The organism is Streptomyces sp. NPDC028298, assembly GCF_055565895.1.
The window spans coordinates 426,388-479,785 of the sequence record NZ_JBVHTL010000007.1; the positions used below are offsets into that span (position 1 = coordinate 426,388).

Annotated in this window: 60 protein-coding genes (2 of these 60 running past the window's edge); 24 read left to right on the forward strand and 36 right to left on the reverse strand. The window is 71.6% G+C overall.

Features of this window, described 5'->3' with window-relative positions; translation table 11 throughout:
* The 8 genes from ACZ4TO_RS30300 to ACZ4TO_RS30335 all read right to left on the reverse strand — a co-directional run.
* Nucleotides 1-957, reverse strand: the 5' portion of a protein-coding gene (locus ACZ4TO_RS30300) for a GHMP family kinase ATP-binding protein (RefSeq protein WP_468025832.1). It extends 72 nt beyond the left edge of the window; only the first 957 of its 1,029 coding nucleotides appear in the window; its start codon is at nt 955-957; its stop codon lies off the left edge, out of view.
* Nucleotides 954-1,928 carry an NAD-dependent epimerase/dehydratase family protein gene (locus tag ACZ4TO_RS30305; protein WP_468025833.1) on the reverse strand — a complete coding sequence of 325 codons (975 nt, stop codon included), beginning with the start codon at nt 1,926-1,928 and terminating at the stop codon, nt 954-956. The genes ACZ4TO_RS30300 and ACZ4TO_RS30305 overlap by 4 nt, the downstream gene beginning before the upstream one ends.
* Nucleotides 1,929-1,942: 14 nt before the next feature.
* The gene (locus ACZ4TO_RS30310; RefSeq protein ID WP_382785075.1) at nt 1,943-2,503 is read right to left on the reverse strand and encodes an NUDIX hydrolase; all 561 of its coding nucleotides are present in this window, start codon (nt 2,501-2,503) and stop codon (nt 1,943-1,945) included.
* Nucleotides 2,496-3,239, reverse strand: coding sequence for an NTP transferase domain-containing protein (locus ACZ4TO_RS30315; RefSeq protein ID WP_468025834.1), 744 nt, complete (start codon nt 3,237-3,239; stop codon nt 2,496-2,498). The genes ACZ4TO_RS30310 and ACZ4TO_RS30315 overlap by 8 nt, the downstream gene beginning before the upstream one ends.
* Nucleotides 3,236-4,426 (reverse strand): glycosyltransferase family 4 protein, encoded by a 1,191-nt coding sequence (locus tag ACZ4TO_RS30320; protein ID WP_468025835.1) that lies wholly within the window; start codon nt 4,424-4,426, stop codon nt 3,236-3,238. The genes ACZ4TO_RS30315 and ACZ4TO_RS30320 overlap by 4 nt, the downstream gene beginning before the upstream one ends.
* Nucleotides 4,427-4,521: 95 nt before the next feature.
* Complete coding sequence (gene purN, locus ACZ4TO_RS30325; RefSeq protein ID WP_382785067.1) at nt 4,522-5,154, reverse strand: phosphoribosylglycinamide formyltransferase; 633 nt, start codon at nt 5,152-5,154, stop codon at nt 4,522-4,524.
* Nucleotides 5,151-6,365 (reverse strand): galactosyltransferase-related protein, encoded by a 1,215-nt coding sequence (locus ACZ4TO_RS30330; RefSeq protein WP_468025836.1) that lies wholly within the window; start codon nt 6,363-6,365, stop codon nt 5,151-5,153. Before ACZ4TO_RS30330 ends, purN begins: the two co-directional genes overlap by 4 nt.
* Nucleotides 6,362-6,991: a uridine kinase family protein gene (locus ACZ4TO_RS30335; RefSeq protein WP_382785061.1), complete on the reverse strand. Its 630-nt coding sequence runs from the start codon at nt 6,989-6,991 to the stop codon at nt 6,362-6,364. The genes ACZ4TO_RS30330 and ACZ4TO_RS30335 overlap by 4 nt, the downstream gene beginning before the upstream one ends.
* A 371-nt stretch (nt 6,992-7,362) precedes the next feature.
* Between ACZ4TO_RS30335 and ACZ4TO_RS30340 the strand changes: the two genes are divergently transcribed.
* The 4 genes from ACZ4TO_RS30340 to ACZ4TO_RS30355 are packed head-to-tail and all read left to right on the forward strand — an operon-like array spanning nt 7,363 to nt 11,225.
* Nucleotides 7,363-7,899, forward strand: a complete 537-nt coding sequence (locus tag ACZ4TO_RS30340) for a response regulator transcription factor (protein WP_382785058.1) — start codon at nt 7,363-7,365, stop codon at nt 7,897-7,899.
* A 34-nt stretch (nt 7,900-7,933) separates the two neighbouring features.
* A complete protein-coding gene (locus ACZ4TO_RS30345; protein WP_451076181.1) occupies nt 7,934-8,995 on the forward strand; it encodes an amidohydrolase family protein in 1,062 nt (353 codons plus the stop codon).
* Complete coding sequence (locus tag ACZ4TO_RS30350) at nt 8,995-9,933, forward strand: sugar phosphate nucleotidyltransferase (RefSeq protein ID WP_382785052.1); 939 nt, start codon at nt 8,995-8,997, stop codon at nt 9,931-9,933. The genes ACZ4TO_RS30345 and ACZ4TO_RS30350 overlap by 1 nt, the downstream gene beginning before the upstream one ends.
* Complete coding sequence (locus tag ACZ4TO_RS30355; protein WP_385037822.1) at nt 9,930-11,225, forward strand: Nramp family divalent metal transporter; 1,296 nt, start codon at nt 9,930-9,932, stop codon at nt 11,223-11,225. The genes ACZ4TO_RS30350 and ACZ4TO_RS30355 overlap by 4 nt, the downstream gene beginning before the upstream one ends.
* Here ACZ4TO_RS30355 and ACZ4TO_RS30360 read toward each other — a convergent pair.
* The 3 genes from ACZ4TO_RS30360 to ACZ4TO_RS30370 all read right to left on the reverse strand — a co-directional run bounded on the left by ACZ4TO_RS30360 (nt 11,201) and on the right by ACZ4TO_RS30370 (nt 15,352).
* Nucleotides 11,201-12,562, reverse strand: a complete 1,362-nt coding sequence (locus ACZ4TO_RS30360; RefSeq protein WP_468025837.1) for an MFS transporter — start codon at nt 12,560-12,562, stop codon at nt 11,201-11,203. The two genes, ACZ4TO_RS30355 and ACZ4TO_RS30360, sit on opposite strands and share 25 nt — an antisense overlap.
* Nucleotides 12,546-13,232 (reverse strand): histidine phosphatase family protein, encoded by a 687-nt coding sequence (locus ACZ4TO_RS30365; RefSeq protein WP_468025838.1) that lies wholly within the window; start codon nt 13,230-13,232, stop codon nt 12,546-12,548. Before ACZ4TO_RS30365 ends, ACZ4TO_RS30360 begins: the two co-directional genes overlap by 17 nt.
* Before the next feature lie 227 nt (nt 13,233-13,459).
* Nucleotides 13,460-15,352: an AfsR/SARP family transcriptional regulator gene (locus ACZ4TO_RS30370; RefSeq protein WP_468025839.1), complete on the reverse strand. Its 1,893-nt coding sequence runs from the start codon at nt 15,350-15,352 to the stop codon at nt 13,460-13,462.
* Between the two features lie 289 nt (nt 15,353-15,641).
* Between ACZ4TO_RS30370 and ACZ4TO_RS30375 the strand changes: the two genes are divergently transcribed.
* Together ACZ4TO_RS30375 and ACZ4TO_RS30380 are read left to right on the forward strand one after the other, a co-directional pair.
* Entirely contained in the window at nt 15,642-16,814 is a 1,173-nt protein-coding gene (locus tag ACZ4TO_RS30375; RefSeq protein WP_468025840.1) for a YcaO-like family protein, read from the forward strand.
* Entirely contained in the window at nt 16,811-18,208 is a 1,398-nt protein-coding gene (locus tag ACZ4TO_RS30380; RefSeq protein WP_468025841.1) for a TfuA-like protein, read from the forward strand. Before ACZ4TO_RS30375 ends, ACZ4TO_RS30380 begins: the two co-directional genes overlap by 4 nt.
* A 137-nt stretch (nt 18,209-18,345) precedes the next feature.
* On the opposite strand, the gene ACZ4TO_RS30385 is transcribed toward ACZ4TO_RS30380, so the two are convergent.
* From ACZ4TO_RS30385 to ACZ4TO_RS30405, 5 genes are all read right to left on the reverse strand, one after another.
* Nucleotides 18,346-19,068, reverse strand: a complete 723-nt coding sequence (locus ACZ4TO_RS30385; protein ID WP_468025842.1) for a sensor histidine kinase — start codon at nt 19,066-19,068, stop codon at nt 18,346-18,348.
* Entirely contained in the window at nt 19,065-19,871 is an 807-nt protein-coding gene (locus ACZ4TO_RS30390; RefSeq protein ID WP_468025843.1) for a response regulator transcription factor, read from the reverse strand. Before ACZ4TO_RS30390 ends, ACZ4TO_RS30385 begins: the two co-directional genes overlap by 4 nt.
* A gap of 356 nt (nt 19,872-20,227) precedes the next feature.
* Entirely contained in the window at nt 20,228-21,004 is a 777-nt protein-coding gene (locus tag ACZ4TO_RS30395) for an ABC transporter permease (RefSeq protein ID WP_451076173.1), read from the reverse strand.
* Nucleotides 21,001-22,014: an ATP-binding cassette domain-containing protein gene (locus tag ACZ4TO_RS30400; protein ID WP_382785024.1), complete on the reverse strand. Its 1,014-nt coding sequence runs from the start codon at nt 22,012-22,014 to the stop codon at nt 21,001-21,003. The genes ACZ4TO_RS30395 and ACZ4TO_RS30400 overlap by 4 nt, the downstream gene beginning before the upstream one ends.
* A 91-nt stretch (nt 22,015-22,105) precedes the next feature.
* Nucleotides 22,106-22,774 carry a DUF4097 family beta strand repeat-containing protein gene (locus ACZ4TO_RS30405; RefSeq protein WP_385037800.1) on the reverse strand — a complete coding sequence of 223 codons (669 nt, stop codon included), beginning with the start codon at nt 22,772-22,774 and terminating at the stop codon, nt 22,106-22,108.
* A 460-nt stretch (nt 22,775-23,234) separates the two neighbouring features.
* Between ACZ4TO_RS30405 and ACZ4TO_RS30410 the strand changes: the two genes are divergently transcribed.
* The gene (locus ACZ4TO_RS30410; protein ID WP_468025844.1) at nt 23,235-24,017 is read left to right on the forward strand and encodes a VOC family protein; all 783 of its coding nucleotides are present in this window, start codon (nt 23,235-23,237) and stop codon (nt 24,015-24,017) included.
* A gap of 53 nt (nt 24,018-24,070) precedes the next feature.
* Here ACZ4TO_RS30410 and ACZ4TO_RS30415 read toward each other — a convergent pair whose 3' ends face one another.
* Nucleotides 24,071-24,706, reverse strand: a complete 636-nt coding sequence (locus ACZ4TO_RS30415) for a GtrA domain-containing protein (RefSeq protein WP_468025845.1) — start codon at nt 24,704-24,706, stop codon at nt 24,071-24,073.
* 305 nt (nt 24,707-25,011) lie between these two features.
* Here ACZ4TO_RS30415 and ACZ4TO_RS30420 point away from each other — a divergent pair, with 305 nt between their 5' ends.
* Complete coding sequence (locus ACZ4TO_RS30420) at nt 25,012-25,578, forward strand: GNAT family N-acetyltransferase (RefSeq protein ID WP_468025846.1); 567 nt, start codon at nt 25,012-25,014, stop codon at nt 25,576-25,578.
* 108 nt (nt 25,579-25,686) lie between these two features.
* On the opposite strand, the gene ACZ4TO_RS30425 is transcribed toward ACZ4TO_RS30420, so the two are convergent.
* Nucleotides 25,687-26,439: a dienelactone hydrolase family protein gene (locus ACZ4TO_RS30425; RefSeq protein WP_382785920.1), complete on the reverse strand. Its 753-nt coding sequence runs from the start codon at nt 26,437-26,439 to the stop codon at nt 25,687-25,689.
* Nucleotides 26,440-26,786: 347 nt separating this feature from the next.
* On the opposite strand from ACZ4TO_RS30425, the gene ACZ4TO_RS30430 reads away from it, so the two are divergent.
* Nucleotides 26,787-27,374 (forward strand): hypothetical protein, encoded by a 588-nt coding sequence (locus tag ACZ4TO_RS30430; protein ID WP_382785011.1) that lies wholly within the window; start codon nt 26,787-26,789, stop codon nt 27,372-27,374.
* Here ACZ4TO_RS30430 and ACZ4TO_RS30435 read toward each other — a convergent pair.
* Nucleotides 27,365-27,955, reverse strand: a complete 591-nt coding sequence (locus ACZ4TO_RS30435; protein WP_385037794.1) for a GNAT family N-acetyltransferase — start codon at nt 27,953-27,955, stop codon at nt 27,365-27,367. The genes ACZ4TO_RS30430 and ACZ4TO_RS30435 overlap by 10 nt on opposite strands.
* 201 nt (nt 27,956-28,156) lie before the next feature.
* Here ACZ4TO_RS30435 and ACZ4TO_RS30440 point away from each other — a divergent pair, with 201 nt between their 5' ends.
* Nucleotides 28,157-28,504: a VOC family protein gene (locus tag ACZ4TO_RS30440; protein WP_468025847.1), complete on the forward strand. Its 348-nt coding sequence runs from the start codon at nt 28,157-28,159 to the stop codon at nt 28,502-28,504.
* Between the two features lie 42 nt (nt 28,505-28,546).
* Here ACZ4TO_RS30440 and ACZ4TO_RS30445 read toward each other — a convergent pair whose 3' ends face one another.
* From ACZ4TO_RS30445 to ACZ4TO_RS30470, 6 genes are all read right to left on the reverse strand, one after another.
* Entirely contained in the window at nt 28,547-29,047 is a 501-nt protein-coding gene (locus ACZ4TO_RS30445; RefSeq protein WP_385037790.1) for a GNAT family N-acetyltransferase, read from the reverse strand.
* An 86-nt stretch (nt 29,048-29,133) separates the two neighbouring features.
* Entirely contained in the window at nt 29,134-29,802 is a 669-nt protein-coding gene (locus ACZ4TO_RS30450; protein WP_382784999.1) for a dihydrofolate reductase family protein, read from the reverse strand.
* Complete coding sequence (locus ACZ4TO_RS30455) at nt 29,802-30,308, reverse strand: SRPBCC family protein (protein ID WP_451076164.1); 507 nt, start codon at nt 30,306-30,308, stop codon at nt 29,802-29,804. Before ACZ4TO_RS30455 ends, ACZ4TO_RS30450 begins: the two co-directional genes overlap by 1 nt.
* Nucleotides 30,309-30,311: 3 nt before the next feature.
* On the reverse strand, nt 30,312-30,653 hold the full coding sequence (locus tag ACZ4TO_RS30460) for an ArsR/SmtB family transcription factor (protein ID WP_382784994.1): 342 nt from the start codon (nt 30,651-30,653) through the stop codon (nt 30,312-30,314).
* A gap of 94 nt (nt 30,654-30,747) precedes the next feature.
* Nucleotides 30,748-31,572, reverse strand: coding sequence for an SDR family oxidoreductase (locus ACZ4TO_RS30465; protein ID WP_468025848.1), 825 nt, complete (start codon nt 31,570-31,572; stop codon nt 30,748-30,750).
* Nucleotides 31,573-31,678: 106 nt separating this feature from the next.
* Nucleotides 31,679-32,506 carry a helix-turn-helix domain-containing protein gene (locus ACZ4TO_RS30470; RefSeq protein WP_382785917.1) on the reverse strand — a complete coding sequence of 276 codons (828 nt, stop codon included), beginning with the start codon at nt 32,504-32,506 and terminating at the stop codon, nt 31,679-31,681.
* A gap of 111 nt (nt 32,507-32,617) precedes the next feature.
* On the opposite strand from ACZ4TO_RS30470, the gene ACZ4TO_RS30475 reads away from it, so the two are divergent.
* A complete protein-coding gene (locus tag ACZ4TO_RS30475; protein ID WP_468025849.1) occupies nt 32,618-33,331 on the forward strand; it encodes an SDR family oxidoreductase in 714 nt (237 codons plus the stop codon).
* Nucleotides 33,332-33,516: 185 nt separating this feature from the next.
* Nucleotides 33,517-34,062, forward strand: coding sequence for a hypothetical protein (locus ACZ4TO_RS30480; RefSeq protein WP_468025850.1), 546 nt, complete (start codon nt 33,517-33,519; stop codon nt 34,060-34,062).
* Between the two features lie 76 nt (nt 34,063-34,138).
* Here ACZ4TO_RS30480 and ACZ4TO_RS30485 read toward each other — a convergent pair whose 3' ends face one another.
* The 5 genes from ACZ4TO_RS30485 to ACZ4TO_RS30505 all read right to left on the reverse strand — a co-directional run bounded on the left by ACZ4TO_RS30485 (nt 34,139) and on the right by ACZ4TO_RS30505 (nt 41,016).
* A complete protein-coding gene (locus ACZ4TO_RS30485) occupies nt 34,139-36,667 on the reverse strand; it encodes an ABC transporter permease (RefSeq protein WP_468025851.1) in 2,529 nt (842 codons plus the stop codon).
* Between the two features lie 533 nt (nt 36,668-37,200).
* Nucleotides 37,201-37,923 (reverse strand): dienelactone hydrolase family protein, encoded by a 723-nt coding sequence (locus ACZ4TO_RS30490; RefSeq protein WP_382784978.1) that lies wholly within the window; start codon nt 37,921-37,923, stop codon nt 37,201-37,203.
* Between the two features lie 195 nt (nt 37,924-38,118).
* Entirely contained in the window at nt 38,119-39,366 is a 1,248-nt protein-coding gene (locus tag ACZ4TO_RS30495; protein ID WP_468025852.1) for a MalY/PatB family protein, read from the reverse strand.
* Between the two features lie 58 nt (nt 39,367-39,424).
* Nucleotides 39,425-40,114, reverse strand: coding sequence for a M24 family metallopeptidase (locus ACZ4TO_RS30500; RefSeq protein WP_468025853.1), 690 nt, complete (start codon nt 40,112-40,114; stop codon nt 39,425-39,427).
* A 92-nt stretch (nt 40,115-40,206) separates the two neighbouring features.
* On the reverse strand, nt 40,207-41,016 hold the full coding sequence (locus ACZ4TO_RS30505; RefSeq protein ID WP_468025854.1) for a sulfite exporter TauE/SafE family protein: 810 nt from the start codon (nt 41,014-41,016) through the stop codon (nt 40,207-40,209).
* A 105-nt stretch (nt 41,017-41,121) separates the two neighbouring features.
* Between ACZ4TO_RS30505 and ACZ4TO_RS30510 the strand changes: the two genes are divergently transcribed.
* From ACZ4TO_RS30510 to ACZ4TO_RS30520, 3 genes are all read left to right on the forward strand, one after another.
* Nucleotides 41,122-41,895: an AraC family transcriptional regulator gene (locus ACZ4TO_RS30510; protein ID WP_468025855.1), complete on the forward strand. Its 774-nt coding sequence runs from the start codon at nt 41,122-41,124 to the stop codon at nt 41,893-41,895.
* Nucleotides 41,896-42,065: 170 nt separating this feature from the next.
* A complete protein-coding gene (locus tag ACZ4TO_RS30515; RefSeq protein ID WP_468025856.1) occupies nt 42,066-42,605 on the forward strand; it encodes an ArsR/SmtB family transcription factor in 540 nt (179 codons plus the stop codon).
* Nucleotides 42,602-43,888 carry an MFS transporter gene (locus tag ACZ4TO_RS30520; RefSeq protein WP_468025857.1) on the forward strand — a complete coding sequence of 429 codons (1,287 nt, stop codon included), beginning with the start codon at nt 42,602-42,604 and terminating at the stop codon, nt 43,886-43,888. Before ACZ4TO_RS30515 ends, ACZ4TO_RS30520 begins: the two co-directional genes overlap by 4 nt.
* Before the next feature lie 228 nt (nt 43,889-44,116).
* Here the strand turns inward: ACZ4TO_RS30520 and ACZ4TO_RS30525 are convergent, their stop codons facing one another.
* Together ACZ4TO_RS30525 and ACZ4TO_RS30530 are read right to left on the reverse strand one after the other, a co-directional pair.
* Nucleotides 44,117-44,284, reverse strand: coding sequence for a DUF5959 family protein (locus ACZ4TO_RS30525; protein WP_468025858.1), 168 nt, complete (start codon nt 44,282-44,284; stop codon nt 44,117-44,119).
* 43 nt (nt 44,285-44,327) lie between these two features.
* Entirely contained in the window at nt 44,328-44,867 is a 540-nt protein-coding gene (locus ACZ4TO_RS30530; RefSeq protein WP_468025859.1) for a hypothetical protein, read from the reverse strand.
* A 273-nt stretch (nt 44,868-45,140) separates the two neighbouring features.
* Between ACZ4TO_RS30530 and pnuC the strand changes: the two genes are divergently transcribed.
* The 8 genes from pnuC to ACZ4TO_RS30570 all read left to right on the forward strand — a co-directional run bounded on the left by pnuC (nt 45,141) and on the right by ACZ4TO_RS30570 (nt 50,724).
* Complete coding sequence (gene pnuC, locus ACZ4TO_RS30535; RefSeq protein ID WP_382784955.1) at nt 45,141-45,749, forward strand: nicotinamide riboside transporter PnuC; 609 nt, start codon at nt 45,141-45,143, stop codon at nt 45,747-45,749.
* A complete protein-coding gene (locus tag ACZ4TO_RS30540) occupies nt 45,746-46,837 on the forward strand; it encodes an AAA family ATPase (RefSeq protein ID WP_468025860.1) in 1,092 nt (363 codons plus the stop codon). The genes pnuC and ACZ4TO_RS30540 overlap by 4 nt, the downstream gene beginning before the upstream one ends.
* Nucleotides 46,838-46,868: 31 nt before the next feature.
* Nucleotides 46,869-47,747 carry an NAD-dependent epimerase/dehydratase family protein gene (locus tag ACZ4TO_RS30545; RefSeq protein WP_468025861.1) on the forward strand — a complete coding sequence of 293 codons (879 nt, stop codon included), beginning with the start codon at nt 46,869-46,871 and terminating at the stop codon, nt 47,745-47,747.
* An 82-nt stretch (nt 47,748-47,829) separates the two neighbouring features.
* Nucleotides 47,830-48,135: a hypothetical protein gene (locus ACZ4TO_RS30550; protein WP_468025862.1), complete on the forward strand. Its 306-nt coding sequence runs from the start codon at nt 47,830-47,832 to the stop codon at nt 48,133-48,135.
* A 134-nt stretch (nt 48,136-48,269) separates the two neighbouring features.
* Nucleotides 48,270-48,581 carry a hypothetical protein gene (locus ACZ4TO_RS30555; RefSeq protein ID WP_468025863.1) on the forward strand — a complete coding sequence of 104 codons (312 nt, stop codon included), beginning with the start codon at nt 48,270-48,272 and terminating at the stop codon, nt 48,579-48,581.
* 67 nt (nt 48,582-48,648) lie between these two features.
* Nucleotides 48,649-49,092, forward strand: coding sequence for a hypothetical protein (locus ACZ4TO_RS30560; RefSeq protein WP_468025864.1), 444 nt, complete (start codon nt 48,649-48,651; stop codon nt 49,090-49,092).
* Between the two features lie 99 nt (nt 49,093-49,191).
* Nucleotides 49,192-49,485 (forward strand): DUF4240 domain-containing protein, encoded by a 294-nt coding sequence (locus tag ACZ4TO_RS30565; RefSeq protein ID WP_468025865.1) that lies wholly within the window; start codon nt 49,192-49,194, stop codon nt 49,483-49,485.
* Between the two features lie 144 nt (nt 49,486-49,629).
* Entirely contained in the window at nt 49,630-50,724 is a 1,095-nt protein-coding gene (locus ACZ4TO_RS30570; protein ID WP_468025866.1) for a S8 family peptidase, read from the forward strand.
* On the opposite strand, the gene ACZ4TO_RS30575 is transcribed toward ACZ4TO_RS30570, so the two are convergent.
* The 3 genes from ACZ4TO_RS30575 to ACZ4TO_RS30585 are packed head-to-tail and all read right to left on the reverse strand — an operon-like array spanning nt 50,705 to nt 51,605.
* A complete protein-coding gene (locus tag ACZ4TO_RS30575; protein WP_468025867.1) occupies nt 50,705-51,082 on the reverse strand; it encodes a hypothetical protein in 378 nt (125 codons plus the stop codon). The two genes, ACZ4TO_RS30570 and ACZ4TO_RS30575, sit on opposite strands and share 20 nt — an antisense overlap.
* Nucleotides 51,079-51,258 carry a hypothetical protein gene (locus ACZ4TO_RS30580; protein WP_468025868.1) on the reverse strand — a complete coding sequence of 60 codons (180 nt, stop codon included), beginning with the start codon at nt 51,256-51,258 and terminating at the stop codon, nt 51,079-51,081. The genes ACZ4TO_RS30575 and ACZ4TO_RS30580 overlap by 4 nt, the downstream gene beginning before the upstream one ends.
* A 38-nt stretch (nt 51,259-51,296) precedes the next feature.
* Nucleotides 51,297-51,605 (reverse strand): cupin domain-containing protein, encoded by a 309-nt coding sequence (locus ACZ4TO_RS30585; RefSeq protein ID WP_468025869.1) that lies wholly within the window; start codon nt 51,603-51,605, stop codon nt 51,297-51,299.
* 363 nt (nt 51,606-51,968) lie between these two features.
* On the opposite strand from ACZ4TO_RS30585, the gene ku reads away from it, so the two are divergent.
* Complete coding sequence (gene ku, locus ACZ4TO_RS30590) at nt 51,969-52,931, forward strand: non-homologous end joining protein Ku (protein WP_468025870.1); 963 nt, start codon at nt 51,969-51,971, stop codon at nt 52,929-52,931.
* A gap of 153 nt (nt 52,932-53,084) precedes the next feature.
* Here the strand turns inward: ku and ACZ4TO_RS30595 are convergent, their stop codons facing one another.
* Nucleotides 53,085-53,398 carry the 3' portion of a helix-turn-helix domain-containing protein gene (locus tag ACZ4TO_RS30595; RefSeq protein WP_385037720.1) on the reverse strand. Its footprint extends 271 nt past the window's final position, so the window shows 314 of its 585 coding nt (coding positions 272-585); its start codon lies off the right edge, out of view; it ends in the stop codon at nt 53,085-53,087.

Sequence of the window (53,398 nt, forward strand, 5' to 3'; positions counted from 1 at the left end):
CACCGGTTGCAGGCCCTGTTCGCGCATGGCGGCGTCCAGGCGGTCGCGGCGGTCGGGGTCGGCGTACAGGAGGAGGAAGCCTCCGCCGCCGGCGCCGACGAGCTTGCCGGCGAGGGCCCCGTTGCCGAGGGCGGTGGTGTACGCGCCGTCCCAACTGGAGGGCGGGGAACCGGCGTTCTTCACCTCCCAGTGCCGTCGCAGCAGGGCGGGGACGTCGTCGACGCGGCCCGCGCACAGTGCCTCGGTCATCTCGTGGCCGATCTCCTTGATGGAGTGCAGGGCGGCGATCTTGTCCTCGCGGCCCCGTGCGGGGGCGGCCAGGTGGCGGGTGCTGTCGCGGCGTACGCCGGTGTAGTAGAGGCACAGGTGCTGCTGGAGCCGGTCCAGGGTGGCCGGTGCGACGGGTGGCGTGCTCGCCTCGGTGGTGCCGTCCGGGGCGATGCGCAGGCGGCGCAGGCCGCCGAGCGCGCAGACGTACGGGTCGTGGCGTCCAACCGGCCGGCCCAGGCGCACGGCCTCCAGTTGCCAGGCGGCCTCGGCCAGCCCGGCCCGGCCCGCGGCCAGCGGGTCGCGGCCGGCGAGGGCTTCGGTGACGGCGAGCAGGCTGACGGCGAACGCGCCGGAGCTGCCCAGTCCGGTGCCCGCGGGGACCGGTCCGAACGAGGTGATCTCGCACGGTTCGTCGAGGCCGGAGGCTTCCAGTGCGGCGGCTACGTAGGGGTCGCCGAGGTCGTGGCCCTTGTCGCCGTGGAGGGTCTGTTCGTGGCCGTAGCGGAAGCGTCCGTCGAGTCGTCCGAGGCGCCCGGCGACGGTGACGCGCAGGCTTATGGCGATGGACAGGACGTCGCCGCCGAAGCTGTCGGCGTAGTACGGCAGATCGGTGCCGCCTCCGCCCAGGGAGAGGCGCAGTGGTGTGCTGGCCACGACGAGCGTGCCGGGCTCGGGGCCGCCGTTCATGCGCGGGCCCCGGTGGTGGCCGGGCTGCGCTGCTCGGCGAGCATGCGGCGGGCGGCCTCCAGTACGGACTGTTCGGCGGTGTGGCGCGGGCGCCAGCCGGTGGACAGCACCTTGTCGATGGACAGTTCGATCACCGGCTGGTCGCCGGACCAGGACAGGGCCGCCTCGTCGGTGCGGATCGTCGGCGGGTCGAGGTCCAGGGCACGGGCGACGAGCGCGGCCACGCCCGCGGTGTCGACGCTGCCGCCCGCCGCCAGGTTGTAGACCTCGCACGCCGGGTGGCCGGTGCCTTCGGTGGCCCGGGTGACCTCGTCCATGCCGGCGACGATGTCGTCGATCAGCACGTAGCTCTTGCGCTGCCGTCCGTCGCCCAGGACGTGCAACTCGGCCGGGTTCTCCTGCAGTTTGCGCAGGAAGTCGCGGACGATGCCCCGGCCCATCCGTCCGCCGAGCACGTTGCCGAGGCGGTAGATGCGGGCGCGCAGCCCGAACATCGCGCAGTAGGCGGAGATCAGTGCCTCACTGGCCACCTTGCCCGCGGCGTAGAGGGAGTTGGGCAGCAGGGGGCCGTCCGCCTCCGTGACGAGGGGGCCGAGCCGGTCGCCGTAGACGCCGCTGGTGGAGGGGAACACGATGGTGGTCACGCCGTGGGTGCGCATCGCCTCCAGGACGTGGCGGGTGAGGCCTGCGGACTGCCTGAGGTCGATCTCGGTGTCCCGGGCGCCCAGCGGGATGTCCGCGTTGGCGGCCAGGTGCCACACTTCGTCGATGCCTTCGAGCAGGTCCGGCAGGAGGGTGAAGAGGTCTCCGGGGACGTAGCGCAGTCGCGGGTGTTCCAGCAGGTCGGTGAGGCGTTCCGCCTCGGCGGGGGCGACCATGTCGGTGGCCACGACGGTGCGGTCGGTCGCGAGCAGACGGCGGACGGCGTGGCTGCCGATGAAGCCCGCGGCCCCGGTGATCAGGACGGTCACAAAGTCTCCTTCGATCAGGACACGTCGGCCGCGGACTTCGCGGACTCGACGGCGAGGGCGGCCAGGGTCGCCGCGTCGACGACACGGCCGGCCAGGACATGGGCGGCGAGCTCGGGGCGCGGCACGCCGCGGACGGCGGCAATGGCTTCGTCGGCCTCGGGGGACGCGGGTCCCGGGCGGCCGCCGCGCACCCGTACGACGGTGAAACGCTGGGTGGCCCAGTCGGCGGCTTCGTACAGGTCCTCGGCGAGGATCTCGGCACTGCCGCCGTGCCAGCCGGTCTCCTCCCGCAGTTCCCGCAGGGCCGCCTGCGCGGCCGACTCACCCGGTTCCAGGCCTCCTTGGGGCAGTTCGAGGCTCCAGCGGGCCGCGGCGTAGCGGTACTGCTCGGTCATGAGCAGCCCCTCGGGGGTGTCGCACAGGACGACGACGAAGTCGGCGCGGGTGACGACGGTGAACTGTCCGGTCCCGCCGTCCGCACGGACGAACTCCTCCTCGCGGACGGTCATCCACGGGGTGCGGTGGACGACGCGGCCGGTACGCCGGGTCTTGGGCGCGGGCGTGTTCTCAGGCATGGACACGGTCACTCCCGGCGTCCAGCGCGGCCACGTGCGCGTCGTACTCGGCGTAGCCGGCGGGTGATCCGATCTCCCAGAAGCGCTCGGTCACCTCCAGTGCGGCGAGCCGGCCCGTCGCGACCAGCGGGGCGTACAGCGCGGCGAGGTCCGCGTTCCCGCTGCCGGGGAGGTGTTCGACGGTGGACCGGCGCAGCAGGGTGATGCCGTAGTCGACGAAGGCGTACGTTCCCGGGGGCCGGCCCTTGTCGTACGTGGTGACCCGGCCGTCCTGGACGGCGACGTTGCCGGGAACCAGCCAGTCGTGGTTGCGCAGCACCGCCATCGCGGCGTCCAGGCCCGAGCCGTGCCAGCGGTGTGCCAGCTCGGCCAGTGGGGCGGGAGTGTGGCTGTCGCCCATGACGAGGGCGAACTCGTCGGCCAGGTGGGGCAGGGCGAGCCGCAGGGAGCCCGCGGTTCCCAGCGGTTCGGTCTCCACCGTGCAGGTGACGTGCATCCCCGCCGTGCCGTGCACGTCGAGGAACCGCAGAACCTGATCGGCCAGGTGGCCGAGGCACAGGTGGAGCTCGCGCACCCCTTGGCGGGCGTGGTGGGCGAGCAGCCGGGCCAGGAACGGGCGCCCGCCCACCGGCAGGAGGACCTTGGGGGTGCGGGCGCTCAGCGCTCCCATGCGGGTGCCGAGTCCGCCGGCCAGCACGACGACCTGCGGCGGCCGGGCCGCGTCCAGGGGGGTCATCGGGTGCCTCGGACCGTTGCGGGGACGGCGAGTTCGCGCAGTAGCGCGTCCGTACGGTCGATCATGCGGCGCAGTGAGAAGCGGGCCAGGACGTGGGCGCGGGCCCGTCGGCCGAGGCCGCGCCGCAGGTCCGCGTCCGCGCAGAGCGCTTCCAGGGCGCCCGCGAGCTGTTCGGGGGCTTCGGGGTCGACGCGCAGGGCGAGCCCCTCCTCGGTGAGGACCTCGTCGAAGCCGTCGATGCGGGTGGCGATGACGGGCCGTGCGGCGCTCATCGCCTCCAGCAGGGACAGACCGAGTCCTTCGGAGTGGCTGGGCTGGGCGACGATGTCGGCGGCGGCGAGGATGCCCGGCATCTCCTGGACGGTGACGGATTCGTCGAGCCGCAACCGCGGCGCGCCGATACGTGCCGCCTGGGCGCGCAGGTGGTCGGCGTAGTCCTGGGAGGCGGAGCTGACTCCCCCGACCAGCAGCAGCCGCAGGGCGGGGTGGCCGAGGGAGTCGAACGCCTCGATGAGTTCCCGCTGGCCCTTGCGGGGCTTGAGCCGCCCGGCGCAGACGACGAGCAGGTCCTCGTCGGCGATGCCGTAGCGGGCGCGGACGCGCTGTCGCAGGGGGGCGGTGTGCGGGGCGTCGGTGAAGGCGTCGGTGTCGACTCCGTGGTGGATGAGGGCGACCCGTTCGGCGGGCAGGTGGGCCAGGGCGCGGGCGGCGTAGGAGTGTGATCCCGCGAGGACCAGGTCGGGGGCCATACGACGGTAACCGAGCATGGTCTTGCCGAAGCCCAGCGGCTCTTCCAGCGGGGCGTGTTCGTGGTAGGCGCCGACCAGCGGGATGGACAGTTCGTCGGCCACGACGCGGCCGGCGACGGTCGTCTCCAGGCTGTTGGCCAGGATCAGGTCGGGTCCGAACTCGGCGACGACGTCGGCGAGTTCGGGAAGGAGGCCGAAGTAGAGCTGTTCCCAGGGAAGTTTGCTGGGGTCTTCCAGCAGGCCGCGGTATCCGCCGAGTCTGATGACGCGGACGGGGCCGTCGGTCTCCCTCGGGGGTGTGCCGGCGACCGTGTCGGTGACGACGAGGACGTCGTGGCCGGCGTCGGCCAGGCCGTGGGCGACCGTGCGGGCGTAGGACTCGGCGCCGCCCATCGTCGGGGCGAACGCTGAGGTGAGCAGAAGCACGCGCGAAGGCATGGCGAGGCGGTCCTCCTTTCCGGGTGTGGGCGCACGGGACCGGGCCGCGACCGCGGTTCCGGCCTGATCGACGGGGTGGAGAGGGCGCGGCGGCTTCAGGAGGCGGGCAGGATGCGCAGCTTGCGGCCCTCGCGCCGGACGCGGTCCTCGGCGAACGCGGCGAAGATGCCGGGCAGCATGTTCCGCTCCGTCTGCAGGATGCGCGGCTCGACGGTCTCGATGGTGTCGTCGACGTCGACGCGGATGGGCTCCTGGGCGATGATCGCTCCGCCGGCTCCGGAGAGCGCCTGGCGCAGGTGGAAGGTGACGCCGATCAGCTTGACGCCGTGGTCGAGGGCCGGCCCGATGGCCTCGTCGTCCTCGGCGAAGGCGGGCAGCAGCGACGGGTAGACGCTCATCACCCGGTCGGGGAAGGCACTGAGGAGGGCTTCGTCGATGACGTCGCTGTAGCCGGCCGAGAAGACGAAGTCCACACCGGCCTTCTGCAGTTCGGCGGCCATGGCCTCGTCGCGCGCGGCCCGCGAGGGGTAGTCCTCCAGCCGGTGCAGGGACACGTGCGGTATGCCGTTGTCGCGGGCCACGCCCAGGGCGGGGCAGTCGAGGTTGGCGACGGCGGCGACGACCTCGCCGTGGCCCTTGCAGGTCTCCAGGACCATCCGCAGGGCGTTGCCGCGCCCGGACGTCATGACACCGATGTTGAGCATGGTCTCTCCGTTTTCCTCGGTCACAGCGGGAGGCTGGCGTAGCGCTGGGGGTCCCCGATGGCGGTGGGGCGGCCTTCGGTCGCCCCGAGCAGCCACTCGTTGGGGCGTCGTCCGTGGTCGTCCTCCATCCGCGGACGGGGGTGGTGCAGGTGCAGCAGGACCTCGTCGGACATGTGGACGGGGGTGTGGCGCCGGAGGTGGTCGAAGAACTCGTTGTCCTCGTCGCCCCAGCCTTCGTAGCGTTCGTCGAAGCCGTGGATGTCGTGGAAGACGTCGCTGTCGACGAGGATGCAGCCGCCCCTGTTGGTGACCAGGCGGTAGCCGTGCAGCCCGTCCGGATCGACAGTCCGCTCCGTGCTGAACAGCCTTGCGCGCAGGGCGGTTTCGCTGGAGCTCTCGTCGAGGTAGTGCAGGCTCTCGTGGGGAAGCAGCGCCCGCGCGCCGACGGTGTCGATCCGGTCCAGCAGCCGCTCCAGGAAGGTGCGGTCCGGCAGCACGTCCGCGTCGAGGAAGAGGAGCCGGCGGTCGTGGCCGCGGGTGGCGACGGCGCCGACGTTGTGGGCCCAGCTCCGGTTGTAGGGGCCGCCGTGGGGTGCGTGGACGTACAGGTCGGCGAGGGGGGCGATCAGGTCGCGGTGCCGGGCGTGGTCGTCCTGCTCGACGACCACGAGCCGGTGGCGGGCGGGGTCGAGCGACTGGTCGCGCAGGGCGGCGGCGGTCGCGACGGCGTTGCGCAGCCGGTCGCCGGAGATGGTGTCGCGGAAGTCGAGGACGACGGTGACGTCCCAGTGGCCGGTCGTGTCCCGGGGCTCCGCGGCCGCCGCGGCGGCGATCTCCCGTGCGGTGGGGGTGCCGTCGGCCGGACGGCTCTCGTGGCGCGGGCCGCGGTCCAGGACGATGCGGTTGCGGTCGTCGAAGACGCTTATGTGCGCGTCCAGTTCGGCCGCGAGGCCGGCGTCCTGGTGGAGGGCGGTGGTGACGGCGTCGGACAGCTCCCGCTGGAGCCGCCGGTCGAGGGGGTCGTTCCGCAAGCCGCGCAGGGCCGCGTCCAGCGGGCCGCCGGGGGTCTCCCGGGCGGCGGCCGTCAGCAGGTCCTGGATCCGGGTGCACAGCCGTTCGGTGCGCCGCCACATCGGGGCGCTGACGCGGGCGGCCGGGTCCAGCAGGGTGACGACGGCGACGGTGGCGCGCTCGGCGACGGGGGCTGGACCCGAGCGGGTGACCGGACCTGTCATGAGAGCACCGTCCGGTGGAAGACCGGGCCCTCGGTGCCCGTGTCGCCGGTGCCGTCGAGGACCAGATGGGCGTGGTGGTGCGGTCGCTCACCGTCCACGTAGCGGTCCTCGGCGGGCATCCACTGGTCGACCCACTGGCTCTCGGCCTCGGCGCCGTCGCGCTCCAGTCCGCGACTGAGCCGCAGTTCGCGGGGCGTGTGGCAGTAGACGCGGTAGGTGTACAGGTCCCGTACGCGGGCCCGGGTGCTGTAGACGCCCTCGACGACGAGGGGGACTCCGGCGGGAAGGTCGTGCCACTCGGCGAGCCGGTCGTGGTCCCAGTCGTAGCGCTGGTAGCGGACGGCCTCGCCGGCGAAGGCCGGGCGCAGCACCTGGCGTTCCAGCCGGTCCAGGTCGAAGTCGGCGCCGAAGCCGGCGGGCCGTTCGTCGTCACTGGTGCGGTAGAAGTCGTCGACGTGGACGACGACCGCGCCGGGCAGGCGCGCGGCGAGCAGCTCGGCGAGGGTGCTCTTGCCGGACGCGCCCGGACCGTCGACGCCGACGAGGATGCGGCGGCCGCCGCGGTCACCGCGAGCGCGGATCTCCGCGGCGATCTCGTCCAGGTCGCAAGCGTTCTGCGTCTGCATGGTCATCCCTTCGTGGGCAGCCGTGCGCCGCACCGGTGGTGCGGGGACACGGGGGTGGTCACAGGCGCCGGGTCGCATACGAACGAAGCGATGCCGCATCGGCGTCTGTTGCATGATGCGGGTGTCCGGCGGGTGCGGCCCAGTCACCGATACCGGGGACACGGGGGTCGGCGGACGGGACAGCGCCCGGGGACACGGGGGTCGGCGGACGTGACGGCGCCCGGGGACACGGGGGTTGGCGGACGTGACGGCGCCTGCGGTCACCTGTCGATCCGTTGCCATTGCCCTGACGTTCGTCTACCGAAGGCCTGCCGTCCTCCCCTCTAGGTTCGTGGCCAGAACCGCACGGCAGGCGACCCGGAGGGCGGGCGATGTACACAGTCGGTCTCAGGCACGACCACCCGTTCCTGTCGTGGGCGCTGGGCATGGCGCTGCGTGAGGTGCCCGGCATCGAGGTGTACAACCTCGGCGAGGGAGCGTCCCGGCGTCCGTGTCCCGTCCCGCTCGACGTGCTCATCACCAACCGTCCGACGAGCTGCGACGGTCCGGGGATGACGCCCGGCACCCGGGTCCTGCTCATGTCCGCCCAGCGGCCCGGCAACCTGGCCGGCAGCGGCGCCACCTGCTTCCTCGACGAGCGTTCCACCCCGGAGGCCGTCGTCGCCGCGGTACGCGCCGCGGTGGGCACGGACCCCGGGGCCGGTGACGTCGCGTCCGTACGCGACATGCTCTCCCCGCGTGAATGGGAGGTGCTGAGCCACATCGCGGCGGGCCTGACCCACGATCAGATCGCGCGGCGGCTCGCCATCAGCCCCCACACCGTCGACACCTACGTCAAGCGCATCCGCAGCAAGCTCGGGCTCGGCAACAAGGCCGAACTCACCCGGGCCGCGCTCGCCGCTTCCTGACCTCACCCGACCGCCCGTCCCCTGAGGAGACCTCGTGACCGTTCCCCTGCTCGTTCACACGCACGGCATCGGCGGCATCGACTTCAGCTCCATGGTGCCGAGCGCCCTCGCCGACGTCGAGCAGCACGCCGTCCGCAGAGGCGTGCACCTCGTGCCCTCGGTGTTCCTGGAGCGTTCCTACATCGACCGTTTCAGCGAGGTCGTCCGCGCCTGGTCCGCCGACCGCGAGCGGTTCCCCTCCGTGCTGGGCTTCTCGGTGGAGGGTCCGCTGCTGGGCCGGTCGGGCGGTGTGCCGCCCCGGGGCATCTGGTCGCCCTCGGCCGAGGAGTGGGAGAGGATCTGCGAGCTCGGCCCGCACGGGCTGCGCTACATCGTCATGGGGCCGGACGGGGGTGACCTGGACGACGTGCTGGAGGGCGGAGTCCGCTACCGGGACATCGTCGACCTGTGCTACGCCAACGGCGTCCGGATCGCGCTCGGGCACTTCCGGCACACGCACCCGGAGCTGAGCGCCGAGCGGACGCGCGAGCTGATCGACTACGTCCACCACCGGTACGGCCCCTCCCCCGACGTGCTGCTGACCGACCATCTCTTCAACGACATGCCCCGCGCCTTCCGGCACGTGTGGCGCACTCCGGCCGAGCGGGCCGCGCGGGACGGGGAACGGGCCGCTTTCCTGGCGCGGGAGTGGCACTACGAGACGCTCCCGGAGCTGCTCGGACCGGTCCCGGCCGCGCTGGTGCGGGCCGCGCACGACGAGAAGCTGCTGCCGTTCCTCAACTTCGACGGCGACCACGTCGACCTCGCCATCTGCCGGCGCACCGCGGAGTTCCTCGGCACCGGACGGATCATCGGCATCACCGACGACACGGAGATTCCCGTGCTGGCGGGCGAGGCGCTGCACCACCGGGAGGGCAACCACCTCTGGTACCGGTCCGACGGCATCGTCGCCGCCGGCACCGGGTTCTACCCCCGCCAGTACGCGAACGTGCTCGGTCTCGGGCTGGGCGAGGACGGCGTACGGGACATGTTCCACACCAATCCGCGCCGGGCGCTGCGGCTTCCGGTGGCCCGCGCCGAGGCGTTGGTGCGGTGATGCTGGGCGTCGTACTGGCCGCGGGCCACGGTTCCCGGCTGCGGCCGCTGACGTCCCGGTGGCCCAAGCCGCTGCTCCCGCTCGGCGCGGACACCCTGCTGGACAGGCTGGCCCGGCAGGCGCGTGCCGCGGGTGCGGGGCGGGTGGTGTGCAACGCCCACCACCGGGCCGAGGACGTGGTCGAGCACTGCCGGCTGCACCCCGGCCGGGCGGGAGGCCCCGTCGAGGTGCGCGTCGAGCCCGAACTGCGCGGCCCCGCGGGCACGTTGCACACGTTCGCCGAGGAGATCCGTGACAGCGGGCGGGCGGTGGTGCTCTCCGGGGACCTGCGGACGGGCGGCGGGCTCCCCCGCTTCGTCGCCGCGCACGAGGCGTCCGGCGCCCTGCTCAGCGTCGCCCTGGTGCACGTGCCGGACGGGTCGCGCTACGGGGTCTTCGAGTTCGACGAGGACGGGGCCGTCGCACGGGTCGAGGAGAAGCCGGCCTGGGCCGCGGGCCGGCCGTCCTGGGTGAGCGCGGGCATCTACTGCGTCGAGCCCGAGGTGCTGTCCTTCATACCGCAGGACCGGCCCTTCGACTTCGCCGCCGATCTGGTGCCCGCCCTGCTGGCCGCCGGACAGCCCGTCAACTGCGTCGCCTGGGCGGGCGCCTGGGACGACCTGGGCACTCCGTCGGCCTACCGCGCGGCGGTCCTGCACGAGGTGCGGGCCGCGGGCGGGGAGCCGACCGAGGACGGCGGTGTGTGCCTGCGTGACCCCAGCGCGGTCGTCGAGGAGGGGGCCGCCCTGTACGGCGACGTCTATCTCGGTGCCGGTGTCCGGGTCGGGGCCGGCGCGCAGGTGCGTGACTGCGTCCTGCTGCCCGGGGCGCGGCTGGCCCCCGGCGGCCTGGCCGTGGAGACCGTTCTGGCCGGTCCCGCAGGAGCGGGTGGCTCATGAGGCGCCCGACCTCACCCGTCGCGGCGGGCGCCGGACGGCACGGGCCGGCCGTGACACCGTACGGCCCCGGCGGGAGGGCGGTGCCGAACGTGCGGGCCGCCGTCTACGGTCCGGCCTTCGTGGCCGCCGTCGCCTACGCCGACCCGGGCAACTTCGCCAGCAACACCACCGCGGGCTCCGCGTACGGCTATGGCCTGTTGTGGGTCGTGGCGGCGGCCGGAGCCATGGCCATGCTCATCCAGTACGTCGCGGCGAAGCTGGGCACCGTGACCGGCCGCGGACTGGGCCGGCTGTGCCGCGAACACCTGCCTCGCCCCGTCGTGTACGGCCTGTGGGCCCAGGCGGAACTCGTGGCCGTGGCCACCGACCTGGCCGAGATCGTCGGCGGCGCGCTGGCCCTGCGGCTGCTGTTCGGCCTGCCCGTGCTGCTGGGCGGAGTGCTCGTGGCCACGGTCTCGTGTCTCGTGCTCGCCGCGGAGGGCAAGGGCGCACGGCGCTTCGAGAGCCTGGTCGCGGGAGTGCTGGCCGTCGTCGTCATCGGTGTCTGCTACGACATCGTCGCCGCTCCCCCGAGTCCGACGGGTATGGCCCACGGGATGGTGCCGTCCTTCCCCGGGGCCGACAGCCCGATGCTCGCCGCGGGCATGCTGGGCGCGACCGTCATGCCCCACGTGATCTATCTGCATCCGGTGATGGCCGCCCGCCGCCTGTCGCTGCGCTCCGTCGCCGGCCCGGACCCGGCACACGCCACGTGGCTGCTGCGCCGGCTGAGGACCGCCATCGTCGTGTCCCTCGGGGTCGCCGGCGCGGTGAACGCCGCGCTGCTGCTCATCGGTGCGCGGATCCCCGGCTTCGGTGACGACCTGGACTCGGTCCACGCCCGTCTCGGCGAGACCGTGGGCTCGGTGGCCGCGGCGGCGTTCGCGATGGCGCTGCTCGCCTCCGGGCTCGTGTCCTCCTCGGTCGGCACCTACGCGGGGCAGGTGATCATGACGGAGTTCCTGGACCGTCAGGTTCCGGTGTGGTTCCGCCGGGGCGCGACCCTGGTGCCCGCTCTCTCGGTGCTGGCCCTGGGGGTGAATCCGACCACCGCGCTGGTGTGGTCCCAGGTCGTGCTGTCCTTCGGGATCCCGTTCGCGCTGGTGCCGCTGGTCTGGCTGACCGGGCGCGGCACCCTGATGGGGGCCCGGCGCAACGGGCCGCTCACGCAGGCCGCGTTGAGCGTGGTGACGGCGGCCGTGATCGGTCTCAACGTGTTCCTGCTGGTTCAGGTGGCGGCCGAGGTGGGCTGAGCGATCCGCCCACCGCGCTCGGATGCGGGGGCACCGGACCGCGGCTCCGGTCCGGGCTCCTCACCCCGGTGCAGCGCCCGCGCCGGCAGCCAGCGCTCGGCGGCCCAGAATCCGGCACCGCCCAGCGCGCAGGCGACCGTCAGCAGCCACCACAGCCAGGGCGCACCCGCGGTCAGGAGCCAGCCGACCACCGCGGGCCCCACTCCGGACGTCAGCGCGCCGGCGCTCTGGAACACGGACATGGTGCGCCCTTCGTGGGACGTGTCCGCCGCGGCGGCGACCAGGGCGCTGGACGCGGGCAGGTAGCACATGAAGGCGAAGCCCACGAGCAGCGAGGCCACCGCGGCACCCGTCGCGGCCACGGCGGGCCGGCCCGAGGGCAGGGCGGCGATCACGGCGACGGCGAGGATGCCGAGGCCGGCGCTGAGCACTACCACGCGGGTGCGCCGCATGCGGGCCGAGCGGCGTGTCACCCAGGACTGCAGGGCGAACGCGCCCAGGCAGTTCAGTCCGAACAGGGCGGTCGGCAGCCAGGCGCCCAGACCCAGTCCGTCCACGACGTGCACCGGCAGGACGACGGTGGGCACCAGCCACAGGAAGGACAGGCCGATCTGGCCCACCGCCAGGGCCCACAGCCACCGCTGCGCCAGCACGTGCCGCCAGGCTCCTCGGACCGGGGCCCGGTCGGTACGGACCAGCCCCTCGGCGGCGAGAGGTTGTGCGGAGGAGGTGGGGCGGACGCGGGCCAGCAGCCATGCCGACAGCAGGGAGCTGAGGACGTTGAAGCCGACGAGCAGTCGGGCCCCGATGTGGTCGTCCCAGCTCAGGAAGGCGGCCGCGGCCAGTCCGCCGATGGCGAACCCGCCCTGCTTGACCGACTCGGCGAAGGCGAACCACGTGTCCAGCCGGTGGCGTGCGGTCAGTGACTTCAGGAAGACGGGCCAGGCCGTCCAGTAGCAGCGGTCGGCCGCCGTCACCAGGAAGACCGAGACCAGCACCTGCCACCAGTTGTCCGCGAGCAGGTAGCCCACGTAGCCGACGCCGGCGATGACGTTGTTGCCGACGAGGACGAACCGGGAACCGTACCGGTCCACGAGAGCGCCGGCCCAGGGCGAGATCGGCAGGGTGAGCAGGACGGCCGCGCTGGTGACGAGCCCGATGGTGGCCACCGACATGGACGTCGTGAGCGTGAAGTACAGGAGCGACAGGGGCATGACCATCCCCGCGCCCACCGCGTCGACCACCACCGAGCCGACGAGACCACCCCGTTGGGTGGTCGCCATGTCCGGCATCGCGCCGCGCAGGCGGCGCGCGCTCGACTCAAGCAGCCGCGGCACTGTGGTCCCCCTCCGTGTTCGGCGTGCCCAGAACGCCCGGTGCCACCACCGGGGGTCGTCCCGACCAGGACAGGCAGTGCAGGTGCCGTCCGTCGTGCACGGTGTCGACCACTCCCGCGTTCTCGATCCAGTTCCGGTAGCCGGAGGTCAGCGGCAGGTTCGCGCACAGCACGGTCAGGGCGAGCTGGAGCACGGTGCCGTGGCCGACGACGAGCACGGTCTGCCCCGGGTGCCGGGCCACCAGGTCGTCGACGACGCGGCTGATGCGCTCCACCGTCGCGCTGCCGCGCTCGCCGGTGCCGCCGACGCGGTGGTCGAGGTCGCCGTTGAGGTACCAGTGGTCGAACGTGGCGTCGAAGCGGGTGAAGGCCTCCGCCGAGGACTGTCCTTCGAGGTCGCCGACCGATCCCTCGCGCAGTTCGTCGTGGATCCGCGGCTCGAGTCCGGTGGCCAGTTCGTCGTTGAGGATGGCGGCGGTCTCCACGGCGCGCCGCAGCGGGCTGCTGTAGACGGCGGCCAGGCTGTCGCGCACCGGGCCCAGTTGGCCGGCCAGGGTGGTCACCTGGCCCCGGCCCACCTCGTCCAGGGAGACTCCCGGATAGCCGGAGGTGATCACCATCTGGGCGTTGTGCGGGGTGCGTCCGTGTCGTACGAAGAGCAGGCGGGTCATGGAAGTCCTCTCGCGCCGTGAAGAGTCTCGCTTTGCTTGGCAAAAATGTGCCAGACGCCGACCAAGGAACGGAAAAGGGCCACTTCATCGCGGATTTCCGAGATCGCGAAACGTTGGCAATTTATTGCCAACGGTGAGGGCGTGCAGGCGCGGCCGACGCGTCTCTCCACGCGGCGGGGAGCTTCAGCCGGCCGGTGTCCCGGATGCGGTCCGCCCGACGGGGACGCTCAGCCCGCGTGCGACATAAGGGCGGCCCGGCCGGCCGGGTGCCGGGGCAGCGCGGCGAGGCGCAGCAGCGGGGGGATCCTGAAGGACGGGCCGTGCGCCGGCCCGTCGGCCTCGGCTTCGAGCGCGCCCAGTTCGAGCAGCCGGCCCACCCTGTCCTCGGCGCCGAACATGTCCGTCGCCCACACCCGGGCAGCGGCCACCAGACCGAACCGGCCGGCCTCCGCGGCCGCCAGCGCGGTGAGCGCCGCAGCGGCGTCCACGGGAAGGCGTCGTACCGCCCGCCGAAGGAGTTCGCCCACGTCGAAGGAGACACTGCCGAGTTCGTCCAGGCGCCGGTCCGCGTCGAGCAGTCTGCGGGCGAGGCCGTCCGGAGTCCGCAGCAGGGGCGGGCCCAGTTTCCCGGCCGCGGCGCGCAGGGCGAGGGGGAGGTGTCCGCAGGCCTCGGCGATGTCCCGTACCGCCCGGGGATCGTGTTCGACGGCGGCCGTTCCGGCGAGCGCACGGAGCAGATCGGCGGACTCCCGCGGGGACAGCGGCCCCAGGGGTACGGACCTGACTCCCGCCAGTCCCGGCAGCGAGGTCCGGGAGGTCAGCAGGACGGTGGTGTCCGGGCCGCCCGGGAGCAGGGGGGTCACCTGAGAGGCCGTCGCGACGTCGTCCAGGAGGATGAGCAGCGGGCGTCGCGCGCTCCACGCCCGGAAGGCGCGGATCCGTCCCTCGGCACTGTCCGGGATCTCCTCGGCCTCGACGCCGATGTCCCTCAGGAGCGAGAACAGCACGGCGTGGGGGTCGAGGGAACGGTCGTCCGGGCCGTGCAGGACGGCGTGCAACCGGCCCCCGGGGAAACGGTCCTTGACCCGATGCGCGGCGTGGACGGCGAGCGTGGTCTTGCCGACGCCGACACCCCCGGTCAGCAGCACCAGGCGGGGGGCCGTCCGCGCGGTCCCGGCAGGAGCGCTCAGCCGCAGCACCTCCCTCAGTACACCCGCCCGGCCGGTGAAGTCCTCGGTGTCCGGGGGCAGATGGGTCACGCAGGGCGGCGCGGAGACGGGCCGGACACCGGATGACGCGGGGCGGGGCGGATCGAGCCGGTCCGACTCGTTGAGCAGGTCGCGGTGCAGGTCCCGGAGCCGCCGCGAGGGTTCCGCGCCGAGTTCCTCCACCAGCCGGCGGCGGAGCCGCGTATAGGCGTCGAGAGCGACGTCCCGGTGTCCGGCGCGGTAGGCGGCGGTCATCAACTGTGCGGCGAACGGCTCGTTGAGCGAGTGACGTCCGGTCAGTTCATGCAGCTCGGGCAGCAGTTCACGGTGCCGCCCGAGCGACAGGTCACAGTCGATCCGTTGTTCCAGCGCCTCCAGACGGGCCTGTTCGATCTGCGCGATGCGCGCCGTGAGCAGCGGTCCGGCGGTCACGTCGGCGAACGCAGGACCGCGCCACAGTGCCAGCGCCTCGCCGAGGATCCGGGACGCGGCCGCGTGATCGGCCCGGTCACGGGCAGCCCGCCCCCGATCGGCCAGCAGCCGGAACACCTCCAGGTCCAGGCTCTCCCCGGGCACGTGGACGCGATACCCCCCGGGACGGGTCTCCAGCACGTCGAGCGTCTCCCCGGCCCGGGCCTCGTGGGCGTCGGCGTCGGCGAACGGCCGCAAGGCCCGGCGCAGTTGGTACATGTACGTCTGCACGGTCTTGCGGGCGAGCCGGGGCGGCTCGCCGTCCCACAGCTCGTCGATCAGGAGCGACACCGGCACGAACGCGCCCGCGTGCAGCAGCAGTACCGCGAGCGCGCGCCGGGCCATGGGAGCCGACGGGGTGCGCTCGACGGACCCGCGGCGGACCTCCAGCGGACCGAGGACGGCCACCCGCAGGGCGGGCTCGGCGGACGGTCGCGGCATGAAGGGGCCCTCGGTGCGTCGAAGGAAGCTCGGCGGATGTCCCACCCTACGAAAGGCGACGTCAGCCCCCGTTCAGCTCCAGTGCAACGCAGACCACGACGGACCATGAGAATCGGCCAGGCGACGGGGGTCCGGTCCCGCGCGGGGGTGTCCTGACATTCCTCTGATGTGGCGCTCACCCAGGACCGGCGGAAAGTACGCGGCTTTGACCCGATACTTCCCGCCGCCTTTCCGGCCGCTTGCACGTCATCACCGAAGCTGATGCCAGCCGAGCGCAACGGGAGGACGCGTGAGGAAGGTTCACTTCGACGGCACGCATCGCGTCCGGCGCCCCGCCGACACCTGGGCCGTTCTCGACCCGCTGCGCGACAGCTACGGGATCACCCGGGTCGCCGACGTGACGGGCATGGACCGCCTGGGCGTACCGGTGGCCAAGGCGGTCCGTCCGGGAGCCCGTACGCTCACGATCACCCAGGGCGGAGGCGTGTCGGCACTGCTCGCCCGTGTCTCCGCGGTCATGAAGTCCCTGGAACGGTGGCACGCCGAGTACGCCTGTCCCCCGCCCCGGGTGACCCGGACCCCCGCACGTGAACTGGGCCTTCCCTACGACGTGCGCGGCCTGCGCCGGAACGCGGGCAGCCTGCTGACCGACCGCACCCCGCTGGACTGGGTCGCCGCCGTCGACGCGGTCACCGGCGTCGCCACCCTGGTGCCGCGGGACTGCGTACGGGTCGACCACGAGGCCGGCGCCCTGTGGAGCCCGCCGCTGCTCACCGGCACCGCCGACGGACTGGCCGGCGGCAACAGCCACCACGAGGCGGTGACGCACGCCCTGTACGAACTGGTGGAACGCGAGTGCGCGTCGGCCGCCGCGCCGCTCACGGCCGAGCGACGGTGGGTGGACCCGAGGAGCGTGCGCGAGGAGCCCTGCGCCCAGGTGCTGCGCCGGCTCGAACTCTCCGGCGCGCGGCTGGAGATCGTGGACCTGTCCGACCGCTGGGAACTGCCCTGCTTCGTCACCCGTGTGTGGTCGCCCGACCATCCGGTACCGGCCGTCGGCTCCGGGGCGCACAGCAACCCCGCGACGGCCCTGTGCCGGGCTCTCACCGAAGCGGCGGAGAGACGGCTCACCTCGATCACCCGCAGCCGTGACGACCTGCCCGCCGCCCCGGACTCGTCCGCCGTCGTCCCGCGCCCCGCCGCTTCGACGCGGGACGGCCGCACCGTGTCGTGGCAGGACGTGGCCGCACCGGCGATCCGGTTCGCCGAGGACGAGACCGAGGCACTGTGGCTGGCGAGCGTGGTGCGCAGGATCACGGGCCGTGCGCCGGTCGTCGTCGACCTGAGCACCCATCCCGCGTTCAGCGTGGTCAAGGTGGTACTGGTCGGCTCCGCACCACGCCGTGGGGTCCCCGGAGCCGCGTGCCTGCGGTCGGCCGCCGCGCCGGAAGGGGCCGGATGACCGTCCATGTGTACGCCGGGCCCACGCTTCCGGTGGGCGACGTGCTCGACGCGGTGCCGGAGGCGATCGTCCATCCCCCGGTGCGCCACGGCGACCTGTGGCTCCTCGATCCGCGCCGCGAGGACACCGTACTGATCATCGACGGGGTGCTGCGCGATGCCGAGCCGGTGCGGCACAAGGAGATCCTCGACGTCCTCGGCCGCGGTACCCGGGTGATGGGCGCCGCGGGCCTGGGCGCCCTGCGCGCCGCCGAGTTGGGCCCGTACGGGATGCGGGGCGTCGGTCACGTCTTCAGCATGTACCGGGGCGGCGCGCTGGACGCGGACGACGAAGTCGCGGTCGAGTACCCGCCCTGCGGTTTCCCGGCGCTCACCCTCGCGCTGGTGAATCTGCGCTGGGCCCTCGTCCAGGCGGTGGCCCGGCGGCTGATACCCGAGGACCAGGCGGCGCCCGTCCTGCACGCCGCCCGGCAGCTCCACTACACCCGCCGGAACTGGGCCGCCCTGCTGCACCGCGCGGAGCTCACCTGCGCGCGTACGGGCGAAGCCGCCCGCACGTTGTGGCGGTTCACCGCGGAGCACCCCCGACTGGCCGATCTCCAGCGCGAGGACGCGCTGCTGGCACTGGAACAGACGAGGGCCGAGCACGCGCCGGACGCCGCCGGGCCGGCCCGGGCCACTCTCACCCCTCGCACCTGTCCCATGGAACGCGAGCGCGGCGCACATCGCCCCGCGGTGCCCGCGCGCCGAGTGCCGATCGTGTCCGAGCGGGACGTGCTCGGATTCCAGCAGGTCTACGACCCCGACTTCCCCGCGCGCTACCGCCGTTACGCCCTTGAGCGCATCACAAGGGGTGTGCCGGCCGGCGCGGACCGCGATCCGGTGCGGGTCGCGCTGTCGGCCGTCGGCGCCGCCCCGGAGACCGCCGGCACCCCCGAGACCACCGCCGCCCCGGAGACCACCGCCGCGCATCTGCCGCAGGAGACGTGGGACTACTGGCTGACGCCGCGTGAGCAGCGTGAGGACGGTGCGCGGCACGGACTGGTACGGCTGCTGGTCCGCTCGTTCCGCGTCGAGCCGGGCGTGGGCACCTTCCACGGCGTCCCCGTCGAGCTGCGCGGAGGCGAGAGGGCCTGGGCGGCGGGCGCGGCCGCGGTGGCCGCGGCCGACCTGCTCAACGAACACGTGGCCCGGTCCGGAACGCACCGTGTGCCGGACCGGGTGCCCGCGGCCGTCGTACGGCGGCATCTCGCGGACGTCTGGAAGTGCGGGGACTCCGCCGAACTGCTGGCGGCGGCCCGGGACCGCGGGTTCGTCTCCCTCGCCGAGGCCGAACAGACCGCCCGCCGCTTCCTGGCCCTGCACGGTGTACGGGCGACGCAGGGCCGGACGTGACCCGCTCGGCCCACCGGCACCCGGCGCGAGGTCCGGCACGGCGACGGGTCCTCGCCCCGGTGGCGGCCTCCGGCCTCCCACGCGAGGTCGGCTCCGCCGTCGGCGCGGTGCGGCGGGCAGCGGCGTCTGATGCCGGGTCAGTGCGCGGCGGGCAGCACCGCGGCCGCGTGCAGTCCGCCGCCCTCGGCCCGGCTCAGTTCGAGCCGGCCTCCGGAGGCGGTGAGCAGGGCGGCGGCGATCGTCAGCCCCAGGCCGGTTCCCGCGTGGCCTCGGGCGGAGCTGCCCCGCCAGAACGGAGTGCCCGCGCGGGCGATCTCCTCGTCCGTCATGCCCGGCCCCCGGTCGCGCACCCGCACCTCGATCTCCGGTCCCCTGCCGTCCACGACGACGCGGACCTCGCTGCCGCCGGGCGAGTGGTGCAGGGCGTTGTCGAGGAAGACGTCCAGGCTCTGCTCCAGAGCACCGCCCGCCTCCAGTCCGGTGACCGCGATCCCGTCCAGTTCGAGCCGGATGCCGCGGGAACGGGCGAGCGGGGCCCACGCGTCGACCCGGGCGGCGGCGATGCCCAGCGCGTCGACGGGTTCGGCGGGGGCCCGCGGCTCCGTGGCCGATCCCCAGGTCAGCACCTGTTCCAGGATCCGGGCGAGCCGGTCCACCTCGTACAGGATGGCGCCCACCTCACGCCGGGCGTGCGCGTTCGGGCCGACGGGCAGCCGCTCCCGGAGCGTCTCCAGGCGCAGCCGCAACGAGGACAGCGGGGCGCGCACCTGATGGGCGGCGGCCGCCGCGACCGTCGGGGAGTCGCCGCCGTCGGGCGCCGGCAGGGGCCGGAGCCGAGGCGCCACCCGGGTGGCCGTCATCGTGACTCCCCGCACGGCTCGGGCGTGGCCGACACCGTCAGGCGGTAGCCGACTCCTCGTACGGTCTCGATCCAGTCCTTGTGGCCCAGCTTGGTGCGCAGCGAGCCGACGTGGACGTCGAGGGTGCGGGTCGATCCGAACCAGTTCTCGTCCCACACACGGTCCATGATCTCCTCGCGCTCCCAGACCGTTCCCGGCTCCTCGATCAGCATCGCCAACAGGTCGAACTCCCTTCGTGTGACGCGGACTTCCGTGCCGTCCAGGAGCACCTGGCGGGTGCGCGGGTCGAGCCGCAGGGGCCCGGCACACATCGGGGGCGGGGGTGCGGCCGTACGGTCCGTCTCCCGGCCCGCGACCGTACGGGGCGCGGCCGAGCGGGGCTCGGGTGAATCGGGCGGGACGGGCACGGACCGCGGGCCGGCCGATGCGGCCTGCGGGTGCTGCGGGCACGGGGTCGTGCGCCGGAGGACGGCGCGCATGCGGGCGAGCAGTTCGTAGCGGCTGAAGGGCTTGGCCACGAAATCGTCGGCACCCATGTGCAGCGCCATCACCCGGTCCATCTCGCTCGCCCGCCCGCTGAGGGTGATCACGGGTACGCACGAGTGCTCGCGGATGCGCCGGCAGACCTCGTGGCCGTCCAGGTCGGGCAGGCCCAGGTCGAGCAGGACCAGTTGGGCCGACGTGATGTGCTCCATGGCCTCCAGGCCGGTGGCCACGCGGTGCACCTGGTAGCCGTGACCGCTCAGCACCTCCCGGAGCGCGTCGGCCACCCCGTCATCGTCCTCGACGATCAGAACATTCATGGACCTGACGCCTCCCCGTCGCGCAACGTTGTGCCGCCGCCGGCGCGTGGGCCGCCACACCGCTCGGCACGCGCCTCGATCACCGCCCCATCGCGGCGACGGCCGAACCGCTTCGGCCGAGCCCGGCGGCCGTCACCGGTCTCTCGCGAGCTTCCGGGGGTACGGCCGGGCCGGTGCGGAGGGCTCTTGTACTCGTCGCCAAGGACAACGTTGAAAAACGTAACACCGGACGTCACCACCGGCTTCGTTGGTCCAGTCCTTCTCGACCGTCTCTCCAAGGCCGCGACCCCGCCCCACCTCGGAGGTGGGGCGGGGTCGCGGGGCCGGACCGTGTCGCCGTGGTCGTGCGGTGGTCGCTACGCGGGGTCGCGGTCGAACTGGGCCTTGGACCAGCGGTGGCCGAGGACGCTCAGGCCCACGCACCACAGCAGGGCGATCCACCAGTTGTTGCCGATCTCGGTGCCCAGGAGCAGTCCGCGCAGGGTTTCGATGGCGGGAGTGAAGGGCTGGTACTCGGCGATCGGTTGGAACCAGCCGGGCATGGAGTGCAGCGGGACGAAGGCGCTGGAGATGAGCGGCAGCAGGATCAGCGGCATGGCGTTGTTGCTGGCCGCTTCGGCGTTGGGACTGCCCATGCCCATGCCGACCGCGATCCAGGTGAAGGCCAGGGCGAACAGGGCGAGCAGTCCGAAGGCCGCCAGCCATTCCACGACGGTGGCGTCCGTGGAGCGGAAGCCCATGGCCACGCCGACCGCGCCGACCAGGACGACGCTCAGCACCGACTGCAGGACGCTGCCGACGACATGCCCGAACAGGATGGAACCTCTGTGGATGGCCATCGTGCGGAAGCGGGCGATGATGCCCTCGTTCATGTCGGTGGCGACGGACACGGCGGTGCCGACGACGGTGGAACCGATGGTCATCAGCAGGATGCCGGGCACGATGTAGGCGATGTAGGCGGAGCGGCCCGCGCCTCCGCTCATGGTGTCGCCGAAGATGTAGACGAACAGCAGCAGGAGCATCACGGGAGTCAGCAGCAGGTTCAAGGTGAGCGAGGGATAGCGCCGGGCGTGCAGCAGGTTGCGGCGCAGCATGGTGGAGGAGTCGCGCACGGCGAGGGAGATGGTGCTCATCGGAGGGTCTCCTTGGTCTGGTTGGGCCGGCTCGGCTCACTCGGGTGGTTCGGCTCACTCGGACTCGGCTGGCTCGGCACGGTGGTGGGGCCGGTGAGGGCGAAGAAGACGTCGTCGAGGTCGGGGGTGTGCACGGTCAGTTCGTCGGCCTCGACACCGGCCGCGTCCAAACGGTCGAGTACGGCGCGCAGTTCGCGCTGGCTGCCGTCGCTGGGGAGCTGCAGGGCGAGGGCTTCGTCGTCGCGGGAGGCGTCGCCCAGCGAGGTGGCGGCCGACTGGTAGGCGGTCGGGTCAGTGAAGCGCAGACGGACATGTCCGCCGGGGACGAGCCGCTTGAGTTCCTCCGCGGTGCCCTCGGCGACGATCCTGGCGTCGTTCAGGACCGCGATGCGGTCGGCGAGTTCGTCCGCCTCCTCCAGGTACTGGGTGGTGAGGAAGACGGTGGTGCCGCCGGTCACGAGTTCGCGGATGATCTGCCACATGTTGTGGCGCGAGCGGGGGTCGAGGCCGGTGGTCGGCTCGTCGAGGAAGATGATGCGGGGACTGCCGACCAGGGTCATGGCGATGTCCAGGCGGCGCTTCATGCCACCGGAGTAGGTGGAGGCCGGCTTCTGCGCGGCCTCGGTGAGGTCGAAGCGCTCCAGGAGTTCGGCACTGACACGTCGGCCCTCCTCCTTGGAGAGATGGTGCAGGTCGGCCATCAGGAGCATGTTCTCCTGACCCGTGATCAGGCCGTCGACGGCGGAGAACTGCCCGGTGACCCCGATCGCGGCACGCGCCGCCTGTGGCTCCTTGGCCAGGTCGTGACCGCCGACGCGGATCGGGCCGGAACCGGGGTCCGGGGAGATGAGCGTGGAGAGGATCTTGACGGCCGTGGTCTTGCCGGCGCCGTTCGGGCCGAGCAGGGAGAAGACCGTGCCTTCCGGGACGGCCAGGTCGATGCCGTCCAGGACGGTCTTGTCGCCGTAGGACTTGCGCAGTCCTTGTGCGGCGATGGCCGGGTCGGTCATGGGGGTGCTCCTTTGTCGGGCTGTGGGTCGACGAGGCTGTGGATCGACGAGACTGCGGATCGACGAGACTGTGGATCGACGAGACTGTGGATCAGAGACTGCGAGCGGTGATGTCGCCGTGAGCGGTGGTCGCGCGGATCGTCAGGCCAGGAGTGGCGTCGGCGTTCTTGAGCGTGTTGCTGATCCGGCCGTAGGTGGTGCCGGCGTCCAGGGCGGCGGAGACCCCGGGAGCGGCGCCGACGGTGATGTCACCCATCTGGGTGCTCAGCGTGATCTGCCCACGCGCGGCCTCGGTAATGTTCAGATCGCCCTTCTGCGTGCTGATCTCCGCCGGACCGTGCAGCCGGCCGACGGTGATGTCGGCGTCGAGGCCGGTCAGATGGGCGCTGTCGGCCTCGTCGATCTTGATCGAGCGGTGGCCGCCCTCGAAGGTGACCTCGCCAAGGCGTCCCACGCCGCGGAACTCGGCGGCGGCCGCCTTCGCCTCGACACGGGAGCCGGCCGGGAGCTGCACGGTCACCTCGACGGACCCGGACGGACCGAGGATCCGGTTCTTCGCCTCCGGGGCCTCGACGCGCAGGACGCCGTCGGCGTAGGCGACCCGGACCTGTCCGGCCGCCTTCACGTCGCGGCTCTTGGAGCGGTTGGCGGGCAGGACCTCGACGGTGGTGTCGGATCGGTCGGCGGCGATGACCTGGATGCGCCCCGCGGGGATGTCGAGGACGGCCGAGACGGGGGCGGGGGTGTCGAACTTCTGCATGATGCTCTCCTTCTCCGGCATCGCGCGCCCTGGTCGGCCCGCTGCTTTCCGATGACAGAAACGCTACGTTGCATTCACGCATCCGGCAACACGAATGTTGCGCAGGATTGCCATAGCAGCAGGCAGCGGCTCCAATTTCATTGCAACGGTCTTCCGCTTAACGCAACACAGCCTCACAGAATCCGTTGCAATGGATGCAGGTGAACGCTATGTCTCGCGTCGAGGGGGTGCGCAGTGGTGGAGCCGTCGGGGGCACCGGGCCGAGAGCCGTGACCTCCGTGACGTCTGCCGGGGCCCGCACCCGCCGCCGAACACGACAGCTCGGCGTGCGAGTTGCTCCGCACGAATTGCTCCGTACGGGTGAAGCCCGGGGTCCGCCGGTGGTCACAGGTGGCCGGTCGCGGGCCGGGTCGGCATCGTTGCCCCCGCCCGTTCGACCGACGCCCCCGGAGGACTCCTCATGCTCGGCACAGACTTCGCCCTCGGATCACCCAACTGGCTCGACCTCGGCAGCCCTGACATCGAGGCGGCCGCCGCGTTCTACGGCGCCGTCTTCGGCTGGCAGTTCGTCTCCGCCGGACCGGAGGCGGGCGGGTACGGGTTCTTCCAGATCGACGGGAAGACCGTCGCGGCCCTCGGACCGCTCACCCAGGAGGGCGCGACGTCGGCCTGGATGATCCACTTCAAGGCCGAGGACATCCAGGCCACGGTCTCGGCCGTGACGGCCGGTGGCGGCACCGTCCGGATGGAGCCGATGGACGTCATGGGCGAGGGCCACCTGGCACAGGCCACCGACCCGCAGGGCGCCGAGTTCGCGCTCTGGCAGCCCGGCAAGACCACCGGACTGGGGATCGCCTCCGCCCCGAACACGCTGCTCTGGGCAGAGCTGCACGTCCCCGACCCCCTCGCCGCCATCACCTTCTACGAGGGCCTGTTCGGCTGGCGCAGCCAGGACATGCAGGCGCCTGGCATGACGTACCGGGTGCTGAGCACCAAGGACGGAGACCAGCAGGACGCCTCCTTCGGCGGGGTCGCGCCGATGGGTGACGGCGAGGGCGAACGGCCGCGCTGGGTGCCGTACTTCTTCGCGGAGGACGCCGACGCCACGGCCGCGGCGACCACGGCGAACGGCGGGTCCGTCCTGATGCCGGCGGCGGACGTCCCGGAGGTCGGCCGGATCGCCTGGCTCGCGGACCCCTTCGGCGCGACGTTCGCCCTGCTGAAGCCCGACCCGCGGATGTGACGACGCGGCGGGATGCCGGGCGCTCCGCCCGGCATCCCGCCGCGTCGAGCCGGTCAGGCGGCGCGGCAGAGCGCCACCTGACCGGCCGGCGCCGGGACGCGGACCGTGGCCCCGGCTGCGGACGCCGGGCAGGCGGCGCGGACGGCGTCCGCGTCCGGCACGGGGGTGCGCTGGACAACGACCGAACCCGGCACAGTGGCGCGACGGACGGCGACCGAACCCGGCTCGGGGGCACGGCGGGCGGTGCCCGCCGCGTCCTGTGCGTGGCCGCGGGCGAAGACGACCAGACGCAACGCCACGAACCGGGCCACGCCGGCGAGCGCGGAAGCGGACAGATAGACGGCCTGCTCGACAGCGACACCGGGCGACGCCACCACGTGATGCAGGACGACCATCGCCACACAGGTCACCGCGTACGTGGCCGCGGCGGACCCGGCCGACTGCACGTGCTGACTCCAGGTGGCGCGCCCGCCCGCACCGAACGTGAAGCGGGCGTGCAGTTCGGTGGCCAGGAGAGTGGAGGCCGCCGTGATCAGGGCGTTGGCCAGGCTCCAGGGAATCCAGGAGGCGAGGGCCGCCACGGCGAAGCTGGAGGCGAGCCCCACTCCCCCACCGCAGAGCACGAAGCGAGCGAAGGCGGTGAAGGCACCCGGAGCGGCGGCCTGCCGCCGGCTCTGCGCAGTTTCCATGATCCCCACCCCTTTGTCCGTTCGCTCGACCGATCGACGAGGCCGACTCGCCATCGTTTCTGATATCGGAAACGCTACGTTGCGTTCATGGATCCAGCAACGGATTAATTGCGGTACAGCGCTATATTCGCAGGTGGTTGCCGATAAATTGTTGCAATGGCCATAGGTCTAACGCAACAGGCCAAGCCGCTGCCGTTGCATTGGAAGAGGCTGAACGCTACAGCGGGACGGCACGCGGGCCCGGAACCGAGCGGGTGGGCGACGAGTCCCGTACGGCTGGTTCGACCGGCTGTTAGCGTGCGCGGATGGAAGATCTTGGACCCGTCATATGGCCGCCCGAGCCGATCAGGACCGAGCGCCTCGTGCTCCGTGAGCCCGAGGGCCGGGACCGCGCGGCGTTCATCGAGTTGCTCGCCTCGCCGGAGGTGCACACCTACCTCGGCGGCCCCCGGCCGCGCGACGAGCTGGAGCGCGAGACGCCCGAGGTGCCGGAGCGGTGGCCCGGGAGCTTCGTCGTCGAGCTCGACGGGGCGATGATCGGCCAGATCCTGCTCAGGAGAGCGACCGGGCACCGACGCCCTGCCGCCGCGGGGAAAGTCGACCTCGGCTACCTGTTCCTGCCGCGGGCCTGGGGATCCGGGTACGCCGCCGAGGCATGTGCGGCCGCCCTCGACTGGCTCGCCGACGCGCTTCCCGGCGAGCCCGTGGTGCTCGCCACCCAGACCGCCAATGCGGGCTCGATGCGTCTCGCGGCGAAGCTCGGGTTCACGGAGCTGGAACGGTTCGAGGCCTGGGGCGCCGAGCAGTGGCTCGGCATGCGGCCCACGGTCCCGCCTGTCTCCACCGCTCAGTCACACGGGCACACGCCGTAGGTCGGGGCGGCCGCCCCGCGATCGTCCTTCTTCGGGGAGCCGCCCGGACCTCGAGCGTGTGGATCGAGAGCGTGGCGTACCGTCGTGCCCGTGCCGCCCAGGAGGCGCTCAGGGCTTGGTCAGGGCGCTCTCCAGCAGGGGAAGCAGGCGGTCCCAGTGGCGTCGCAGTGCGGCGGGGTCGAAGGCGTCGGTGTCGGCCATGGTGAAGCCGTGGACCGTTCCCGGGTAGATCTCGCAGCTGTGCTCCACGCCCGCGGCCTCCAAGGCCTGGTCCAGCTTGCCGACCACCTCGGGGGTCATGTCGCTCTCGGCGATGCCGAGATGGACCCGCGCGGTGAGCTCGGGGAAGAGGAGGTGCGGACTGTCGGGGGCGTCACTCAGCAGCGGGCTGGGATGGAACCCCGCGAGGGCGGCCACCTGGCCGGGGTGGGCGGCCGCGGTGCGGACGGCCACGTTGGCGCCCATGCAGTAGCCGATGACACCCACCGGTCCGGCGACGACCTCGGGCTGTGCGGTGAGGAACCGGAGGTAGGCGTCGGCATCGCTCAGGACGCGCTCGACGGTGTGCGCCTGGATCTGGGGCATCACCTGGGCGAAGACCGCGGGCCGGGCCTCCTGCGTGATGTGCTCGGGAAGGTCGAACACCGGGGCCGGGCTGTGCCGGTAGAAGATGTTGGGGACCAGGACGTAGTAGCCGTGTCCGGCCAGCTCACGGGCCATCTCCTCCAACACGGGCCGTACGCCGAAGGCGTCCATGTACAGCAGCACCCCCGGGTGCCGCTCGCCGTTGTCGGGGAAGGCGGCGAGGGCGTCGGCCCGGCCGTCCGGAGTGGGGATCTGCAGTGCCTTGACGACGGGAATGACGGATCTTCTTTCCTCGGACCGATGACCGGGGCGGAACCGTCCGCGCGCACACGGCCGCGGTCCGATGGATCCAGCACAGCGTGATCGTCGTACCGGTTCACGGCCGGCCGGCTCCAACACCCCGGACGCTGCTGTCGGTTCATCCTAGGTGCGCGCGGCCACGACCGGGCGAACTGAAGAGATCTTGAGCGGGTCACGTGCGTGTCGGTGGGGTCACGGACGCGGGCCCGAGCCGTCCCGGCGGGTCCGGAATCTCCTGGGGAGGCACGTCCGGTCGGTACGGGCGGTCCGGACCGCCCGTACGGACCGCCCGGAGTGTCAGTGGCGGGTTGTACGTTGCGGTCATGGGCGTCTATCTGGTCAGTGTCTGTGCGGAGGACTGGTTCACCGAGGGTGAGGACGGGTGGGGGGACGTGGCCTCGGCACTGAACGAGGAACTGCGGCAACGGGGGCTGCCGCCCTATGAATCGGTGCCCGAGGAGACGGACTTCGTCCGCGGTTCGGGGCAGGCCTTCGAGGAGAAACTGATCCCTTCGATGGACGGCTTCTGGGCGCTGTGCCAGGCCCGACTGTCCAAGGAGGACGCGGAGATCGTCTGCGACTGGACACTCCTCGTGCCGTTCTCGCTCGACGACACGATCACGCTGCCGGTCGAGTCCGGCTATTCGGACTCGACCGTCGTGCTTGGCGCGCCCCGGTTGCTGGCGATCGCGGAGAGACTGGCGGCGGCCATCGAGCTGCCGCCCGAGACACCGGAGATGTGCGACAACCTCGATCTGACCACCTGGTTCCGGGACGGAGCGGCGCAACGACTGGCCGCTGCCCGACCGGGCCCCTGGAGCGACGACCTGGACACGGCCTTCTACGTCGCACTGTCTCTGCGCGCCGCCCAGCACTCCATACGCCGTGGCTGCCCGATGGCCTACTCCTGAGCCCGGTGCGGAGACACGCCGGGCGCGCCTCCGGGACCGTCAGAGACGTCCGTACGACGAGCGATGCGGTACAGCACGTTCGGACCCAGGGGCCCTTCGGGCGCGCTGGGGTCGTCGAAGTCGTCGACCGGGTCCCGGGTCATACCGATCCGACGCATCACCGCCTGCGACCTCACGTTGGTGGCTGTCGTGACGGCGAGGATCTCAGGGAGCCCAAGGGTGTCGAAGCCGTGGGACAGGACGGTCAGCGCGGCCTCGGTGGCGTAGCCGTGGCCCCAGGCCGAGCGGGCGAGCCGCCAGCCGATCTCCACTCCGGTGAACGGCATCTCGTCGTCCACGTCGTCCAGGCCGGCGAAGCCGACGAACTCGCCCGTGGCCTCCACCTCGACCGCCCACCACCCGTAGCCCCGCTGGTCGAACTCGGCCTGGAACAACGCCACCGAGGCATCGCTCTGGTCGCGGGTCAGCAGGTCGCCCAAGTGCTCTCGCACCTCGGGATCGGCGTTCATGGCCGCCCACGGTTCAAGGTCGGACTCACGCCATCGGCGCAGGACAAGGCGGTCGGTACGCAGTTCAGCCATACCGCCCAGCCAACGCGAGCGCTGGTCCCGGGGCAATCTGTTTTTGCCCTGGGCCCGCGTCCGGATCAGCTCGAGGCCCAAATCCTTGTCCGGCCTGGCGCGCCTCACGTACTTCGTCTGTAACCCGGTCGTGGAGACGGGCATGCCGTAGTACTCCTGAAAATTCCCCAGTGTCGCACCCCTACTCGCTCGGAGTCGTCGATGACCGTTCGCCGTGTCGTGCCCAACGTTCAGTCGGAGGCAGTGCAGGAGAACCGGGAGTTCTATGGCCTGCTGGGCTTCGAGGAGGTCATGAACCACGGCTGGATCATGACGCTCGCCTCCCCGTCCCATCCGACGGCACAGGTCAGCTTCATGGCCAGGGACAAAACCGCGCCGGTCACGCCGGACATGAGTGTGGAGGTGGACGACGTCGACGCCGCCTACGCGGTCATGCGGGAGCAGGGCGCGGAGATCGTGCATCCGCTGCAGGACGAGGAGTGGGGAGTACGCCGCTTCTTCGTCCGCGACCCCAACGGCCGGGTGATCAACGTGCTGGGCCACCGTTGACCCGGCCCCGCTGCTCGTCGGGAGGGTGCTGATCACCACCGCTCACACGGCACGCGCCATGCAGACCAGTTGATCCCGTTCGTCCCATGACTCGGCGACGACGAAGCCGAACCGCTCGTACAGAGCGATGGCCCCGGTCCGCCATTCCCACACCGACAGACGAACGGTGCCCGCGCCGCTCTCCGCGGCATGGGCGAGCGCGGCACCGAGCAGGCTCGACGCGATGCCCCGGCCCCGGAATTCCGGATCTGTCCAGAGCCGTTTGATCTCCGACCACCCGTAGGCGGGGGCGGTCACCACCAGACAGCCCGCCGTGGCGCCTCCGCTCAGAGCCACCAGCACCGCATCGTCGGCGAACGCGGTCCGCGGGTCCGAGATCTCCGCCCGGTAGCGGTCCGGCAGTCCGTCCACCGTGGCGACGGGCTCACCCTTCTCAGCCTCCGTCCGCAGATGATAGGCCGCGAGCAGATCAGGCAGTCCGTCCTCGACGAAAGGAGTCCGGCCTGGCCAGCGGACGACGGAAACCTCGCCATGATCAGTCATGACGTCAGCATCACACGGGACGAACCGGGCCCAGTCCGTGTAGGCGGTGAGTGCTCGCCACACCAGGGAGGAGCCAGTGGGCGTGGCTAGCGAGGGCGCACTGCGTAGGTCAGGTGTGTCACCCGCGGCGACGGTTCCGAGCGGAGGGGCTCCAGGGCGATCCTGGAGGCGTCCACGCCGTCGAACAGGCGGGTGCCGGAGCCGAACAGCACGGGTGACAGCGTGATCGAGAACTCGTCGACCAGGCCGGCGTTCAGGTACTCCAGGATCGTCGCGCCGCCGCCTGCGATCCGGACGTCACGGTCGCCGGCGGCCTCGCGGGCCTGGTCGAGGGCGTGCTCGATGCCGTCGTCGACGAAGTGGAACGTCGTGCCACCCAGCCGTTCCCAGGGGTCGCGCTTGGTGTGCGTCACGACGAAGACCGGGGTGTGGAAGGGCGCGTCCTCCGGCCACGACTGCTCGCCGAGGTCGAACATGCGCCGGCCCATCACGCTCGCGCCAGTACGCTCGAACGTCTCCCGCGCGATGTCGTTGTCGCGCCCTTCCTCACCGCCCTCGCCGAGCTTCAGGTTCTCCCGGAAGAACCGCAACGGGAAGATCCACTGTTGCAGCTCCATCCACTGCGCCATCCAGCGCCGGACCCGCGGATCGTCCTGCTTGTCGGGCGCGAACAGCTCGCCCTCCACGGGCACGGACTCGGGCGCGATGAAGCCGTCCAGCGACATCGACACGCTGAAGAACACCTTCCCGGCCATCAGCCCTCAGCTCCCTTCCGCAGGGTCTCGGTGACGTAGGCCGCCAGGTTGCCCAGGGTCTGCCGGCCGCCCTCGATCGCGTGGTACTTCTCGATCGCCTCGTCGCGCATCTCCTTGGTGGGGAACACCGTCCGCATCTCGATCCGGGTCGCCGCTCCGTCCGGGGCGAACGCGATGACGGACTCGAAGGCGTTCGGGTCGTCCCGGACCTCACCGTGGAGCAGCGCGATCCGCTCCGGCGGGGCGATCCGCACCCAGCGGATCCACTCGGAGTAGTCGGTGCCGTCGGGCCCGTGCAGGACGAAGTCCCACTCCCCGCCCTCACGGAACTCGAAGGACTTCGTGGTGGTGGTGAACCCCTCCGGGCCCCACCACTTCGACAGGTGCCGGACCTCGGTGAACGCCTCGAACACCAGCTCCCGTGGGGCGTCGATGACCCGGGAGATCACGATCTCCCGGTCGGCCGTCGTCGACTCGGCCCGCGTCTCCTGCCTCGCTCCCGCCATCGGTCAGTCCTCCTGCCGTGCCTGCTTGAGGTCCTGGACGTAGGTGTCCAGCCGGTCGAAGCTCTCGTTCCAGAACCGCTCGAACCCGCCGGTCCACTCGTGCACCGGTCGCAGCCCGCGGGCATCGAGGCCGTAGAGGCGCTGCTTGCCCACCTTGCGGTCCCGCACCAGCCCGACCTCCCTGAGCACCCGCAGGTGCTTGGACGCCCCCGGCTGAGTCATCCCCAACTCCTGGGCCAGGTCGGTCACCGGCCGCTCCCCCGCCCGCAGCAGCGCCAGTATGTCCCGGCGCTGCGGCTCGGCGATCGCGTTGAAGACGTCCGATGTCGTCGCTGCTCGTGCCATGGCAGCCATCATATTCCCATATCGGCATGCGTCAAGCGGAGAGAAAGGGGCGGGTCGTGTCGTACGACGAGACCCAGCCCCCAGGAACGCCCGCTCACACGGACCCTAGGAACTCTCGCGCTCCGCGCAGCCGCGTGCGCAGTCGCTTCTGGGTGGCGCTGCTGTCGAGGCGGACGTCCAGGGCTCCGGGCACGAAGGAGTCGGCTCGGCGCCCGGTGGGCAGTCGGCTCGCGTCGAGTCCGTCGCGCCCGGCGATGAGAACGCCGAGCTCGTGACGGCTGAGGGCGTCCGGTCCGGCAAGGTGGAACGTCCCCGTGTGGTCGGACGCGGCAAGTTCGCACACAGCGGATGCGAGGTCGTCGACATGGACGGGGCAGCGGATGTCGTCGGTGAAGAGGACGCCGTCGCGGGCGCCCGCGACCAGGTCGTGGACCATGCGCTCGTGCGCGGATCGGCCATGCCCCACGATCAGCGATGTACGGACGATCGCGGCGTCCGGCGCCAGCAGCCGCACGGCGGTTTCAGCGGTGGCTTTCGCCGCACCGTAGGGGGTGAGGGGGTCAGGCAGGCAGGTCTCGTCGTAGTGGATCCGGGCGCCTGAGAACACGGCGTCGCTGGAGACGTGGACCAGCCGGCAACCGCGCTTCGCCGCGGCCGCCACCAGATGGAAGGCGGCGTCGGCGGTGACCGTCCAGTCGCTTCCTCCGCTCGTCGCGTTGACGACGACAAGGGGAGCAACCTCCGCCACTACGTCGTCGAGCCGCCCGGGGACACGAAGGTCGAGCTCGTACCACGCGACGCCGTGCACGGACCCCGGCCGGGAACAGGACGTCGCGGCCGTCTCCCAGCCCGCGGCAACTGTCTGACGTACGAGCTCCGTTCCCAGAAATCCGCTGCCGCCGATGATCAGGATCCTCATGGCTCCCGACGATAGGGCAGCGCTCAACCGCTCGCTCTGATCGGCCGTCGGCCGGTCGCCTTCGTAAAAGGGCGGCAACGCGAACGTCTGTGGCGCGAAGGCGAGTTCACGGTGTTGTCGCGTCCTCGGTGGTCATGGCCAGGAGGACCAGGGCGTCGTGTTCGGCCGTGCCGGGAGGGGCCTGGTAGAGCAGGATGCGTCGGCCGTCGCCGGCGGGGCTGAGCACCTCGTTGGCGAGGGTGACCGGGCCGATCACCGGATGCCGGAACGCGGTCTCGCCGGCGCGTTTGATCCACACCTCGTGCCGACGCCACAGGGCGGCGAACTCACCGCTGGCCGAGGTCAGTTCGGCGACCAGCGCGGCGGTCCGTTCCGGGGCGGTCAGTTCCGCGGTGTGCAGGTGCGCGACGCAGTTGCGGGCCACCCGGTCCCAGTCGGTGAACAGGGTCCGCGCGGCCGCGTGCAGGAAGGTGTACCGGATCGTGTTGCGCTGTCCGGCGGGCCAGTCGCCGAGCCCGGGCATGAGCGCGAAGCCCTCCGGGTTCGCCGCAAGAACGTCGTTGACCTCGTCGAGCACGTACGCCGGGCTGGGCCGGACCGACGCCAGCAGCAGGTGCAGGCCCGTGCCCGCCGGCCGCGGCTCGGACGGTCGGCGGCGCGGGGTCCGCCCGGCGACCTGGTCGGCGAGGCCGAGCAGATGGGCGTGCTCGTCGTCGGTCAGCCGCAGGGCCCGGGCCAGCGCGTCCAGTACGGCGTCGCTGGGCGCCCTCTCCCGGCCCTGCTCGATCCGGATGTAGTAGTCCACGCTCACGCCGGCCAGCACGGCCAACTCCTCGCGGCGCAGCCCTGGTGTACGCCGGACGCCCGGCCCGGTGGGCAGCCCGACGTCGGCCGGGCCGATCCGCCCGCGCCGGATCCGGAGGAACTCGGCCATCACGTTCACGGCGTGCAGTCTGCCATCGGCCGGTCTCCTCCAGGGTGGCCGTGTCACACCCAGGAACCACGCGGCCTTCTCGGGGAAGCTCCGGCGGCGCAGCCTCGGATCATGACTGACACGATCATCATCGGCGGCGGCTCCGGCATGGGCCTCGCCCTCGCGAGGACTCTGGTGGCCGAGGGAATGGATGTGGCGATCGTCGGCCGGTCCGCGGACCGGCTCGCGAAGGCAAAGGAGGAACTGGAGGATGCCGGGAACGGGCGGATCGACACGATCGCGGCCGACCTGGGGCGGGAGGAGGACATCGCCGAACTGTTCGACAAGGTGGGGCGCGTGGAGCACATGGTGGTCACCGCGGCGGACGCCACCGGCGTGTACGGGCGGACCACCGACGTTCCCACCGCGACCGCACGGACCGTCGTGGACACCAAGCTGCTCGGTGCCTGGCTGATCGGCAAGTACGCGGCCGGGCGGGTCACCGGCTCGATCACGTACACCTCGGGCATCAACGCGTACCGGCCCAACGGCTCCAACACCATCATGGCCGCGGCCAACGGCGCGCTCGCGTCACTGGCGTACGGGCTGGCGATCGAACTGGCGCCGGTGCGCGTGAACGTCGTCTCCCCCGGCTGGGTGGACACCCCCATCTGGGACCAGCTCGGGATGGACAAGCAGGCCGCCTTCACCGAGTTGGCGGCGAGGCTCCCGGCCCGCCGCATCGGTACCCCCGACGACATCGCGCAGGCGTTCCTCTCGGTGATGCGCAACGGATTCATCACCGGAACCGTGCTGCACGTCGACGGAGGACATCGCATCACCTGACCCGCACTTGGACGCCCGGTCCCGGTCCCGAGTCCTGGGTCCGGTGAGAGGCACCCCGCACCGGGCGCACTCGCACCCCGTGCGCCCGCGCCGGGACCCCGGCAATCGCGCAGCCCACAGGCCGGACGGCCGATCCCCTTAGGCGGTCGTCCGGCCCGCCCAGCCGTGCGTTAACCTGCGCAGCCATGAACAGAGATGAGGCCGGGTCAGCCGACATAGCGGCGCAGGACACAGCCCGGTTCGACTACACCCCCGACGCGGCGGACTACGACCGGGCGCTTCGGCGATTCTCGCTGGGGACCTGGCCGGGGCGCACCGGTTCCCTTCTGCTTCCCGTCGCGTTCGGGGGTGCGGCCTTCCTCGTTCGGGTCCTGGTCTGGCACCTCGACGAGATCCAGATCATCGCCGCGGGCGTGCTGTGCGTCATCGCGGTGTTCATGGTGCGCGGCCATTTCCGCAAGCAGCGGGTACGGCGCCAGTACGAGGACTGGGCGGCCTACGGTTCCTGTCACACCCTCCTCACCGAGACCGGGGTGACGACGACCGGCGAGAGAGGGAAGAGCGACAGCGCCGACTGGCACGCGTACCCGTGGTGGTTCGAGACGCCGGAGCTGTTCGTCCTCACCGGAAGCCTGGGGTACTTCTTCGTACTGCCCAAACAGGGTGCCGCCTCGGAGGACGACGTCGTCCGGGCGCGCGAACTGTTCGCACGGCACCTTCGACGTATCTGAGAGCGCCACCCGACCGCCGCCTGAGCGCCCCTCCCCGGCCCAGTCCCCCGCCCAGCCCGCGTGCCCGGCGCTGCGCCTACTCCTTGGCGGTGGCCACCGTCACCGCGCGCACCCGGAGTGCCGCACGTCCGGGCAGCGCGGTGGCGACCAGGGCGAGGAGGCCGGCGACCCCCACGACAGTGACGTACAGCAGGGGGACGACGGCCGGGGCGGGGCGGCCGGTCATCCCGACGCTGAACGCGGTCAGGACCGCGAGCGCGATTCCGCTGCCGAGCACGGTGGCCAGAAGCAGCACCGACAGGGCCTCGGTGCGCAGCATGCACAACACCTGCCGTCGGGTGGCCCCCGCGAGTCGGAGCAACGCGAACTCACGGACACGTTCGGAGACCGACATGGCGAGCGTGTTGACGACGGCGATGGCGGTGAAGATCAGGACCAGTCCCATGGCCACGTAGTTCACCTCCGCGTTCGACTGCTGCCGCTCGGCCTGGAGGTGGTCGGCGGTCCGCGGAGATACGACCCGGACGCCGGGCAGATCACGCAGCGCCGCCGCGATCTGCGGTCGGCTACGGGTCGTACGGACGAGGACGGATGCGGCGAGCGGGTTGTCCACGTGGCGTGCGACCAGGTCGTGGGCGAAGGTGAGGTCTCCGAAGCCGAGCCCCTTGGCGTAGACGGCGGCGACGGTCAGCTCGGCCGGTGTGCCGTCGCCGAGCGTGAGCTTCAGGGTGCTGCCGGGCTTCAAATGGAGCTGGTCTGCGGCCAGTTCGCTCACTGCCACGGTGCGATCGTTGAGCCGGGCGAGGGAGCCGGCGGTGACGCCCGGGTCCCAGGTGCGGGTGAGTCCGGCGGGAGTGACGCCCTGCGCCGCGTACTTGTCGAGGCCGACCCGGACGGTCGTACGTACCACTTCGGTCGCCACGTCACCGTGCGCCCGGAGTTCCCGTGCCGCTCCGGCAGGGACGCCCGGTCCGGCAGAGACCACGACCCAGTCCGCGCGCACTCCTTCACGGGCCTGGGTTCGGGCGGCGTTGCCGAGGGTGGGCGTGACGAACAGGACCGTGCAGGTCATGCCGACGAGGAGGGTGAGAGGGGTGACGACAGCGGCCATACGGGCGGCGTTGCCGCGCAGGTTGGCCGTGGCGAGCCGGCCGCCCGGCCCGGTGAGCCGCAGCGGGCCGCCGAGCAGCAGCATGGCCGCTCTGACCAGGAGGGGTCCCAGCAGGGCGACGGACGTGGACAGCACCACAACTGCCAGGAACGTGACCGGTGTTGACGCGGGCTCCGTGTGCAGGGAGGTGAGGACGAGGACGAGAGCCGTGCCTCCACCGAGCAGGAGGAGTCCCACGAGGACACGTCCCCAGGGGAGCCGCCCTGATTCGGTGCGGGATTCGGCGAGCGCCTCGGCCGGCCGGATCCGGACGATCCGGCGGGAGGCGACCCGGGCGGCGGCCCAGGCTCCGGCCAGCGTCGCGGCGACGCCCGCGACGACGGGGAAGACGCCGGCGGTGTGCTCAAGCGTCCCCGGGACGGCGCCCATGGCGACGAATCGGCTGTGCAGCGCACTGCCCAACGGCAGTCCGAGCAGGGCACCCGTGAGACCGGCGACCCCGCCGACGATCAACGCCTCACGGCCCAACAGGCCCCGGATCTGGCCCGGGCCGGCGGCGATGGCGCGCAGCAGGGCGAGTTCGCGGTGGCGTTGCTGCACGGTCAGGGCGAAGGTGCCGACGACCACGAGCACGGCCACCAGCAGCGAGGTGCCGCCCATGGCGCCGCCGAGGCTCACCAGCTTGGTGCGGGCCGAGGCGGCGTCCAGGAACTCGACGGCGCCACGGGCGTCCCCGCCGCTGACCTGCGCGGTGGTTCCGCGCAGTGCCTGCGCCACGGCCGAGTGCAGTCGCCCGATGTCCGTAACCGGGGCCGGGAACACACCGAACGCGGAGACGGACCCGGCATGTGCGGCCAGCCTGCGGGCTTCAGTGGTGGAGAAGAACAGCGACGTCTGATGCCGTACGTCCGCGGCCGGCGCGGCGATTCCGGAGACGCGGTAGGCGCGCGGCGCCTGGGTCGACTGGACGGTGAGCCGGTCGCCGACCGCCAAGCCGGCCCGCTGGGCGAGCCAGGAGTCGATGACGAGGTCGCTCGCCGCACTCGGGGCACGGCCCGTGGTCAGCCGGTACGGCGTCAGGGCGGCGGAGTCCCAGGCGTGCCCGTACGCAGTGCGACCGCCCGTGCCTCCCGGCGTCGACGGCTGGGCGAGGAAGGTCAGTTCCGGCACGACTCGGGCGACACCCGGCGCGTGTTCGAGGGTGCCTCGCAGACTCTGCGGAAGCCAGGCCCGCTCGGCGATCGGCTTCGCCTTGTGCTTGACCTTGGTCTTGCCCTTCTTGTGTTTGACGGTGGTCCGGTGAACGTTCTGGTCGGCCGAGACCACGACGGGGGTGGCGGCGTAGCGTTCGGTGCGGATCGTCCCGCGCAGTCCCGTCTCCAGGAGGGTGCCGCAGGCGGTGATGAGGGCGGCGGCGCACATCAGGGCGAGGAAGGCACCGAGGAACCCGCCCTTGCGGGCACGGACCGACTTCAGGGCGTAGCGCAGCATCATGAGTGCTCGGTCCTCTTCACGGTGGGCGGATTCGTGGAGTGCGCGGCACGGAGGTCCCACCCGCCGAGGTCGCCGTCGCCCTGCCGTCCGGTGGTTCCGGGTTCGCGTGCCATGCGTACACAGTCGTCTGTGCACAGGGCTCCGCGCACTGCGGTGGACCGGCGTCCGCGGCAGGGGGTTAGCCCTACCTGGTGGAAACAGGCTTCTCAGAGCGGCCAGCGGCACATTCTCCGTACGGGCCCGCCCCGTTGTCGTCAGGAGAAGTCCGGGCACTCCCCCGCGAAGCCCTCCGAGCCGACCGCTATTGCCTGATCCGTGCCGTCGTGGTCGGGACGGTTGAGTAATTGCCGCCCGCCGACCGCCGTCCGCCGAAGAGGACCGGGGTCTCTCCTCGACGGGCGGCGGCCCTGCGAAGCGGCCTGCCACCTGCCGTCCGCCGGCGACCGGGCGAGGTGACCTGTCACCTGGTGACGGCCCGACGGCCGGGGCTCAGGTCACGTGGCAGGTGGGCTCAGGTCAGGTGCCAGGTGGGCTCAGTTCAGGTGGCGGCTGAAGAAGCGGGCCGCGTCCTCCACCTCGAACCACGGGGTGCCGGCGTGGCCGCCCAGATTGGCGTGCAGGGTCTTCTCCTTGGCGCCGAAGGTGTCGAACAGGTCCAGGACCGGCTGCCGTTCCATCCCTTCGTCGTCCCACTGCATGAGGAACTGCAGCGGAACGGTGATCCGCCGGGCGTCCTCGCGCAGGGAGTCGGGTACGAAGGTCTGGCCGAAGAAGACGGCGGCCGAGACGCGCGGATCGAGCACCGCCAGCCGGATGCCGATGGCGACCATCCCCTCGTAGCCGACCGGGCCGCCGATCTCGGGCAGCGCGAGGAGGGCGTCCAGGGTGGTCCGCCATTCCGGGACCGCCCTCTCGACCAGCGGGACGATCATGGCGTCGAGGATCTCGTCGAGCGGCTCACCGGCCTGCGCGGCCCGGCGGAGGTCGGCGCGGTACTGCTCGTCGACGGCGGAACGGGGCCGGTCACCGCACCCGGGGGCGTCGATGGCGGCCACCGCGAAGCCGTACTGGGCACAGTAGTGACGGGCCCGGGCCACCAGCCGGGGAAGCCGCTTGTGGAAGCCACCGGGGTGGCCGATCAGGATGAGGGGGGCCGGCGCGGATCCGGACGTCCACAGGACACCGGGGATCTCGCCGAGGCTGAAGTCGCGCTCGAGGACGCCGTCGTCGAGGCGCTGTTCGGAAGTGAAGTGCATGGTCGTGCCTTTCGGGAGTGCTCTGGAACGGCGCTCCCGGGCGACCTATCGCCCGACCGTGGCCCCAGAGGGGAGCACCCATGTCGATACTGCGTTCACGGGTACCACCTCCTCGTTCTCTCGCACGGCCTCCCGGAAGGTAGCAGCGGTCGCCGTGACCAGCCAACGGGTTTTCGGTGGTCACGGCGCTCCCCCTCACATGGACTCGACCGCCCCAAGAAGACGCTCGACCGCCTCGTCGACCGTGGAGCGGGGGCACCCCAGGTTCACCCGCATGTAGCCGTGGCCCTCCCTGCCGAACTTCTGACCCTTGTCCAGCCACAGCCGTGCCCTGGTGAGCATGAACTTGTCCAGCGACTCGGCGTCCAGCCCCAGTCCCCGGCAGTCCATCCACGCCAGATACAGGGAGTCGGTCGGCAGGACCCGCACCTTGGAGGTGGCGGAGTTGACCGACTCCGCGAAGTGCGCGTGGTTGCCGCGCAGGTAGGTGAGCAACTCCTCCAGCCAGGGCTCTCCGTGCGTGTACGCCGCCTCGGCCGCGACCATACCCAGCAGGTTGACCAGCGGGAACATGTTCCGGTCGTACTGGCGCTCCAGTTCCGCCCGCACCCCGGGGTCGGGCACGAAGACGTTGGCGCTCTGCAGTCCGGGGAGGTTGAACGTCTTGCTGGGTGCGGTGCAGGTGATGCTGTTGCGTGCGAACTTCTCGCCGAGCGAGGCGAAGGGGATGTGCTCGCGCTCCGGGTTCAGGACGAGGTCCTGGTGGACCTCGTCGGAGACGACCAGGACGCCGTGCCGGGCGCAGATCTCGCCCATGGTCCGCAGTTCGTCCTCCGTCCACACGTTGCCGGTGGGATTGTGTGGGTGGCTGAGGATGAACACCTTGGTGTCGGGACGGATGGCGGCCTCGAAGGTGCGGGCGTCGAACTCGTAGCCGTCGTCGGTGCGGCGCAGCGGCGCGAAGGCGAGGTGGCGGCCGTTCAGCAGGACGTCCTCGTGGAAATGAACGTAGACCGGGGGCTGGATGAGGACCGAGTCGCCGGGCGCGGAGAACGCCTGCACGATGGTCTTGAGCGTGGTGATGATCCCGGCGGTCTGCAGCACCCACTCCCGGGGGACCTCCCAGCCGAACCGTTTGGCCTGCCAGCCGGTCACGGCGTCGACGTAACTGTCGGTCGCACCGCCGGGGTACCCGAAGACGCCGAAGTCCACGGCCTCGTGGAGCGCGTCGAGCACGGCCTGGGGCGCCCTGAAGTCGGTGTCGGCGACCCACATCGGCAGCGGATCGGCGGCGATCTCATCGACCGTCAGGAACTCCTGGGCACGGGCCCATTTCATGGAGTTGCTGTGCCTGCGGTCGACGACGACGTCGAAGATCGATCCGGTCCCGGTCCCGGGGGCGTTCCGTGCTGTCTGGCCGTGGGGGGCGGTGTCAGGTGCCATGGCTGGATGCTAGTCACGCAGGTGGACATGCGGTTTGCGGATTTCGCCCGTCATGAGGTCAGAGGGTGAGCAGCTCCTCGTGGAAGCCGCCGAACTCCCGCTCCCGGTCGATGAGATGGATCTCCAGAATCCAGTGGCAGACGCGGCCCGCCTTGTCGGTGCGGCGCAGGGGCGTGTCGTTGGCGGGGGCGATGTACGACTCCACGTCCGCGCCGTCGATCCACTCGTGCGGGAACTCGCCGACCAGGTGTCCGGCGTGCCAGCCGCCCAGCTCCCACCCGGCCTCGGTGGCCAGCCGCTCGACCTCGGCGTACAACTGCCTGCCGGTGATGCCCGGAGTGTCGGCGAAGTGCCGCTTGCCGGCGGCGAAGATCTGCGGAAGGTCGGCTCGCAGTCGGTGCTTGACCGGGTCGTCGCCGAGGACGAACGTACGCCCGAAGTCGGCCTCGTACTCCTCGAAGATGGGCCCGAAGTCGGCGAACACGATGTCGTCCGGGCCCAGCACCCGGTCCGGCGGGTTCTCCTTGTACGGCTTCAGGGTGTTCGGGCCCGAGCGCACGATCCGTTTGTGCCAGTGCCGGGTCGTGCCGAAGAGCTCGTTCGCCAGGTCGCGAACCCGGTCACTGACGGCCCGCTCACCCTGTCCCGGCGCCACGAGCCCGCGCTTCTCGATCTCCGCGAAGAGCCGCTCGGCCTTCGCCTGCGCGTCCAACAGCCGTGCCGCGCGCGTCTGTTCGTCATGAGCCATACCATGGACGGTAGATTGCACTGCACTTTGGAGTCAATCACATTGCACTCCAGGCTCGGTACAGCAGGCCCCGTCCGGCATGGCCCGGCGCGTCAGACACCCACGGCCACGATCAGCAGGACGACCACGAGCAGGCCGACGTACGCGGCGGAGTGGACGCGGTCCGAGACCCGGCCGGCGACCCGGCGCGCCACGGCGATGGTCGGCAGCGATCCGAGGAGCAGGGCGGCACCGGCGGCCAGATCGACGTAGCCGAGGCGGCCGGTGGCGGCGGTCGTGGTGGGGGTGAGGGCGTAGACGAGGGTCCCGGCCAGGGCGACGGGGATGCTGAGGGGGTTGGCCGTGGCGGTCGCGGCGGCCATGGGAAGGCCTCTGCGGCGCAGGAGCGGAACCGTCATGACACTGCCGCCCACGCCCAGCCCGGCGGCCACCAGACCGATGCCGAAGCCGCCTGCGGTGACGGTGCTTCGCCCCAAAGGCTTGAGGGGCGTCCGGGGTGCCGCGGCGAGAAAACCCTTCCGCAGCAGGCTGTCGGCGATCGTCACCAGGAGGTAGGCGGCGAACAGCAGGCGCAGCGCCGTACCGCCGATCAAGGTCGCCGCGAAGGAGCCGACGGCGGCACCGGCGGCGATGAATCCCGCCAGCGGCCAGACGTACCCACGAAGCAGCCGCCCCGCGCGCCACTGGACCAGCGCCGCCACCACAGCGTTGACCACCATGACCGCCGCCGAGGTGGCCACCGCGACGTGCATGGCGTCCGCGCCGGTCCCCGGACGCTCCGCGGCGGTCAGGACGCCGTAGACGACGGGAACGGTGACGAATCCGCCGCCGAAGCCGAAGAGCACCGTCGTGACGCCGGTCAGGCAGCCGAAGAGCAGGAGGAGGGAGAACGAGGTCGGCATGGATCCGACGCTAGAGATCACGCCGTATGGCGGGCAATCGATGAACCGCCGACTTCCTACGCGTAGCGGACACCACCCACGCACGATCCGCCGTAACCTCGCGGCATGCGCAACATCCCGGTCGCGGACGTGGACGACCTCGACCGTGCCGTGCTGGCCATCGGCACCGACTACCCCCAGGACCACCTGCTCGTCTGGCACGAGCATCGGCGTGCGCAGGTCCTGTACGCGGCCACGGGCGTCATGCGGGTGGAGACGGACGACGACGACTGGACGATCCCCACTGCGCGCGCCGTACTGATCCCGCCCATGACCCGGCATCAGGTCACCATGACGGGCGTCAGTACGCGCAGTCTCTACATCGAGCCCGCCGCCGCGCCGTGGTTCCCGCGCCGCTGCCAGGCCGTCGATGTCTCCGCCCTGCTCCGGGCGCTGATCCTGGAAGCGGTCGAGATGGAGCCGCGCTATACCGAGCACAGCCGCGACGCGGCGATCGCCACCCTCGTCCTGCACGAGCTCAAGAACCTCACGCCGCTGCCCCTCGACGTCCCGCTGCCGTCCCATCCAGGGTTGCGAGCCCTGTGCGAGGACTTCCTGCGGAAGCCAGCCATCCACGACGCGCCCGGGCGCTGGTGCGCGGTCCTCGACGTCAGCGAGCGCACCCTCGCCCGCCTGTTCCGGCGCGGCACCGGCCTGAGCTTCTCCCAGTGGCGGCAACGCGCCTGCATCCTGCAGTCCCTGCGGCACCTCTCCGCCGGCATGCCCGTCACCCGCGTCGCGGGTCTCCTGGGCTACGAGAACCCCGCCGCGTACACGGCCGCGTTCAAGAAACTCCTGGGCCGGCCCCCGACGGCGTACCGGAGCCCCGGCAGCACCTGAGCCGGCACCTGACCGGCGCGCGGCGAAGGCGGGGCGAAGGCGGTCGGGGTGCGGTCGGGCGAGGTCGGGACGAGGGCGCCGGAGTGAAGAACTCCCATGCCAGAGAGCCGATTACGGAAAGTCAGGCAATACCGCTTGCGCAATGGTCAAGAATCGTTGACCATTAGGCCATGCCTACCGACGATCTCCCTGAGACGTTCCACGTCACCACCGAGGACCAGCTACGCGCCGTCTCCAATCTCACGCGTCACCGGATCATGGCCATGCTCCGCTTCGAGCCCGCGACGATCACGCAGATCGCCGAGCGAGTGGGCCTCGCCAAGGGGAGTTCCAGCTACCACGTGCGCCTTCTCGAACGGGCCGGCCTGGTGAAGGTGGTCCGGACGCGCAAGGTCCGCGGGGTCACCGAGCGGTACTACGCCATGGCGGCGCGGTCGATCGAGCTGCCGGATCCGGGCGAGGGAGGCCCGGATGTGCTGATGCGGCATGCGGTGGCGGACCTGGAGGAGTCGCCGGCGGACAGCGAGCGGCACGTCGGGATGATGCATCTGCGGCTCACCGACGAGCAGTTCGCGGAGCTGGGGGCGCGGCTGCAGGCACTGGCGGCCGAGTACCGGGAGCTGTCCGATCCCTCACTGCCGGACACGTCACTCGTCTTCGCACTGTTCCACCCGTCATCGCCCAAGCAGGCCGAAGGGGACGCCAAGTGAGCTCAGACGTCAGAAAGTTGCCGACCGGGTTCGGACGGCTGTGGACCGCGCAGACGGTGTCCTCGCTCGGGGACGGCGTGACACATGCCGCGCTCCCGCTGATCGCGTTGACGTTGACGCGCGACCCGATGGCGCTGGCGGTCGTCACGGCCGCCGGAACGCTCCCGTGGCTGCTGTTCGGGGTGCTCGGCGGTGCGCTGGTGGACCGCTGGGACCGTCGGCGCACGATGTGGGTCACGGACGCGGCCCGTGCGGTGCTGCTCGCGATACCCGCGGCGGCGGCCGCGCTCGACCTGCTGAGCATTCCCCTGCTCGCGACCGTCGCCTTCCTGCTCGGCCTCGGCGGACTCTTCTTCGACACGGCCGCCACGGCCTATCTGCCGGACCTCCTCGGCCGTGACTCCGCGGTCCTGGAGCGCGCCAACGCCCGTCTGCGCGGCGCCCAGACCGCCGCGTCCGGCTTCGCGGGGCCGCCCGCGGGCAGCGCCCTGCTCGCGCTCGGGCGGGCGGTTCCGCTGCTCGCCGACGCGGTGTCGTTCGCGCTCTCCGCGCTGCTCGTACGGTCGTTGCCCGCCGTACTCCGGCCCGTGCCGCAGGCCCGCGAGTCGCTGCTGCGGCAGGCGCGGGACGGCGCCTCGTACGTGTTCCGGGATCGGTTGCTGCTCGGGCTCGCGCTGCGTCCGGCGGTCGGGAACATCGCCTTCATCGCCGTCGAGACCGTCCTCGCCCTCTTCGCGCAGGATCGTCTCGGCATCGGCACCTTCGGCTTCGGTCTGCTCCTCACGGCGGAGGCCACCGGCGGTCTCCTCGGCGCGGGCATCGCCTCCTTCCTCGGCCGGCGCCTCGGCACCGGCCTCGCGCTCACCTGCACCGCCGCCGTCGAGGGACTGGCCATCCTGGGCCTCGCCGTCGCCCCGAATCCGTACGTCGCCGGCCTCGCGCTCGCCGTCTGCGGCGCGGCCATGGGTGCCACGATGGTGCTCGGCCCCTCCCTCCGGCAGACGGTCGTCCCCGCCCACCTGATGGGCCGGGTCGCCTCCACCTCCCGCATGCTCGCCATGTGCGCCGCACCGTTCGGCGCCTTCCTCGGCGGCTGGCTGGCCACCACCTACGACGTACGCACTCCGCTCTACACCGCCGCGGGCCTCCTCCTCACCATGACCGCCGTCACGGCGACCATGACCAGCAACCGCCAGGTCGAGGCCGCGCTACGGGCCGCCGCCCGGGCCGATGCCCCCGATCACCCGGCATCCTCGGAGCCCGTTCAGGAAGGTGCCGTGTAGGGCTCCGCGAGGTAGTCGAGGACGAAGCCGACCGCGGGTGGTGGTGTCAGAACTGGCCCCGGCCGCATGGGGCCCTCCTCCCGAAGCTGCGCGCGGCGCGAACGTCCTGGACTTCTCCCGGGTGCGTTCCCGCCGCCTGCGGATCCGCTGCGAGATCCGCGACGACGTCCACGGAGCCTTCCTCACCCTGGCCGGCGCACCCATCGGCCGGCGCCGGTTCTCGACGGCTCAGCGCCGCCATTCGTAGGCGCCGGGAGAGGTCTCCACGACCTCCTGGGGCCAAGCGGCACGGACCCGCCGCAGGCGCTCGTGGTGCTCATCGACCCATCCGCCGGCCAGGCGCACCGGGACACGGACGGACGTCCCTGATGCTGCCGCGTCCTCCACCACGAACACGGCAAGCCCTTCCTGACGGGCCGGCTCGAAGCGGATCTCGGGGTCAGCGGAGTCGGCCCGCCGTCGCGGCTCGGGGCGTGGAATAGAGCGATCGCCAGTGCTCCAGAGGCTGTTCCTCGACTCGGCCCCGCCAGAGAAGAAGGCCGTGGCGCCGCTCCCAGAGCAGCACGGACAGGCCTCGGGCGACCCGCTCCGGCGCCACCAGGCCGTAGGCGAAGAGGACGGTCCAGAAGTTCCAGACCAAACCCATGACCAGAAACAGCAGTCCGAAGACGACGGCGGAGCTGCCATCGAAGCTGCGGCTCAGAGACCGTCGCGTGGAGGGGAGCACCGCCCCGGGGTCCAACAGGGGCACAGCGGCGTCGAAGTAGTGCCTTTCGCCGCCGAGGCAACGCACTCGTGTCAGGCCCGCCGGCAGGCCGAAGAAGGCGCTCAACCCCGCAACGCCGAGGACGGCGTAAGTCACGTCGCGCCCTTCGACGGACGACAGCCAGCGCACACCGAGGACCACCGGCGCCGCGACGGCCAGGGCGATGCTCGACTCGACGGCGGCCATCAACTGGAAGTGGGCGTAGCGCACCACGAGTTCCCCCCTCCGCCCGCGCTGTTCCCTGGACGCGCGCGACCTTCACTATGCCGCCGACATCTACGCCGACGCATCACGCACCTCCCCAACTCCCATACAGACATGCACTGTTGGCCGTCGATTGGTCCACCCGTGACGAATCCGCGGCCTCAGCGCCAGACCTTCCGGCCGTCCGGGCGACCGCCACGGGGCCCCTGCGAGCGCATGCAAATACCTTGCCCCCACGCACCCTTCTATTTATAGTCAGGGCGACTATTAAGGAGTGGGTCCGTGAACTGGAACCTCAGCTTGACCGAAGCGCTCGGCTTCGCCAGCGGCGCCGTCTGCGTCTGGCTGGTGGCGCGGCAGCACATCGCCAACTGGCCTGTGGGCATAGCCAACAACGTCTTCTTCATCGTGCTCTTCGTCCAGGCCGGCCTGTACGCCGACGCCGGTCTCCAGGTCGTCTTCATCGCGCTGGCCGCCTACGGCTGGTGGACGTGGGCCCGCGGTGCCGGACCGGCCACCGCCGGATCCCTGCCGGTGCGCCGCACCACAGGTGCCGAATGGACCTGGCTGGCCGCGGCCGGAGTGCTGGGCACGGTCGCCCTCACCCTGCTGCTGGACCGGGCCACCGACTCCACCGTCCCCTTCTGGGACGCGCTCACCACCGCCCTCTCCCTCGCGGCCACCTACGGCCAGTGCCGCAAACTGCTGGAGTCGTGGTGGCTGTGGATCGCCGCCGACCTGGTCTACATCCCGCTGTACGCCTACAAGGGCCTGTACTTGACCTCGCTGCTGTACGTCGGCTTCCTCGCCCTGTGCGTGGCCGGCCTCCTCGGCTGGCGGCGCACCCTCGTGGCGGCCGGCTCCCGTTCCGCGACGGTGGTGGCCGCGTGAACGCCGTCGCCCGCCCGTACCGACACGGCCTGGTCCTGGGCAAGTTCTATCCGCCGCACGCCGGCCACCACCACCTCGTCCGCACCGCCCTCGCGCGGTGCGACCGGCTGACCGTCCTCGTCTGCGCCGCCTCCGTGGAGTCGGTGCCGCTCGCCGACCGGGTGGCGTGGATGCGGGAGGCCCACCCGGAGGCCGAGGTCGTCGGCGCCGTCGACGACCACGCGGTCGACCTGCACGACCCCGCGGTGTGGGACGCCCACATGGCGGTCTTCCGCTCGGCCGTCCCGGATCCGGTGGACGCCGTGTTCACCTCCGAGTCGTACGGCACCGAGCTGGCCCGTCGGTTCGGGGCGGCGGAGGTCAGCGTGGACCTCGACCGGACCACGTACCCCGTCTCCGGCACGGCCGTACGCAAGGATCCGGTGGGCTGCTGGACGTTTCTCGGCCCGGGGGTACGCGCGGCGCTCACCCGGCGCGTGGTCGTCCTCGGCGCGGAGTCCACCGGAACCACCACCCTCTCGCGGGCGCTGGCCGCCCACTACCGTGCGCGCGGCGGTGTCTGGGCGGACACCGGCTGGGTGCCCGAGTACGGCCGCGCGTTCAGCGAGGAGAAGCTCGCCGCCCTGCGCGCCACCGATCCCGGTGCCGACTGGAGCGAAGTGGAGTTCACCTCAGAGGAGTTCCCCGTCATCGCCCGCCGCCAGGACGACGACGAGCAACGGGCGGCCCGCCGCGGCTCCCCGGTGCTCTTCTGCGACACCGACTCGTTCGCCACGGCGATCTGGCACGAGCGCTATCTGGGAGCGCCCTGCCCCGAGGTGGCAACCGTCGCCGAGCGTACCCGGCGCCACCTGTACCTGCTCACCGACCACGAGGGCGTGCCCTTCGAGGACGACGGCCTGCGTGACGGCCCGCACCTGCGTCCGTGGATGACGGGCCGGTTCCGGGAGGAACTGGAGCGCACCGGCCGCCGGTTCCTGCTGGTCACCGGCAGCCCCGAGGAGCGGCTGCGCACCGCGGTGGCGGCGGTGGACGACCTGCTCGCCGAGGGCTGGCACTTCTCCGACCCGCTTCCGGAGAACCGGTGACGACCGCACGGGTCTGACGCACAATCTGGGGATGCGCTTGGGGCAGCGGGAGGGTGGTCCTGGCGGGGTTGTCGCGATCACGGGGAGTTCGGGCCGGGTCGGGTCGGCTCTGGCCGCGGCTTTCGACGCGGCCGGCTGGGTGGTCCACGGCCTGGACCGGGTGCCGGGCCGTTGGACAACTGCTGTCGCGGATCTACGAGTTCGCCGCGCGCGGCGGAGCCTGTTGCGGTCGGCCGACGTCCTGGTCCATGCCGCCGCGCTCCACGCCCCGCACGTCGGGCGCGTGGCCGACGAAGAGTTCCGCGCCGTGAACGTCGGCGTGACGGCGGAACTCCTCGACGACGCGGCCCACTTCGGCGTCCGGCGTGTCCTCTACATCAGCAGTACCAGCGTCTACGGCCATGCCCTGGTGCCCACCGACCGTGCGGTCTGGGTGGACGAGCAACTCACCCCGCTCCCCCGGGACATCTACGACGAGACCAAGCTGGCCGCCGAGGACCTGATCGCCGCCGGCGGCGTCTCCTCGGTCACGCTCCGCATAGCGCGATGCTTTCCGGAGCCACTGCCCGTGCTGGCGGGGCACTTGCTGCACCGGGCCGTCGACGTGACCGACGTCGCGACAGCGGGTGTCCTGGCCGCGACGGACCCGTCCGTGACCGGCACGTTCAACATCTCCGGACCACACCCGTTCCGCCGAGAGGACTGCCTCTCCCTTCACCGTGACGCGACCGCCGTCCTCGCCCGTCGGGCTCCGGGCGTCGTCGAGGCGTTCCGTGACCGAGGATGGCCGGTGCCCGATCGCCTGGACCGGGTCTACGACTCGACCGCCGCCGCGAACGCCTTCGGCTACCGCCCTGTTCGCGGAGTCCGTGAACTTCTGCGCGACACGGCCGATGGTCAGAGCTCATGAGCGCGAGGGCCCCACGGCGGACGGCTGTAACTAGGCTTCGGACGATCGCATTGCTGACCCGTACGAACCGGAGGACATCCCCGTGACAGCCTCGCTGGCGTGCAGGAAGACCCGTTCCCTCGAAGCGGGAACCGTCTACGCCTGGGAATCCATAGAAGGCGCGACCGGGCACCTCCTGATCGACCCGGGGGAAACGCTCGCCCGCCCCTGCACACCGGAAGGCATCCCCCTCGGCGAGACCCGCCTCGACAAGAACGTCGGAACCGTCGAGAACCCCGATCCGAACCCGGAACTCCACCGGGCATTCCTGACCGCGGCAGCGGCGGTACTCCGAGAGACAGAGCGACAGGGTCACCTGCCCGACAGGGTCACCCGCACCTTCTGGTAGGCACCAAGTCCTCGTCCAGAGGCTCCAATTGATCGTCAAGCACCGGTGTGCACCGACTCGGCCTTTCCGTACTGCCTACTTGACGGTGTTCTGTCGCCCGCCGTAGGTACTGAGCGACAACGCCCGCACGCCGGGTGAGGGAGGCAGCGTGGATCGGGATGCCGCGAGCGGTTCCATGGAGGGACGCCCCTGTCGAATACGGACCCTGGAGCCGGGTCTACGACCTGTTCCGTCGGTGGCTGCGGAACGGTACTTGCGGGCGTGAGCGGGAAGACGGCAGCCTCGTACACGGTGATGCCCGAGACGACCGCGTCGGCCGGTCCCGCCTCCGTGCCCGTGCGCCGGGACCGGCCGGCACGATCCAGGTCAAGCCTGTTCGATCCCTCGTGCGCAGGGGTATGCCCTGCCTTGCCGACCGCACGTCAGGGCTCGGAGGATCTGGCTGATGGGGGAATCGTGCGCACTCGCGTGTCCGGACTGGGCCTCGGTCCGATCCGAAGGGACTACGCCCTCATGACCCCGTTGGCAGGCACCCTGCTGCAGATACTCCGGGGATTCCTGCTGATCGCCTGGGTCTTCATGGCCGGTTTCACCGTGTTCACCCCCGACCAGGTCGACGGGAACCTCGCCTGGACGACGGCGGTGGTGATCGCGGTCTACACCGTGACGTTCGGATGGCGTCTGCTGACCGCCCGGCTCGGCATGAACCGGTGCTACCTCCTGGCGGAAGGGGTGGCCATGACCAACCGCTTCGGCCGGGTGACCGATTCCGTGGCCTGGAGCGACGTGACCGGTATCCAGCAGACAACGGTCGTGGACCTCTACATGGCAGGGCACCGCATGGAGATCCACCGGAACCAGACCGCCAAACCCCTCACGTTCCTGGCACCGGGCGTGAAATCGCAACTGGTGGAAACGCTGCTCACCGAGGGCCGCCGCGCAGGAGCCCTGCAGTGAGGGGGCATCGAGGTCCCGGGCCGTGGCCACTTGCCATGGCAAGCGCGGATACATCTACCTCGGAACGGTCGCCCTCGCAGCCCTCATGATCTGGCCCGCATGAACGAGGACGCCTTCTGGCAACTCATCGAGGACTGCAGGCCCCCGGCATCCGACCCCGACTCCGAACTCCTTGCTGATGCACTGACCGCGAGGCTTGCCCGGTCTCCGTTGTACCGGGTCTGTGGTTTTGCCGAACAACTGTCGTGGGCGCTCTACCGGCTGGACCGCAGGGAGTACGGGCACGACCTGTCCGGTGACGCCTTCCTCTACACACGTGCCGGTGTCGTCGCCGGCCGCGCCGTGTTCGACTCCTACGAGTCGGGCTCGAACATCCAAGGTTGGGCTCGTTGAGCGTCGTCGGCTGTTCCGGCGGAGGGGCCTTGCCTCGCCGTCGGAGCGGGGCGGTTCCACCCGCCCCTGGCCCGCCGGAACCGCCCGCCCCCTGTGGTCGTCTTGTGCGCTGACTGTGTACGTGGCAGGGAAACGGGGGAAATCGTGACGCGGAACGTGACGAAGGCCGGGCTTGTGGTGGTGGCTCTGGCGGCGGTGTTCGGGGCCTCGGCCTGTGGTGGTGGAGCGGCGGACGGCAAGGGCTCGGGCGGGGACGTGGCGCCCTATGCGGGCAAGGCCTCGTCCGGATGGGCGCCGACGTCCGGCGGTGACTCGGGGACGTCGTCCAAGACCGCGCTGACCGCCGCGGCACCCACCACCCGGCATGTGCCGTGGAACCTCGACATCCTGGACCAGCGGTCGCGGCCCCTGAACGGGAAGCTCACCACCACCGCGACGGGCAAGGGCGTCCACGTCTACGTCATCGACACCGGGTTGGACATCGCCCACGCGGAGTTCGGCGGTCGCGCCCACCTCGGCGCCGACTTCGTCGGAGCGCGGGACTCCGGGGACTGCTTCAGCGAGGCGGGCACCGGTCACGGCACGTTCGTCGCGGGCATCATCGGCGGGAAGAAGTACGGGGTGGCGCCCAAGGCGGATCTCGTACGGGTCCAGGGCATCGTCTGCGAGAGCTCGGGCGGCGGCTCCGCGGCGGCGGCCGAGGCGGCCCTGGTGAAGTCGGTCAAGTGGGTCACCGCGCACGCGCAGAAGCCCGCGGTGGTGAACATGTCCCTCAACCTCGCCCACCGGTCGGCGACCCTGGAGTCCGCGGTGAAGAAGATGGTCGACGCGGGCATCCCGACGGTGGTGTCGGCCGGCAACTTCCACGACGACGCCTGCAAGCACTCCCCGGCCGGCGTCCCCGGGACCATCGTCGTGGCGGCCTCCACCCCGAACGACCGCCCCTGGACCGACAGCGGCTCCTACGGCTCCGGCTACGGGCGATGCGTGGACCTGTACGCGCCCGGCCAGAAGGTGACCGCGGCCCTCGCCGGCGGCGGTACGACCACGGAGAACGACGGGGCGACGTCCTGGGCCGCGCCCCACGCGACCGGCGTGATCGCGCTGTACCTGTCGGCGCACCCCCACGCCACGGCCCGCGAGGTCCACGTCTGGCTCGACCACACGGCCACCACCGGCGTCCTGCACGGGGTCCGCTCCGACACCCCCAACAGGCTGCTCAACACCGGCGGCCTCTGACCTGACCGAGCCGGACACTTCCGGAGGCGGTGCTTCGCAGGCCGAGCCTGACGGCGCGGAAGAGCGACCACTCCTCCAGGCGGCGGATCAGGAAGGGACGGTCGCCGGCGGCTTGGGCCATCGCCCGTACCCAAGCCTCGTAGGCGGGCCCGAGGTGAAGGTCCTCGGCTCGCCGGTCCACGTGCCGCACCACGGCGGACTGGGCCATCGTCCGGTCCGGGTCGCTGAGCACATGGCAGACCAGGTCGATCTCGTCCGCTTCGGCGACCTGATCCAGTTGGACGAGGTAGGCCGCGAACCGGATGTGCTCGTCCGGCTCCCGGTCCGCGCCATCGGACTCGCGGGGCTCGCCGGTCAACGAGCCGGGGCCGGGCGCCGCGTGGCCGCCGCACACCCGGGGCGTCCCGAGGTGTCGGGGAAGGCCGGGCCCCACAGCGGATCGTGGAAGAAGGCCGTGGTCGACATGGAGACGACGCCGTCAGTGGCCGTGGGAGTGGCGATCCTCGCGGGGGCCGGACGACGGGTTCGGGTCATCGCCGTACCGTAGCCGCGCGGGGCACCGGGTGCTCGGCCTATTCGCCGGCTTCGGAGGCCGGCTGCTTCAGTTCGATCTCGACGAAGGCCAGCGCGGCGGTGCCGGCGTTGACGACTTCGTGTTCCGCGCCGGCCGGACGCGTGTAGGACTCGCCCGCGCGCAGTTGCGCGGTGGTGACGGTGCCGTCGGGGGTGATCACGTCGGTGTGCCCGTCGGTGACGGGGACGACGAGGTAGTCGTACTCGTGCACGTGGCGGCCGGTGCTCTCCTGGGGCTCGAAATCCCAGCGGGTGACCCGTATCCGCTCGTCTTCGTGCTGCACGGTGGCGCGGGCGGTCGTCGTCATGGCTGATCTCCTCGTCGTCGGTTGCCGCACCCGTGCCGCGGACCGGTGAGGCAAGATCCCGATGTGCAGATTAGCCGCCGGACGCCACGGCGGCGGGGCGGGGCCGTCCTCGGCCGTGGGCGCCGCCCGCTCGGTCGGCAGGGCCTCTGACCTGCGTGCCGGCGAGAGCACCGCCGTCGCCGACGTGAGTGGCACAGGCAGCCTCCCCCTCGTAGCGTGGTGCGCAGGCACGCTGTGGGGTCACGGCGTGAGCTCGCCGACGGTCGAGACCGCGGGAGGCGTGCAGCCGTCCGTTCCGCGATCGTCCACCCCTGAGTGCGCCTGCAGAGCCGAAATCCTCGGCTCCTGTCGCGGAGGTCCCCCATGCCCCGAACCGTGTGGTCCGGCGCCATCTCTTTCGGCCTGGTCACCGTGCCGATCCACGTGGTCAACGCCCGGGAGGACCACAGCATCCACTTCCACCAGGTCCACCTGGAGGACATGGGGCGGGTGCGGAGCCGCAAGATCTGCGAGATCGAGAACCGCGAGGTCGCGCAGTCCGAGATCGGCAAGGGCTACCAGTGGGGCAAGGACACGATCATCCCGGTGCTCGACGAGGAGCTGCGGGAGATACCGCTGCCGACCGCGAAGGCCATCGAGATCGAGGCGTTCGTGCCGCTGGACTCCATCGACCCGATCCAGATCGGCGACGGCTACTACCTCCAGCCGGACGGCAACGTGGCCGTCAAGCCGTACACGCTCCTTCGGAAGGCCCTGGAGCGGTCGTCGAAGGTGGCCGTGGCGAAGTACGCCTGGAGCGGTCGTGAGCGGCTGGGTCTGCTCCGGGTCCGCGACAACGTCATCGTGCTGCACGCGATGCGCTGGTCCGACGAGATCCGCGACCCCGCGGAACTGAGGCCGGAGGAGATCGAACTCACCGACGCCGAGATCACCCAGGCGGAGCAGCTCATCGAGCGGCTGACCCGCGACGATCTGGAGGGCGAGGAGTTCACCGACCGGTACACCGAGGCGGTGGAGCAGCTCATCGACGCGAAGCGCGAGCACCGTGAACCGCCCACGGCCGAGGAGCCCGCGGAGGCGCCGGGGCAGATCGTCGATCTCATGGCGGCGCTCAAGGAGTCCGTGGCCAAGGCCCGCAAGTCCCGGGGCGACGACGCCACCGTCCACGACATGCCCAGGAAGAAGGCCGCGAGCAAGAAGACCGCGGGCACCGCGGGCAAGAAGAGCGCGGCGAAGAAGACGGCGACCGCGAGGACGGCGAAGAAGCAGCCTGCCGAGAAGCCGGCCAAGAAGACGGCGGCGCGCAAACCGCGGCGCAGCGCCTGAATCCGGGGTTCCGCGGGGGCCGGCCCCGCCGGCGCGGCGCCTCACACCGGGGTTCGGCACAGGCCTCTCCGACGCCACGACCCCGCGGGTGCCGAGCCTGCCGCCCGGCCCCCCTGTGGGACGACGCTTCCGCCCGGCGGTCCGGGCAGCACGTCACCCCGTGGAGCCGGGAACCGGCGGAATGTGAACGGTCATGATCAGGTGACAGGTCCGGTCACCCGATCCGCGGTAGGTGTGGGGGGTGTCGGCGTCGAAGGTGGCCGTCTGGCCGGTCTCCAGGGCGTGTTCCGTGCCGTCCACGACGAGCACCATCCGTCCGGCCGTGACGCTGACGGTCTCCACGACGCCCGCCTGATGCGGGTGACTGGGATATTCGTCGCCCGGTTCCAGCTTCCAGCGCCACACCTCGACCGGGGCGGGTCCCGAGGTGGTCAGCATCAGCCGCGCCTCGCTGCCCTTCTCCCCGG

Excerpts from the sequence above, each read along its gene's own strand:
- ACZ4TO_RS30310 (WP_382785075.1), bottom strand. The coding sequence starts at position 2,503 with ATGCCTGAGAACACGCCCGCGCCCAAGACCCGGCGTACCGGCCGCGTC.
- ACZ4TO_RS30315 (WP_468025834.1), bottom strand. The coding sequence starts at position 3,239 with ATGACCCCCCTGGACGCGGCCCGGCCGCCGCAGGTCGTCGTGCTGGCC.
- ACZ4TO_RS30320 (WP_468025835.1), bottom strand. The coding sequence starts at position 4,426 with ATGCCTTCGCGCGTGCTTCTGCTCACCTCAGCGTTCGCCCCGACGATG.
- ACZ4TO_RS30330 (WP_468025836.1), bottom strand. The coding sequence starts at position 6,365 with ATGACAGGTCCGGTCACCCGCTCGGGTCCAGCCCCCGTCGCCGAGCGC.
- ACZ4TO_RS30335 (WP_382785061.1), bottom strand. The coding sequence starts at position 6,991 with ATGCAGACGCAGAACGCTTGCGACCTGGACGAGATCGCCGCGGAGATC.
- ACZ4TO_RS30340 (WP_382785058.1), top strand. The coding sequence starts at position 7,363 with ATGTACACAGTCGGTCTCAGGCACGACCACCCGTTCCTGTCGTGGGCG.
- ACZ4TO_RS30350 (WP_382785052.1), top strand. The coding sequence starts at position 8,995 with ATGCTGGGCGTCGTACTGGCCGCGGGCCACGGTTCCCGGCTGCGGCCG.
- ACZ4TO_RS30355 (WP_385037822.1), top strand. The coding sequence starts at position 9,930 with ATGAGGCGCCCGACCTCACCCGTCGCGGCGGGCGCCGGACGGCACGGG.
- ACZ4TO_RS30365 (WP_468025838.1), bottom strand. The coding sequence starts at position 13,232 with ATGACCCGCCTGCTCTTCGTACGACACGGACGCACCCCGCACAACGCC.
- ACZ4TO_RS30370 (WP_468025839.1), bottom strand. The coding sequence starts at position 15,352 with ATGCCGCGACCGTCCGCCGAGCCCGCCCTGCGGGTGGCCGTCCTCGGT.
- ACZ4TO_RS30380 (WP_468025841.1), top strand. The coding sequence starts at position 16,811 with ATGACCGTCCATGTGTACGCCGGGCCCACGCTTCCGGTGGGCGACGTG.
- ACZ4TO_RS30385 (WP_468025842.1), bottom strand. The coding sequence starts at position 19,068 with ATGACGGCCACCCGGGTGGCGCCTCGGCTCCGGCCCCTGCCGGCGCCC.
- ACZ4TO_RS30390 (WP_468025843.1), bottom strand. The coding sequence starts at position 19,871 with ATGAATGTTCTGATCGTCGAGGACGATGACGGGGTGGCCGACGCGCTC.
- ACZ4TO_RS30395 (WP_451076173.1), bottom strand. The coding sequence starts at position 21,004 with ATGAGCACCATCTCCCTCGCCGTGCGCGACTCCTCCACCATGCTGCGC.
- ACZ4TO_RS30400 (WP_382785024.1), bottom strand. The coding sequence starts at position 22,014 with ATGACCGACCCGGCCATCGCCGCACAAGGACTGCGCAAGTCCTACGGC.
- ACZ4TO_RS30405 (WP_385037800.1), bottom strand. The coding sequence starts at position 22,774 with ATGCAGAAGTTCGACACCCCCGCCCCCGTCTCGGCCGTCCTCGACATC.
- ACZ4TO_RS30410 (WP_468025844.1), top strand. The coding sequence starts at position 23,235 with ATGCTCGGCACAGACTTCGCCCTCGGATCACCCAACTGGCTCGACCTC.
- ACZ4TO_RS30415 (WP_468025845.1), bottom strand. The coding sequence starts at position 24,706 with ATGGAAACTGCGCAGAGCCGGCGGCAGGCCGCCGCTCCGGGTGCCTTC.
- ACZ4TO_RS30420 (WP_468025846.1), top strand. The coding sequence starts at position 25,012 with ATGGAAGATCTTGGACCCGTCATATGGCCGCCCGAGCCGATCAGGACC.
- ACZ4TO_RS30430 (WP_382785011.1), top strand. The coding sequence starts at position 26,787 with ATGGGCGTCTATCTGGTCAGTGTCTGTGCGGAGGACTGGTTCACCGAG.
- ACZ4TO_RS30435 (WP_385037794.1), bottom strand. The coding sequence starts at position 27,955 with ATGGCTGAACTGCGTACCGACCGCCTTGTCCTGCGCCGATGGCGTGAG.
- ACZ4TO_RS30440 (WP_468025847.1), top strand. The coding sequence starts at position 28,157 with ATGACCGTTCGCCGTGTCGTGCCCAACGTTCAGTCGGAGGCAGTGCAG.
- ACZ4TO_RS30445 (WP_385037790.1), bottom strand. The coding sequence starts at position 29,047 with ATGACTGATCATGGCGAGGTTTCCGTCGTCCGCTGGCCAGGCCGGACT.
- ACZ4TO_RS30450 (WP_382784999.1), bottom strand. The coding sequence starts at position 29,802 with ATGGCCGGGAAGGTGTTCTTCAGCGTGTCGATGTCGCTGGACGGCTTC.
- ACZ4TO_RS30455 (WP_451076164.1), bottom strand. The coding sequence starts at position 30,308 with ATGGCGGGAGCGAGGCAGGAGACGCGGGCCGAGTCGACGACGGCCGAC.
- ACZ4TO_RS30460 (WP_382784994.1), bottom strand. The coding sequence starts at position 30,653 with ATGGCACGAGCAGCGACGACATCGGACGTCTTCAACGCGATCGCCGAG.
- ACZ4TO_RS30465 (WP_468025848.1), bottom strand. The coding sequence starts at position 31,572 with ATGAGGATCCTGATCATCGGCGGCAGCGGATTTCTGGGAACGGAGCTC.
- ACZ4TO_RS30470 (WP_382785917.1), bottom strand. The coding sequence starts at position 32,506 with ATGGCCGAGTTCCTCCGGATCCGGCGCGGGCGGATCGGCCCGGCCGAC.
- ACZ4TO_RS30475 (WP_468025849.1), top strand. The coding sequence starts at position 32,618 with ATGACTGACACGATCATCATCGGCGGCGGCTCCGGCATGGGCCTCGCC.
- ACZ4TO_RS30480 (WP_468025850.1), top strand. The coding sequence starts at position 33,517 with ATGAACAGAGATGAGGCCGGGTCAGCCGACATAGCGGCGCAGGACACA.
- ACZ4TO_RS30485 (WP_468025851.1), bottom strand. The coding sequence starts at position 36,667 with ATGATGCTGCGCTACGCCCTGAAGTCGGTCCGTGCCCGCAAGGGCGGG.
- ACZ4TO_RS30490 (WP_382784978.1), bottom strand. The coding sequence starts at position 37,923 with ATGCACTTCACTTCCGAACAGCGCCTCGACGACGGCGTCCTCGAGCGC.
- ACZ4TO_RS30495 (WP_468025852.1), bottom strand. The coding sequence starts at position 39,366 with ATGGCACCTGACACCGCCCCCCACGGCCAGACAGCACGGAACGCCCCC.
- ACZ4TO_RS30500 (WP_468025853.1), bottom strand. The coding sequence starts at position 40,114 with ATGGCTCATGACGAACAGACGCGCGCGGCACGGCTGTTGGACGCGCAG.
- ACZ4TO_RS30505 (WP_468025854.1), bottom strand. The coding sequence starts at position 41,016 with ATGCCGACCTCGTTCTCCCTCCTCCTGCTCTTCGGCTGCCTGACCGGC.
- ACZ4TO_RS30510 (WP_468025855.1), top strand. The coding sequence starts at position 41,122 with ATGCGCAACATCCCGGTCGCGGACGTGGACGACCTCGACCGTGCCGTG.
- ACZ4TO_RS30515 (WP_468025856.1), top strand. The coding sequence starts at position 42,066 with ATGCCTACCGACGATCTCCCTGAGACGTTCCACGTCACCACCGAGGAC.
- ACZ4TO_RS30545 (WP_468025861.1), top strand. The coding sequence starts at position 46,869 with ATGCGCTTGGGGCAGCGGGAGGGTGGTCCTGGCGGGGTTGTCGCGATC.
- ACZ4TO_RS30560 (WP_468025864.1), top strand. The coding sequence starts at position 48,649 with ATGACCCCGTTGGCAGGCACCCTGCTGCAGATACTCCGGGGATTCCTG.
- ACZ4TO_RS30565 (WP_468025865.1), top strand. The coding sequence starts at position 49,192 with ATGAACGAGGACGCCTTCTGGCAACTCATCGAGGACTGCAGGCCCCCG.
- ACZ4TO_RS30580 (WP_468025868.1), bottom strand. The coding sequence starts at position 51,258 with ATGACCCGAACCCGTCGTCCGGCCCCCGCGAGGATCGCCACTCCCACG.
- ACZ4TO_RS30585 (WP_468025869.1), bottom strand. The coding sequence starts at position 51,605 with ATGACGACGACCGCCCGCGCCACCGTGCAGCACGAAGACGAGCGGATA.
- ku (WP_468025870.1), top strand. The coding sequence starts at position 51,969 with ATGCCCCGAACCGTGTGGTCCGGCGCCATCTCTTTCGGCCTGGTCACC.